Raw genomic sequence first — 57,671 nt, forward strand, 5'->3', positions numbered from 1 at the left:
TATCAGCTCGACAGTAAAGCTGGTCTCCTGCATCAGCACCGATTCAATAGCCTGGGCCAGAAACCGCTCGTGGTTGTAGGTAATGCAGCAGACGCTTACTGTGGGCATACGCAAAAATTAAAGCACTAAGTAAAGTAGAAGCGAGCCGTGCAGCCTACTCAACCGCGGCAGCGAGCCGGACAATTCGGCCGGGCACGCCTACTATGGTGGCCCCCGCCGGCACATCCTGAATGACCACGGCTCCGGCTCCAATCCGAGCCCCTTCCCCTATCGTGAGCCGCGGCAGGATAGTGGCATTGGCCCCCACCAGCACGTAATCGGCCAGGCGACTGCCGCCCAGCACCCGTGCCCCCGGCGAAACCTCGCAGTACCGGCCTACCACCACGTTGTGATGAATGGCCGCACCGGCATTTATCAGGGTGCCTTCGCCCAGCTGCGTGGCATTCGAAACCAGGGTGTTGTGCATCACATTCAGGCCGGCTTCCAGCTCCACCTCGAAGCACCCCATCTGCGCCGTAGTAGCCACCACGGAGGTAAGCTGACCGCCCAGCCCCCGAAACTTGTCGGCCAGCTTCTGGCGCAGGTAGCTGCCGCCAAGCCCCAGCACAAATGCCGGGTCACGCCGGAATAGCTCGGCAGCCTGATCCACGTGGCGCAGAATGGGAAACCGGCCAAACAGGTGCGACTCCAAGTTGGGCGTCACGTCGTCGAAGAAGCACAGCCCGGCCGTGGTGAGGGTCGGCGGCAGACATTCCAGAACTTCTATGGCGTGGCCACGGGCACCTACAACCAGCATGGGCTTTCTGAGGAAATATGAATGACGGAACAACTGAGACAGGCGACCTAGCCCATGCTCAACTGCTGGGCCGAAGCAGCGGCTGGCTGCGCCTCCATCACCGACTTAATTACGCGGCAAATGGTATCTACTTCCTCATCCAGCAGCTCGTAGTACAGGGGCAGGCACAGGGCCCGCGTCGAAATATCTTCCGATACCGGAGCCGGCTGCCGGGCCGTGTATTCCAGCGTGTTCAGAGAAGGGTAGAAATAGCGTCGCGGAATGATGTCGGCCGCGTTCAGGGCGTCGCGCACGGCCAGCAGTGCCGGTTCTGAGGGCATTACCGTGGGGTAATAGGAGTAGTTGTAACGGGTGGTACCCGCCTGAAGCTGCGGCCGTAGCACGCCAGTACCGGCCAGTAGCGCATCATACCGCTCACTTAACTCCCGGCGCCGCCGAATTAGCTCATCTACCCGGGGCAGCACGCACAGGCCCATGGCGGCATGGAACTCCGAGCTTTTGCCGTTCACGCCTACTCCCCAGAATGCCTCCGGGCCGTTGTGGCCGAAATTGCGCATGTAGCTGATTCTGTGGGCCAGCTCGTCGTTATCAGTCACGATGGCGCCGCCTTCCACGGTATGAAACAGCTTGGTGGCGTGAAAGCTTAGAGTCGAAATATCCCCGTAGTTCAGTACGGAGCTATTCTTATAGGTTACCCCAAAGGCATGGGCCGCGTCGTATATCACGCGCAGGCCGTGGCGCTGAGCCAATTCCGCAATGGCTTCCACATTGCAGGGGTTCCCATACACGTGCGTGGCCATAATAGCCACCGTTTGGGGCGTAATGGCCGCTTCCAGCAGTGTGGGGTCAAGGCAAAGGGTGTGCGGATCAATATCAACGAAAACCGGCACACTGCCTTCCCACACGATGCTGGAGGTGGTAGCTACGTAGGAGAAAGGCGTGGTCAGAATCTCCCCTTTCAGGTTCAGGGCTTTCAGGGCTATCTGTAGGGCAATGGTTCCGTTGTTAACGAAGAACAGGTGCTTCACGCCCAGGTATTCTTTCAGACTCTTTTCCAGCTCCACCACCAGCGGGCCGGCGTTGGTAAGGTGGGCTCTTTCCCATATACCCGCCAGGTAGCCTACATACTCCTCCATGGGAGGCAGATACGATTTGGTTACATTGATACCCATATCAACTGAAAACAAGTTTTGTGGTGAGAGCGCCTAAGCGCATTAGAGCTGCACAATCTGGCGCACCAAGTCTTCGTACTGGTGCACTGCTACGATTTCGCCCTGATTGAGCTCGTAGATCCGGTCACACTCTCGCAGGGTAGTGATGCGGTGAGCAATAATAAGAATGGTAATATCGGTGTGGGAAAGCTTGTTGATGGCTTCATTCACCTCCCGCTCAGTTTCATTGTCGAGGGCGCTGGTGGCCTCATCCAGCACCAGCACCTCAGTGCGTTTGTAAAGGGCCCGGGCAATGCCAATGCGCTGGCGCTGTCCGCCGGAAAGCTTGGAGCCCCGCTCCCCGATCTGAGTCTGCACGCCCTCGGGCAGACCGGCAATAAAGCTTGTCAATGAGGCCTGCTCAATGGCGTAGCGCAGACGTTCTTGGTCTACCGAAGCGTCGCCCAAGGTAATATTGTCCTGAATTGAGGACTCCATCAGAAACGTGTCCTGCTTTACATATCCAATTACTTTGTACCAAGCCACCAGATTCTGGGGGGTGAGGGGCCGGCCATCCACCAGAATGCTCCCGCTCTGCTCCACATAAAAGCGCAGCAGTACATTCATCAGCGTGGTTTTACCGGAGCCAGAGCTACCAATAAACCCTATTTTCTCCCCTTTCTTAATGGTCAGGCTGATATCTTTCAGGGTCTGCCGGGCGGCACCGGGGAATGAATAGGTGATGTTATCGAACGTCAGAGACTTTTCGAAGGTGAAAGGCACCTGCACGGGGTCGAGGGGGGCGTAGAAGCCCGCGTCCTTATCACCGTTGATAATTTCAATAGTATACTGGGCCTGCTTAATCTGGAACAGGGACTGCAACAACCGGTTCACCGACGGCATGAGGCGGTAGGCGGCGGCGGCAAACAGGCCCACTAGAGCAATAAGGTCAGTGGAGGCGTTGGAGAAGAACAGCGCGTATAAGAAAATGGTCAGCACACCCAGAATGGCCACCATCTCAATCATCTTGATGGGCAGCAGACTATAGAGGTAGCCTTCGGCATCAAGCTTTTGCAGTTCGCCCTGATTGACCAGTAGCTTGCGCTTAAATTCCTGCTGCTTATTTGCCAGTTTCAGTTCCACGTAGCCCACAAACAGGTCGTTGAGGACACTGAAGGCCACTGGCCTTAACTCATTGATACGGTGCCCGATATTCTGGGTACGGGTGCGTAGCGCGCGGTACATTAACCAGGTAGTAGGAACCAGTACCACCGCCAGAATGGCGAGCAGCAGAGGCTTATACACAATAATGCTGATGACAATGACGATGATAACGGCTACCTCCGAGAAGAAGATGAACAAGGGCCGCAGCACGCCACTCACGTATACACCGGGCACCTGCAAGGCCGCGTTCATCAAAGCCGAAGAACCCGTATCGTTAAACTTCCAGAACGACAGGTTCAGATACTTGCTTAGCTGGCTGTCGATAATCTTCAGGCCGATATCGGCGGTGAAGCGGGTTTGCAGGTAGTTAACCCAAGTTGTGAACACATTCTTAAACAGAAAGAACAGCAGTATCCCTATCATCAGAAACAACAGGAATGACCGCTCCGACTGAAAGTCCAGGGTGTTGTAGAGCAGAGAGAAGTACTTGCTTTTTTGTACTCCGCCGGGTTCGGCGGCCACCATCATAACGGGTACTAATGCGGCCAAGCCAAATACATCCAGGAAGGACGACACCAGCACCAGTACGAACATCCAAACTGCCTTGTACTTCTGGGATGAAGTTAAATAATAGCGTATGCTATCAAGCGAATATTTGATGATTCCGGTGTCCATAGGTTACATTTCGACCCGGGAAACTGATGGAAAGAATGTAATGAACATCCCCTAGAATCAACCGTTCCCAAATTGCAGGTTGGGGGCAAAGTTACAGTATTTGTGCCAGATACTACGCTTTCCTGAATGCCTATCGAACCGGTACGTTTGTTTAAATCCACTACACAAACCAATCATCACCCTATTATATACTTGACATTAAGCATATTATACTCATTTCATGTATTTACCTCTGCTCACCAAGCCACCACAGCAGTAGTGAGAGTAGCCCAACAACAGAATAGGTGGGTTATCTGGGCACGACGCTCGTTATCAAGTCTCCTCCTACAATCACCTCGTCACTCGAACTTACTAGCTGTTCTCCCCTAAACCCATTTTTGTATAACATGACAAAAAACAGAAAAATTATATTTTATACCTACTCCCGTACTGCTGCCAGCCTTACCAGATATTGATTGTTATAATGCAGTTCCTCATACAATGGCCCGGCTTGGTAGTACCAGGCCGGGCTACTGTGGGGAGTTATTTACTGAGTTGTAGAACCAGGTAGGTACTACCGGGCCGTGGTGGCCACCACGGGTGCGTACACCGTCAGTGTGTCTTGGTTGTTGCGCCAGTTGTACTGGTTAGGATTATACGGATTCAGAAGCTTTTTCACCTCGCGGTAATCCTGCGGAAAACGCATGCCGTGGCTTTCCATGCAGGTCAATAACTCGAGGCCGGGTTTCTCATTCACCAGCAGAAAGGCCTTGGTCAAATCCAGCCGGGTTTTGGCCAGCGCGTCGCAGTTGCGCAAATCCAGCTGCCCGAACAGCCAAGGGTTGCCTGGCGATATTCCGTCGAGCATGTACACCAGGCCCGGCATATCGTACATAGCCACCACCGGCATTCCCGGCTCAAAGCCAGCCCGCTTCATGGTTTGCCGCAAGTCGCCTATAAAAGCAGCCGTTTTAGCATCGAGCTGCAGTACAGTCGACGTATGGTTGCGGCCTAGCGTTACGGGTACATTTTGCTGAAGCATATTAGCGGCCTGCAGGTAGGGAGCGTACAGTAAGCCATAGGCGTACTGCTGGGCGATGACCAACGTAGGCACCAAAAAAACGATAACCCGCACCGCCGTGCTGTGCGCTATGGCGGGCATGCTCACGTACAGAATGCACAACAGGGCCAGCCAATAGTTTATATCCAGCATAACATTAATGAACAGGTTGTTGTAAGTACCTATTGCACCCACAAAAGGTAGCATCACAAGCCATCCGGCAATGATTATTTTGTTCCAGTCCACCTTTTTTCGCGGCTGCTCCAGGTACACGGCGCTGAACATAGCCAACACTACCAGCATAATAGCCAGAAACCAAACAATAGAGCGGTTATGGTTGAGGTGAGTATTCCGGTACAGATCGGTGCGCAGGGCCTCGTATACAAGAAAGGCCAGAGTAAGCAAGCCCGCGCCCACCTGTAGCGCCGGGGCCAGCCGCAGCTTGTTGCGCAGATAGGCACGAGTTAGGAAGAAGCTCAGCAGCACAAACACGGAGAACGGATATACTAAGGTACGCAGCACCGGATACGCATCTTGTAGATAGCGTACCAGCAGGCCCCCATTGTAACTAGTCTTGAGCAGCAGTTGGGTTTCATGCACGAAATTGGCCTGCCATGCTATAGGCGACTGAATTCCTAGGAAAAAAATGCCAATACCTAGGAGGTAGCCCAGTACTACCAGACCCACAGGTTTGTACCACTCCCGTACGTTAGATAAGCCTGCCAGAAAGCTAATCACCAGCAACCCAGTGCCCAGCGCAATTATGCTGGAACTTCCCTTTACGAATAAATCAAGCCCGACAAATGCCCCGCCCAGAAGTAACAGCGCATGCCGCCACTTAGACCCTATAGTACCTGGATAGGAGCAGTAAAATAGTACGCTACTGGCAAATGCAGCAATACAGAATGAGTTGATGTTGTTATAGAAAATTGTACGGGGAAAAATGGAATACTGCAAGAAGTTACCGCTCACGAACAGGCAGGCCACCACCCAGTAAGGCAAGGCGACACTTCGGTATTTCTCCTGGATCCACTTCCAAACACCACTGGCCAGTAGCAAGCCTCCCGCCACAGTAGTGAATAGGCTTGCCAGCCGATAACCGATAATAGAGGTGGAGCTTGGGCTCAGAATCTTACTAACAAGCAAATTGAAGCTGGAGAAACTTGAACTGTACTCTTCCGGGTAGGCATAACTCAGCAGATAGAATCCTTCGTCCGTCAGATCATAGCCTTTATTAATGGCCCACAGGAAAAGCGCGATCAGCAAGGCAGCAATTATCCCTAACATACCTGAATAGATAGTTAGTCGCGGCGCAGAATCATGATGCATACAGGAGAACTTTTGAAGATAATAATGAAAAAATGGGCCGCACGCATAGCACCCGTCTGAGTAGGTACTAGTGGATAGCGTTTTTCCGGCACCTACTCAGTTCGTAAACTTGGCTATAATCACGCAACGCGTAATAATGCGTCGCGCAAAGGCAAAGCTAGCCATGTCGAGTGTGCGGAAGGTGGTTGATACCCTCGTTCACTTCCCGTCTGGCTTCGCTACCAAGGACGTTAGTGATTTTGTCCGGAATCAGAAGTTCAGTGCGCTTGTGGATTGTTCGGGATTGCACTCATGCGTTGTCTAATCCCATAACGAGGTTATATTGAAGTGTATTCAATAACTCCGGCATCCACAGTGGCAAGGCTCCATGCAGGTAGCCGGCAATTGAGCAAGTGATACTACGCACAACCACGGCCGTGTAGCTTCCAGCGTAATTAAGTGAAAGTTCAGAATTGCACCTCCTTATAGTTTTGCAACGCGAAGAGCCGAAGGCTGAACAGATGGCAGACAGCAGTAGTAGACTTACCGCCCAGCTACTGGCGCGGGGAGGAGTACAGATTTTTTACCACATACAGCGGACGGCTGCGGGCCGCGTCCAACCCGCGCCATACATACTCACCGATGATACCTAGAGCAGTCATCTGGAAGGCCGACACAAAGAGTAGCACCAGCATCAAGGTGGTCCAGCCTTCTACTTCAATACCGCCAAATACTTTTACGCTTAGAATGTAGAGCCCATAAAACAGCGCCACAACACCCATGCCCACGCCCAGCACCGATATAGCGCGAATTGGGAAAAAGGAAAAGGCCAGAATCGAGTCGATAAATAACTTGATCTTTTTCTGAATTGTCCAGCGTGACTTTCCGATTTCCCGTTTGCGACGCACGTAGGGAATATTCACGTAGGGGTAGCCCAGCCATACCATCAGGTAAAACAGGTTGCTGTTACGCTCCTTCATTTCCAGAACATGCTCGCCCACCTGCCGATCAAAGAATACAAAGTCGAAGCCTCCATCCGGAATATTGGGCAGGGCAATCTTCTTCATCAACGCGTGGAAGGTCTTGGCAAACACCTGCTGCAACCCTGTTTCTTCCCGATCCTGTCGGTTGCCGATGACGAGCTTAAGGCCTTTCTTCCAGTAATCGTACATCTGCACCATCAGTTCGGGCGGATCTTGCATATCGGCCGTAATGATGGCCATGCAGTCGCCTGTTGCCTGCTCTATGCCAGCTACAATGGCGTTGTAGGAGCCTACATTCCCGGCCAGTTCTACTACCCGCACCTTTTCAGGATACAATTCCCGGAAAGCCAGTAACGCTTGCAACGTACCATCTCCCGAGCCATCATCAACGAGCACATACTCGAAGGTCACTTCGGAGGGAAACAGCGCCTCATTGGCAATCAACTCCCGGCTGGTGACTGGAATATTGGCTTCGTTGTAATAGCAGGGTATGATGATTGACAATTTGGGCATTACAGGAAAATCAGAGCAGGAACTAAGACTGGAAAAATGTGCGGATGGCGCTGGCTACAGTTTCCACTTCGGCAGCCGTCATACCCGGCCACATGGGCAGGCTCAGGCAGGTTGTAGCCAGTTCTTCGGCAATAGGAAAGTCACCGGCTTGGAAGTTCATGAAACGATACGCGTCCTGTAGGTGAGGCGGAATGGGGTAGTGAATCAGCGTACCGATGCCTTGTGCTGTAAGATGCTGCTGCAATGCATCGCGGCGGCTGGTGCGTACCACGTACAAGTGGTAAACGTGGGTAGCGCCGGGTGCTACAACCGGCAAGTGCAGATCAGCAATACCCGACAGCTGCTCGCTGTAGAGGGCAGCTACCTTTTGGCGCTGGCCCGTCCACTCCATCAGCAGCGGCAGCTTGGCACTGAGCACAGCAGCCTGCAGCTCGTCTAGGCGGGAGTTGTGGCCGATTACTTCGTTGTAGTATTTCTGCTGGGAGCCATAATTGCGCAGAGTGCGCACTTTTTTTGCCAGCTCGGCATCGTTGGTAGTTACGGCCCCGGCGTCGCCTAGGGCGCCCAGGTTTTTACCAGGGTAGAAACTGGTGGCATTCACGTTGCCGAAGCTGCCAGTAATGCCACCTTCGTAAGTAGCACCCTGCGACTGTGCATTGTCTTCTATTACGTAGAGGCTGTGTCGCCGGGCAATATCCATGATGGCTCCCATCTCACAGGCTTGGCCGTAGAGGTGCACAGGCATTATAGCCCGGGTACGAGGCGTAATGGCCGCTTCCAGTCGTGCGGGGTCCAGGTTGTAGGTGGCAGGATTGGGCTCCACCGGTATAGGCGTAGCACCCACAAAGGAAATAGCCAGCCAAGTAGCAATGTATGTGTTAGAGGGCACGATTACCTCGTCCCCCTCCGTAACATCCAGCGCCTTAAGAGCAAGATGTAGGGCATCTAAGCCGTTAGCAACTCCCACACACTCCGTGGTAGTTGAAAAGCGAGCATACTCGGCTTCAAACTGTTTTACTGCTTCGCCCAGCACGTACCATTGCGAATCAAATACCTGAGTCATAGCGTCCAGTACCTGAGTACGGACTGCCTGATTTTGCGGGGTGAAGGAGAGAAAAGGAACTTTCATATGGCGAAGATAAAGGATGCCGGGCAAGCCTAGAGGATGGTGCGGTGTTTTAGAAAGTTATTCTTGCAAGTAAAGGCCATTAGGTAACTCGAGTAGCGTGCCCGATTGCAACCAGCATCTGGGTAACCAACTGGATGGATAAGAGCAGTGCTGCTGGCACCATTCTCAATGCATCAGCCTGTAGCAGATAACGCGCATTCCCATGAAGCGAAGAAAATGGCTATATAACTGCAAATGCAACTACTAAGTACCACTGTTACTCGTGACCGAATAGGATGAATTTTCCTTCCGAATCTTATGCTGACCACGCTAATACGTGACTGGAGCCCCCAAGCTTGAAGCCTAGCTTCTCGCAGGTGCGAAAAACGGCCCGATTGGTAGCCTGAGTAGTCATGAGCACGTAGGAGGCACCGTTTTGGCGGGCCCGGTGTACCGTTTCCGACACTAGCTTCAGGTGCCAGCCGCGGTTGGCGGGTCCTACGGCCGTAAGCACCACCCGGGAAAAGCCTGTGTGTAGGCTGTTCGCATGCTGGTGCAAGTCACTGATGGCCAAGAAAGAATCGACGGGCAGAGAGACTTCGTTGGGCACCAGTACATCGTCGCAGTAACCTTCCACAGAGGCGGAGGCATATTTGGCCAAGAATTGGTCACCCAACTCATCGCCAAACCATTTATCAGCATGAAACCGGTCGTAGTCGTTGCGGGCCTGGGCCGAAATCCGACCAATAGCCGCAGCTTCATCCTTACCAGCCGACCGCACCGGATACCGAGGGTAGTTAAAGCTGGCTACCGCGTCATGAAAGAAGGTGAGGCGAGTTTCAACCAAACGCCAGCCAGCGTTGCCCAGTGCCTGAGCTACCCGAGTATCTTCGACGGGGAGTTCGGCGAAGCAGTAGGCTGCTCCCTGCTGCTTCAGCTGCTGCCGGAAAGCGGTTCCGGCAGCAGCTAACGTAGCAGCGGAGGTAGCAGAAGTAAATAAAATGGTGAAGAGCTTGTATACCGGGGCCCGAAAGAAGTCGGTATCCCAGGTCAGGAGAGTGTACAAGAACTGAACGGTATCCTCACCTTCGGCAAACTCGAACACTTGATGGGTTGGGTCAGCAGCATACTGCCCGGCAACGCCCGTACCGAACAGACGCTGTTGCACATCCACCTCGAGTTGACGCAGAAAGTTGTAGGGCGAGTAGAAGAACAGCTTTTCAGCCCGTGCCGCGACTAAGGCCTCATTTACTTGGTTCCCCATACCTGACGAAAATCTTCGTACTTCCGAATGTAGTCTTCCTCGTTATAGCGCGTGGAGGCAAATACCAACTGCACGGCCGTGTGAGAATACTGCATCGTATGCCAAGCGTTAGGTGGCACGTACACGCCCACATGAGGCGACTCTAAGACAAAAGTCTGGACTTCACCATCAGGCATCTCCGTCGTTACAATAATGCGGCCAGCCACTGCCACAAGAACCTGTTCAGTTACGTAATGAGCGTGACGGCCGCGCACGATACTTTCGGGCGTGAAGTACGTCCAGAACGTGCGCTCAACAGTGAACGGAAGCAAGCCGTTGTTCTCGCCCACCGATATGTAGCCAATATCGGAAGCACCCAGCTTCGGAAATTCAATCAGGTGTGGCTTTTGCATACGCGTTGGCAACGGGGAGAAATGGATTAGAAGCTACGGGGCGTGTTGTCAACCTGGCCGCCGGAAGTAGTCTGCACGTGCTCCTTAAAGTACTCCAGCGTACGACGCAGGCCCTCGGCACGGTCTACTTTCGGCTCCCAGCCCAGAATTTCCTTGGCTTTGGTAATGTCCGGCTTGCGCTTCATCGGGTCATTCTGGGGCAGCTCCTGATAGGTGGGCTTGAACTCCACATTCATGAGCTTGGCAATTTCTTCGCCGAACTCCTTAATGGTGATTTCGTCGGGGTTGCCCACGTTTACCGGTAAGGCGTAGTCGCTCAGCAGCAGGCGGTAAATGCCTTCCACCAAATCATCCACGTAGCAGAACGAGCGGGTCTGGGAACCGTCGCCGAATACGGTCAGGTTCTCACCGCGCAGGGCCTGGCTCAGGAACGCCGGCAACACGCGGCCGTCGTTGAGGCGCATGCGGGGGCCATAGGTATTGAAGATGCGCACAATGCGCGTTTCCAGACCGTGGTGGTTATGGTAGGCCATCGTAATGGCTTCCTGGAAGCGCTTGGCCTCATCGTAGCAGCCACGGGGCCCTACGGGATTCACGTTGCCGAAGTACTCCTCCACCTGAGGGTGAATCTCCGGGTCGCCGTATACCTCCGAGGTGCTGGCAATCAGCATGCGGGCACCCTTTACCCGGGCCAGGCCCAGCAGGTTGTGCGTACCCAGCGAGCCAACTTTCAGGGTCTGAATCGGAATCTTGAGGTAGTCGATGGGCGAGGCCGGCGAGGCAAAGTGCAGGATATAGTCCAGCTTGCCGGGCACGAACACAAACTTTGACACGTCGGCGTGATGAAACTCAAAGCTCTCATTGCCGAACAGGTGCTCAATGTTTTTCAGGTCGCCGGTAATCAGGTTATCCATGGCAATGACATGGTGACCTTCTTTCAGAAACCGGTCGCAGAGGTGGGAGCCGAGAAACCCAGCACCGCCCGTAATCAGAACTCGTTTTTTATCAGCCATAATACTGTAAGCTTTTAGCTAGTGGACACCAGCTTTTTTTGTGACAGAAGCGAGGGGAAGAACGTACAGTTGACGGCCCGTAGCCGTCAACTGTACTACCAACTAAGCTGGCTCTTGGTGAGCCGTTTTAACACCGATGCAGTGGTAAGCGTAACCAGCAGCCTGCAACTCCGTTGCGTCATAGATATTACGGCCATCAAAGATGACTTTCTGCTTGAGCAAGCGACTCATCACCTCGAAGTTCGGCACCCGGAATTCAGGCCACTCCGTTACTATCAGCAAGGCATCGGCATCAATCAGGGCCTCCATCTGGTCTTTAGCGTACGTGATACGCTCACCTAAGGAATGCTTGGCCTCCTCCATAGCTACTGGGTCATAAGCACTTACGGTGCACCCTTCAGCCAGGAGTTTCTCAATAATAACCAAGGACGGTGCCTCGCGCATATCGTCGGTTTTGGGCTTGAAGGACAAACCCCACACGGCAATTTTCTTACCGCTCAACTCTCCGCCAAAATGCTTCTGTACTTTGTTGTACAGCACTTCCTTCTGGGCTTCGTTTACGCTTTCCACCGCTTTGAGCACCTGCATCCGGTAGCCGTTTTCCTCGGCGGTTTTGATGAGGGCTTTTACGTCCTTGGGGAAGCAGGAGCCGCCGTAGCCGATACCGGGGTAGATAAACTTGGTGCCGATACGGGCATCCGAGCCAATACCTTTGCGCACCATGTTCACGTCAGCCCCCATGATTTCGCAGAGGTTAGCAATATCGTTCATGAACGATATTTTGGTGGCAAGCATAGAGTTAGCCGCGTATTTCGTCATTTCCGCCGATGGAATATCCATGAAGATAATGGGGTGACCATTGAGCAGAAAAGGCTTATAGAGGCGGCTCATCACCTCCTCGGCGCGCTCTGAGGACACACCCACCACAATGCGGTCAGGCTTCAGGAAGTCGTCGATGGCGGCACCTTCCTTGAGGAACTCGGGGTTGGAGGCTACATCGAATTCTATGGTTTCGTTGCGGCGGGCCAGCGCACCGGCAATTTCCTTGCGTACCTTGGCTGCCGTGCCCACGGGCACCGTGCTTTTGGTTACAATGACACCGTAGCTGGTCATGTTCTCACCAATCTCGCGGGCCACACCCAGCACGTATTTCAGGTCAGCGGAGCCATCTTCGCCGGGAGGAGTACCCACGGCAATAAAGGCTACGTCGCAGCCTTTGATGGCTTCGGCCAACTTGGTAGAAAAGTGCAGACGACCAGCGGCCACGTTGCGCGTTACCATCTCCTCAAGGCCCGGCTCATAAATCGGCAGAATACCCTTATGTAGGTTGTCGATTTTGCGCTGGTCGATGTCAATGCAGGTAACGTCAATACCCACTTCGGCAAAACAAGTGCCAGTTACCAGGCCTACGTAGCCCGTACCTACTACAGCAATTTTCATATGTTGGTCAATTGGTAATTGTCGAATTTGTCAGGCGCAGGCTCTAGTTGAGCAGGCCGTATTTGATGATGCAGTAGATGGCGCGGAATCCATCGCGCCAACCTATCTTTTTACCCTCGGCGTAGGTGCGGCCATAGTAGCTGATACCTACTTCGTAGATGCGCACGTTCGGAAAACGAGCTGCTTTGAGTGTTACTTCCGGCTCGAAACCAAAACGCTTTTCTTCTAGTTGCAAGCCCTGTACAATATCCCGCCGAAACAGCTTATAGCAGGTTTCCATGTCGGTGAGGTTGAGGTTGGCGAAGGCGTTACACAGCATGGTAAGCCACTGGTTACCAATGCTGTGCCAGAAGAATAGAATCCGATGGGGCTTGCCGCCCAGGAAGCGGGAGCCGTATACAACGTCGGCCACGCCCCGTACGATGGGGCGGAGCAACACGTTGTACTCCTCGGGGTCATATTCCAGGTCGGCATCCTGAATAATTACGTAGTCGCCGGTAGCCTCGCGGATGCCGGTATGCAGGGCGGCACCCTTTCCCTGGTTGACTGCGTGCTTACGATATTGAATGTTCAGTTCCGGATTGGACGCCATGTAGCGTTGAATGGCTTCCTCTGTATTATCCCGGGAACAGTCATTTACAATGATGACTTCTTTAGTGAAGCCTCCAATCAACTCCACTGCCTTCACCTGGTCCAAAATCAGGTGGATGGTTGCGCCTTCGTTATAAGCCGGAATGATGATAGAAAGCTTACGTGGGGTAACCGGTGCTGACATGAAGAAAAGCTAATAAAGAGAGAGGACTGCGGGAGTAACACGTAAGGTTCTACTAGCTTATCATCCACTTCTTCCACCACCACTGAAACACGATAAGCGCCCAGATACGTGCGTGCACGTCGCCGGGGCTGCTGCTGAACAGCTGCTTTTTGAGCCCCCGAATGGCATCAACATCGAAAACGCCCTGGGATTCAATAAAACCGTCGGAGAGCAAGTCGTCCTCAATTAGAGGGCGTAGCTCACCGCGGAACCACTTGAGCAGAGGCACCTCAAAGCCATGCTTAGGGCGTTTGTAGAGCTCCTCCGGCAGCATGGGCCGAAACGCATCCTGCACAATTTTCTTTTTCATCTTCGCGTCAATCTTGCTACTGACCGGCAAAGAGAATGCGAAGCGTACCACGTTGGGGTCCAGAAAGGGCGGGCGCACTTCCAGAGAATTGGCCATGCTCATTAAGTCTACCTTAGTGAGCATGTCGTAGGGTAATACCAGCTTGGTATCGGTCAAGAGCACTTCGTTTAGGTCGCCATCGGCGTGCAGGTCTTCCAGCAGTTCCCGGCGGCGCTTATCGGCCAGCTTCTTGCCCACCTTACGCTGGGAAGCCGTACTCAGCAGTCCGCGTGCATCCTTTTCGGAAGCAAACGAGGCCCAGTCCCAGTACCGGTCTTTGGGGCCGCTGAGCATGCCCCGGGAGAAGCGCTGAAACTGGCGAATTTTATTACCGAAGAAAGAGTTACGCGACTTGGGCAGCACGTCCCAGAGCAGGTTCAGGCCGGTTACTGCCTCGGCCTTGAAGCCGCCCTGCCGCACCTGAAACTCGCCCATATGCTTATTGTAACCGGCAAACAGCTCATCGGCGCCGTCGCCGCTCAGGGCCACGGTAGCTTTTTCGCGGGTACGCTTGCTCAGGATGTACACGGCCAAGGCCGAGGAATCAGCGAAGGGCTCATCAATGTAGTTGAGCACATCGAAGATGTGGTCGTACAAATCCTGGTTGGTCAGGGAGAAGACCGTGTGATTGGTCTTGTATCGGTCGGCAACAAGCTTGGCGTACTTGGTTTCGTCGAAGAAAGGCTCATCGGCAAAGCCAATGCTAAACGTGTTCAGGTGCTGGGTGTGGCGGGAAGCCAGGGCCACCACCACGGAGGAGTCGATACCACCGCTGAGGAAGGCGCCCACGGGCACATCGGCCACGAGGCGACGGGCCGTGGCCTCGTCCAGAATTTCTACCAGTTTCTTCTGCTGCTGCTCGTAGCTGGTTTTGTTTTTCTCAACCTTTTTGGGGTCGTAGGGCACTTTATACCAGCGCTTGCGCACTACCTTCTTGCCCTTCACATACATGTAATGCCCAGGCAACAATTTCTTCACTCCTTTGAAGATGGTAGCCGGGCCCGGAATGTAGTTGAGCTGTAAATAATGGCTCAGCGAGACGTAATCAAGCTTGCGCGGGATACCCAGCGCCAGCAACGACTTCATTTCCGAGGAAAATAGCAGCCTGTCCTCGTCGCGGTACACCAGCAAGGGCTTCTCCCCCATCCGGTCGCGGGCCAAAAAGATGGAATCTTCTTCCTTGTCGTAAATGGCAAAGTCGAAGAAGCCGTTGAGCTTTTTCAGGAAATTGCGGCCCTCTGCAATGTACATGTGCAGCACTACCTCGGTATCCGTCTGGGAATGGAAGCGGTGCCCCCGGGCTACCAGTTTCTGGCGTAACTCTTTAAAATTAAAGATTTCGCCGTTGAAAACAATGGTGTATCGGCCCGACTCATCGGTCATGGGCTGGTTGCCATCGGCCGTCAGGTCAAGAATGGCTAACCTCCGAAAGCCCAGCCCGCAACGCTCAAAGAAGAAATGTCCCTGCGAGTCGGGGCCACGGCTGGAAATAGCATCAGTTGAAGCGTGCAGCGAGGCCAGCGCATTGCGGCCCGCATCGGTAAAGGCGAATACTCCGGAGATTCCACACATAAGGCGGGCAAAAGTACGAACTATCAGGACGTGAATCCCGAAAAAACTACGGAACCTGCCCGCAACCAAAGCCGTGCCACCTTAGTACAACCCTTACATTCCCCTCACTTACCCCCTACTCCATCCCATGAACCTGCAAGATAAACTGAGCCTCCAGCAAGATTTCGAAGCCGCCGTATCCCGCGTGGACAATCTGCCCGGCGACCAAGCTGCCGCCCATATGACCGACTTATATGGCCTGTATAAGCAAGCTACTGAAGGCGACCATGACACCAAACAAGAGGAAGTAGGCGACGACACCCCTGACAATCCGAACGGACCCAAAGGCCTGTCGCAGGCGCAATGGGATGCCTGGAGCAAATTTAAGGGTACCGACCAGGACGAAGCCCGCCGCCTCTACGTAGAGAAAGTAAACGAGCTAGCCGGGCCAGTGGGCGAAAAGGCTAACGTACTTACTGGCAACGGCCACCCCGCCACCGCCTCCCAGGTAGGTGGTGCCGACGCAGCTTCCGGCCCGGACGTACAGGCAGATGATAATACCACTCTTTCCCAGCAGCCTACTAGTGGCCCCGGCGTATCGCAGGGCGGCCTGCGCGGCGACATTACCGCTGGTGCACCCTACGGCGGTGAAGACAAGCTGAAAGGCGACCAGAGCTAAGTCACGGATTTTGCGGATTAGTTGGATAGCGCAGATTCCGTTCTGTATAGTATCCCTTCTGGTTCAGCCCTAGCATGTATATATAGCATAAGAGAAGCCGCCCCGTATGGAGCGGCTTCTTTTTGTTTGGTGCACAAGTTGCCGGAATACAATCTGTGCTATCCAATTAATCAACGAAATCTGTGATTAAAAGATCTTGCCGGGGTTCAGGATGCCATGAGGATCGAAGACGTGCTTGATGCCGCGCATCAGGTTTAGGTTGGCCTCCTTGAGGGCAATACCGATGTAGCCTTTCTGCACCAACCCAATGCCGTGCTCCCCACTGATGGTACCGCCCAGCTTCACGCACAGCTCAAAAATTTCGGTGATGGGTTGGCGCAAGCCCACGTTCCACATTTCATCATCGAGGTTACCCCGGATGATGTTGACGTGCAGGTTGCCGTCGCCGGCGTGGCCGTAGCACACGGAAGTGAAGCCGTAGCGCCGGCCGATTTCCTTTACGCCGGCCAGGAGTGTGGGCAGCTCAGCGCGGGGCACCACCGTATCCTCCTCCTTATACACCGAGTTGTAGCGCACAGAATTGCCAATATTGCGACGGATGCGCCAGAGGTCATCCTTCTGGCCGGCCGTATCAGCCAACAGAATTTCGTCGATGTCGTAGCCTTCCAGCACGCCGTACACGGTCTCGGCTTCTTTGTACAGCTGATCCAGATCTTGGCCATCCAGCTCAATGAGCAGGTGGGCGCGAATATCTTCGGGCAGGGTAAGCGGGATTTTTAAGTAGTCAGAAGACCAGACAATGGCTTCGCGCTCCATAAATTCCATACCCGAGGGAATAATACCCGCCCGGAAAACTGCCGATACGGCTTCGGCTGCCTGGGCTTCCTGCCGAAAGGGCACCAGCATGAGAATGTTGTGCTTGGGATAGGGCAACAGTCGAAACACCACCTTGGTGATAATGCCCAGCGTGCCCTCCGAGCCAATCATGAGCTGGGTGAGGTTGTAGCCGGTGGAGTTTTTGAGCGTGTTGGCGGCCGTCCAAATTAGCTCGCCGGTGGGTAGCACTACCTGTAAGTTGAGCACGTAATCTTTGGTAGTGCCATACTTTACGGCCTTGGGGCCACCACTACTGTGGGCCAGGTTGCCGCCCAAGGAGCAGCTGCCCTTGCTGGCCGGGTCGGGCGGATAAAACAGGCCCACCTCTTTCACGGCATTCTGAAATACCTCGTTCACCACACCCGGCTCCACGGTGGCCTGCAGGTTCCGCTCGTCAATTTCCAGGATGCGGTTCAGCCGCTCTGTGCTCAGCAGCACGCCATGATGAACCGGCAGAGCCCCACCCGAAAGCCCGGTACCCGCGCCCCGGGGCGTTACCGGAATACGATGCTCATGGCACAAGCGCACAATTTGGCTAACCTCCTCGGCGTTACCGGGGCGCAGCACCACGTCCGGGGCAAAGTGCAGGTCCTCGGTATGGTCGCGGCCGTAGTTGGCGTACACATCGGCTTCGGCCCGCTCGGCCGTAAGGATGTACGCCGGGCCCACAATGGCTTCTAGTTGGGTTACTAATGCCGGAGTCAGGAGCTGAAAGTCCATAAGAAAGATGAGGAGTGAAATACCAGCTTCGCGTATCTTTGCCCCGATGCGCGAACACGCTACGAAGGTACGGCATTCAGTTCAGTGGCCCCGGCCCCTGCTGACAGCCTTATTGCTAAGCATGCTGGGCTGGTTGGCAGCCTGCGGCTCTACCAGCAAAGTAAATTACCGCAACGGCCGCTACTACTCGGCCCGGGACATGGCCCGCATGAAGGCTACGGCCCGCCGCCGCCCCGCTACCCGCCCTGGTACGGTAAAAGCCAAAACGAAAGTGCCGGCTACAGCGGGCCGGACCAAAACGGTGGTGCGGCGGCCCCTGCCGGCCAACGTGCCTGCGCAGATGGCGGCCGTAATTGAGACGGCCCGCTCCTACCAGGGCACCCCCTACCGCTACGGCGGCACTACCCGCCAGGGCATGGACTGCTCCGGCTTGCTGCACGAGTCATTTGCGGCCATCAGCGTGAGTATTCCGCGCTCCAGTAACGAGCAGGCAGCGTGGGGAGAACCAGTGCGCCCGCAGGATCTACGGCCTGGTGATTTGGTATTTTTCGGAGCTTCACCTGGCAGCTCAACCATAACCCATGTGGGCATGGTAACGGAAGCCTCACCCGAAAGCGTACAGTTCATTCACTCTTCCAGCTCATTAGGTGTGGTGGAGAATGCCCTGGAAACAGATTACTATCTGAGCAGATTCATTAAGGCGGTACGGCCTAGATTGTGAATTTTCCCTATTACCTTTGCGGCACGAAAGCAAGGCATTTGTAACACTGGGTAAGGCAGGTATGCAAGCAACCTAGTATTTTTGCGGCGCTTTTCCACCCTCCAGAAGCACCCGTTTTTTCACCAATCCCCCTTTTGTATGAAACGTAATCTTTACGCCTCCGTGGCGCTGGTACCGATGTCGGTGCTGGTGGCCCAGTTGGGCTGGGCGCAGGTAACCACCTCCGCCATGAACGGCATTATTACCGACAAAAGCGGTGAGGGGCTTCCCGGCGCTACGGTAATTGCTGTGCACACGCCTACCAACACCCAGTACGTAGCACCAACCAACTCCGAAGGCCGCTTTAACCTGCAGAACATGCGGGTAGGTGGTCCTTATACCGTGCGCGTATCCTTTGTAGGCTACAAAGAATCTGTGCGGGAAAACATCTTCCTGACCCTGGGCCAGAATCAGCGCCTCGACATCAACCTGAGCGAAACCGAGCAGACGCTGGGCGAAGTAGTGGTAAGCGGCCGCCGCGACCCGGTTATTAATTCGGGCCGCACTGGTGCTGAAACCACTATTTCGCGGGAGCAGATTCAGCGCCTACCTACGCTGAGCCGTTCGTTGAATGACTTTACGCGTTTGACGCCCCAGGCCAACGGTGGCGGTAGCAGCTCCATTGGGGGTTCCAACAACCGCTACAATAACATCACTATTGACGGGGCGGTAAACAACGACGTATTCGGCCTTGCTGGCTCGGGTACGCCTGGCGGACAAGCTGGTACCAATCCCATTTCGCTGGATGCTATTCAGGAAATTCAGGTGGTACTGGCTCCTTACGATGTAACGCAGGGTAACTTTACCGGCGGCGGCGTAAATGCCGTTACGCGTTCCGGCACCAACGACATTTCGGCCTCCATCTACGGTTTCGGCCGTAACCAGAACACCATTGGCAAGAGCGTTACTGAACCACGCGTGAAGGCTGATGAGTTCTATAACTACCAAACCGGTGTACGGGTGGGCGGCCCGATTGTGAAGGATAAGATTTTCTTCTTCGCCAACGCCGAAATCAGCCGCCAGGCCACTCCACTGGGCTTTGACCCCGGCACGTCGACTTCCCAGATTCGTCAGGCTACTATCGACTCTATTGCCAACTTTGTACGGGCCAGTGATGTGTACCGTAACTATGAAGTTGGGAACGTGGGCGGTGAGACTCTGCGCCGGGAAAGCAACCGTCTGTTCGCTCGTTTGGACTTCAACTTGTCCAATAACCACCAGCTGACAGTACGCCACAACTACGTGAAGGCATTTGACGATAACCTGACGCGTGGTTCAAGAACTATCCGTTTCGGCAGCAACTCCTACAAGTTCGACAACGTTACCAACAGCTCGGTAATTGAATTGAACAGCATTCTGGGCCGCTTCTCCAACAAGCTACTCCTCAGCTACAGCCGTATCCGGGATTCGCGCGGTATTCCAGGCAACCTGTTCCCCACGATTGAGATTAACCAGGGTGCCAACCGCTTCACCTTTGGTACGGAGCGCAGCTCCGGTTTCAACTCCCTGGATCAGGACATTGTTGAAATTACGGATAACCTGACGGCCAGCTTCGGCAAGCACACTGTTACGGTGGGTACCCACAACGAGGGTTTCAAATTCCGCAACCTGTTCATCAACAACGGGGTTGGTTACTATTCGTTTAACTCGCTCACCAACTTCTATAACAACCGGGCCAGCCGGATTCAGGCCGCGTTTGCTACCGCTGACAACGGAGAAGCTTCGTTTAAAGCCATGCAGCTGGGCTTCTACGCCCAAGATCAGTTCTCCCCCGCTGAGAACCTGCGCCTGACGGGTGGTATTCGCCTGGATATTCCGGTGTTTGTGGATAAGCCGGCGCTCAACCCAACGCTGGAGGCAGGCAAGCAAGCCTACGCTGCTTACGGCGACATCAGCACGACTAACGTACCGAGCGGACAACTGCTCTGGTCGCCGCGTCTGGGCTTCAACTGGGACGTGAACAACGACCAGAAAGTACAGCTCCGTGGTGGTACGGGTATCTTCACCGGCCGGGTGCCATACGTGTGGATTTCCAATAGCTACACCAACAGCGGCGTAATTCAAGGCGCCCTGGACATTAACTACCTGAACACGGCTACTGGTCAGCAGCCTCGCTACCTCGACCGGATTGAAACCAATATTGACAACATTCCAACCGCTTACCAATCGGGAACCAACCCCCGCACGCAGGTAAACGTGCTGGATAAGGACTTCAAACTGCCCCAAGTTTGGCGCTCGAACTTGGCCGTAGATTTCCGCTTGCCCGGCGACATCGTAGCTACGCTGGAAGGTATCTATTCCAAGACCTTCAATGATATCTATTACCAGGATATCAACCTAGCCGCTCCGGTTGGCCGCTTGGCGGGTCCCGACCAGCGCCCCGTGTACAGCAGCAACCAGACTGCGCGCCGCGTAAACGACCGGTTCACGAACGTGTACCTGCTTGATAACACGAGCAAGGGCTACCGCTACAACGCGACGGCTCAGTTGCAGAAGCAGTTCGTAAACGGCCTGAATACGTCCGTGGCCTACACCTACGGCGTGGCAAAAGAAATTAACAGCGGTTCGAGCAGCACGGCTTCGTCCAACTTCGGCTTCAACCAGATTGTAGCTGATCCGAACAACCCGGAACTGGGCTTCTCGCGCAACGACCAGCGGCATCGTTTCCTGGCTACTGCCGGTTACACGTTCCGCTACGGTGGGGAGAAATTCGCTACTACTCTTTCGGCCGTGTACGAAGGCCTGTCGGGTCAGCCGCTTACTTACATCTACGGCCAGAGCTCTGACTTGAACAGTGACGGGAACACTGGCAACGACTTGCTCTACATCCCGCGCAATACGTTTGACGCGAATGAAATCCGGATTGCAGCCAGCGAAAACCGGACGGAAGCCCAAGTTCGTCAGCAGTTGGATGCCTTCATCGAAAACGACCCGTACCTGCGCAGCCACCGCGGCCAGTATGCCGAGCGTTTCGCCGCTCGTCTGCCCTGGACGCACCAGTTCGATCTTCGGGTAGCCCAAGACTTCAACTTCCAGGCCGGTGGTAAGAAGAATACCATCCAGGTTACATTTGATATCGTGAACGTGGGTAACCTCATCAGCAACGAGTGGGGCCGGCAGTACACGGTGGCTAATAACGCTACTGAACTGCTGCGCGTGAGCTCCACCGGTGCCAACACTCAGCCTACCTTCACCTTCCCCAGCAGCTTTGCTACCACCAACCGTGCTTGGGACGTGGCTCCCTTCGCCTCGCGTTGGCAGGGCCAGTTGGGCGTGCGCTACATCTTTAACTAAGCGTGCTATAACCCCAGCGGTTACCAACTCATTCTTAAAGCGGACGGAGATATTCTCCGTCCGCTTTTTTTGTTGCTAGCAGTTACAAACCTACCATTACAAGCTCAGCCGTAGATTGGTTAGCATCTCTGCATTTTAATAACATTTTAATAACGTAGACGAGGATAACTGTCGAGTACTTTTGCACCGGTTTTTCACCAATCCCCTCTTTTATGAAACGCAATTTGTACGCCTCAGTGGCGCTGGTGCCCATAGCCGTTTTGGCAGCACAGCTCGGCTGGGCGCAGGGCACCACTACCTCGGCCATGAACGGTGTCATCACCGACAAGGCGGGTGAAGGCTTGCCCGGTGCAACGGTTATTGCCATTCACACCCCCACCAACACGCAGTACGTGGCTCCTACCAACTCGGAGGGCCGCTTCAATATTCAGAATATGCGCGTGGGTGGCCCGTACACCATTCGCGTATCGTTTGTGGGTTTTAAAGAATCGGTGCGGGAAAACATTTTCCTGAGCCTGGGCCAAAACCAGCGCCTGGATATCAACCTGAGCGAGTCGGAGCAGACGTTGGGCGAGGTAGTAGTAACGGGCCGGCAGAACCCGGTTATCAACGCTGGCCGCACGGGGGCCGCTACCACGGTGCAGCGCGAGCAAATTGAGCGCCTGCCCACTCTCAACCGCTCCTTCAACGACTTTACCCGCCTCACGCCTCAGGCCAACGGCCAGAGCTTTGGCGGCCGGAACGGCGGCTTCAACAACGTTACCATCGACGGGGCAGTATTCAACAATGCCTTTGGCTTGTCGCCTACTATTGGCGGTCAGGCCAGTGCCCAGCCCATTTCCATTGATGCCATTGAGCAGATTCAGGTAAGCCTAGCTCCGTACGATGTGCGACAGGGTTCATTTACGGGGGCGGGTATCAACGCCGTAACCCGTTCGGGCTCCAACAAAGTAACGGGCTCAGCCTACTTCTATAATCGCAACCAGCGCGAGCTGTTTCTGGGTCGCAAGGTAGGTGATGTGGAAGTACCCGTTACCGATTTCCGCCTGCAGAACTACGGGGTGCGCCTGGGTGGCCCAATCATCAAGGATAAAGTATTCTTCTTCGTGAGCGGGGAGCGGGAGCGGCGCACCGACCCACCGTCCGGTAACTTCCAGGCCAGCAGCAGCAGCAACCCGGCCAACGGCACCAGCTACTCCCAAGCCAGCGAAACTCAGCTCACCAGCCTGAGCAATTTCCTGCAGTCGCAGTTCGGCTACGAAACGGGCGCTTACCAAGGCTACAGCCAGCGCCAGAACAGCGACAAGATTACGGCCAAGATTGACTGGAACATTTCCCAAAATCACCGTTTCAACGTCAAGTACAATTACCTGAAGTCGTTTGCCGATGTGCCCCCATCCGGTAGTGGCTCCATTGCCAATGTGCGTTCGGGCACGGCGTTCGGGTTGCCCTACCAGGCGGCGTACTATACCATTAACAACAACCTCAACTCCTACATTGCGGAGTTGAACAGCTCGTTCGGCAGCCGTTTCTCTAACAACCTGACGGCTGGCTACACGGCCAACCGGGACTTCCGCACCCCATTTTCGACCATTTTTCCCTTCGTGGAAATTGGCAACGGCGTGGGCCGCACGGGCACTACCGGCGCTACCAGCCCCAATGCTACCTACACGTCGTTCGGTTACGAGCCCTTCACGGCGGGCAACCTGCTGAACTCGGATACTTACCAGTTTGGGGACAACTTCACGGCTTACCTCGGCAAGCACAACGTAACGGTAGGCACCTACAACGAGTTCTACAAGTTCAAGAACGGCTTTGCGCCGAACTACAACAGCTACTACCGCTTCAACTCGCTGGAGGATTTCTACAGCGCCAACGGCTTCACCTACGACCGGGATTCCGGCCAGTACACGCCCTTCACCAACCCCACGGCGGCCCGCGCTACGCCTTCCCAGTTCCAGCTCCAGTACGCGGCCAACCCCCAGGGCGAGTTTCCTTACGCCGACATCAAGGCCCAGCAGTACGGCCTGTATCTGCAGGATGAGTACACTCCCATTACCAACCTGCGCATCACGGCCGGTATCCGCGCCGATCTGCCGGTAATCAGCTCCAACGTTGCGCAGAACACGAATGCGGCGGCGCTGTCGTTCCGTAACGGGGAGAAAATCAATACGGGTGAGCTGCCCAAGAAGCAGGTGCTGTTTTCGCCCCGGGTTGGCTTCAACTGGGATGTGAAAAACGACAAGAAAACCCAGGTGCGCGGTGGTACCGGTATCTTCACTGGCCGCGTGCCGTTCGTGTGGATTTCCAACCAGGCCAGCAACAACGGGGTTCTGTTCGGCTCCATTGCCGCTACCAGCGCCGCTCTGGCCGCCAACTACCCCTTCTCGGCAGATGTAGCCAAGTATATCCCCGCCTCGCGCGCGGCCAACACTACCTATAACCTGGCCGTAACCGAGCAGGACTTCAGATTCCCGCAGGTATGGCGCTCCAACCTGGCTCTTGACCAGGACCTGGGCGCGGGCTTCGTGGCCACGCTGGAAGGCTTCTACACCAAGGACCTGAACGCGGTGTACCACCAGAACGTGAACCTGCCCAATTCAACCCTCAACTCGGCGGGGGCTGACAACCGGCCAATTTTCTACGACCTGTCGCGCAGCACCATCAATGCCGCTGGCTTGTACACCGGCACGGGCCTGGTAGCCAACAACCGCATCTACGGTGGCCAGGGTGGCGCTTCGGCCGCCAACCCCAACATCACGGATGCCATTGTGATGAAGAACACCAATAAGGGCTACTCCTATGCTCTGACCGCCCAAGTGCAGAAAAACTTCGGCAGCGGCCTGTTCACCAGCCTAGCGTATACCTACTCCGACTCCCGCTCGGTAAACGATGGGGGCTCGATTGCCCAGTCGATCTGGCGCGACCGTTCGGTATCCGGCGACCCGAATGCCGACGTGCTGAGCTACTCCCAGTTCCTGCAGCGCCACCGCGTAATTGCCGTGGCCTCCTACCGCAAGGAGTACCTGAACCATCTGGGCACCACGCTGTCGGTATTCTACACCGGCTCGCCGCTGGGCCGCTTCAGCTACCTGTACTCCGGCGACATGAACGGGGACAGCCAGTCGAACGACCTAGTGTACATCCCGCGTAACCAGGGTGAGATTGTGCTGCGTGACGTAACGCTGACGGCCGCCCAGGGTGGCGGCGTATACAGCGCCAGCCAGCAGTGGGCCGACCTGGACAAATATATCGGTCAGGATGACTACCTGAGCAAGCACCGCGGCGAATACGCTGAGCGCAATGGTGGCGAGCTGCCCTGGTTGCACCAGGTGGATGTGAAGCTGCTGCAGGACCTGTTCGTGGACCTGGGCAAGAACCGCAACACCCTGCAGCTGAGCGTGGATATCTTCAACATCGGGAACCTCCTCAACAGCGACTGGGGAACCCTGCGTACGCCTAACCGCACCAACCTGCTCACCTTCCAGGGCTACACGGCCCAGGGTCAGCCGGCCTTCACCTTCCCCTACCTCACCAACCCTTCCTCCACAACGGTAAGCGGCACGACGACGGTAACGCCCGGGGTGCCGCTGAGCAGCACCTTCCGCGACAACGTGGGCTCCATCAGCTCGCGCTGGCAGGCGCAGGTGGGTATCCGCTACATCTTCAACTAAGCATCAACCACTTAGCTACCTGAAAGTGGGCTGACGATATCGTCAGCCCACTTTTTTTGTTAGTTTACTTGCAGAATCAAAAACTCGCCGTACTTTTGCCAGACCAAATACAGCCAGTTATTTGGTTTGATAGTATCCTGGGGGATTAGCTCAGCTGGCTAGAGCGCTTGCATGGCATGCAAGAGGTCATCGGTTCGACTCCGATATTCTCCACTTCTGCTCATAGTTGATGAGCGGTGTTTACCCAACGGGGGATTAGCTCAGCTGGCTAGAGCGCTTGCATGGCATGCAAGAGGTCATCGGTTCGACTCCGATATTCTCCACTCCCGTTCCTGAAAGCCCAACCTAGCGGTTGGGCTTTTTTTGTTTTTCGCAGTAGTCATTCAGGCAACGCCAGGAAAATGAAAGCGGCCCCGCCTGAAATCAGACGGGGCCGTTTTGCGGCCAGCGTATGAGCCGGCTTGCGGCCTACACGAACAGCCCTTCTACCGATAAGTACCGCTCACCCGTGTCATAGCAGAACGTGAGTACGCGCCCGCTCTGGGGCACTTCGTCCAGCTTTTTAGCCACTGCGGCCAGGGAGGCTCCGGAGGATACGCCCACGAACAGGCCCTCTTCGCGGGCGGCGCGGCGGGTCATCTCAAAGGCCTCCTGCTGGCTGACCTGGATGACACCGTCCAGGATTTCGCGGTGCAGATTTTCAGGGATGAAGCCGGCGCCGATGCCTTGGATGGGGTGCGGGCCGGGCGCGCCGCCGCTGATAACCGGGGATAGTTCGGGCTCCACGGCAAAGGTTTTCATGGCCGGGAAGTGGGGCTTCAGTACTTCCGTCACGGCCGTAATGTGGCCGCCCGTACCCACGCCGGTGATATGAAAATCGAAGCCCTCGGGAGCATCGCGCAGAATTTCCTGGGCCGTGGTTTCGGCGTGCACCCGAAGGTTGGCCGGATTGCTAAACTGCATGGGCATCCAGGCGCCGGGCGTATCACGCACCAGCTCGTGGGCTTTTTCGATGGCGCCTTTCATGCCCTTCTCGCGGGGCGTGAGTTCCAGGTTGGCCCCGTAGGCGGCCATGAGGCGGCGGCGCTCAATGCTCATGCTTTCGGGCATTACCAGGGTGAGCTTGTAGCCTTTCACGGCAGCTACCATGGCCAGGCCCACGCCAGTGTTGCCGGAGGTAGGTTCCACAATCAGGCTATCGGGCCCGAGGATGCCGTCTTTTTCGGCTTGCTCCACCATGCTCAGGGCAATGCGGTCTTTGATGCTGCCGCCGGGGTTGGCGCGCTCCAGCTTCACCCAAACTTCTACGTCGGGGCGGTGGGCAAACAGCTTGTTCAGGCGCAGCAGCGGGGTGTTGCCAATGGTGTCGAGAATGGAAGTAGCTTTCATATTTTTCAGAAAGTGATACTAGGTGAAGTGAGAGGTGATACTGGCAGACCTCAGAAGTCAGCTGACGTTTGGGCGCAAGGGCCCTCGGATATCAGTCTCACTTCTCGGGTCTCATCATCTAAGCTCTAAATGGAAAACAGGATATCCTCGTTCGGGTCCTGAGAGCGGGTGACGTGGATCTGGGCCTGGTGGTAGACGCGGGAGTGCGAGGGTACGCTTTCCGTCAGCCACACATTGCCACCAATGATGCTGTGGCTGCCCACGGTGGTATTGCCGCCCAAAATAGTAGCTCCGGCGTAAATCACCACCTTGTCCTCGATGGTGGGGTGGCGCTTGATGCCTTGCAGGTGCTTAGCCACGCTCAGGGCCCCCAGCGTAACACCCTGGAATATCTTCACGCCGGCCCCAATTACGCAGGTTTCCCCAATAACCAGCCCCGTGCCATGGTCAATGCAGAAAGACGGGCCGATGCGGGCGCCGGGGTGAATATCAATGCCGGTGCGCTGGTGGGCATACTCGCTGAGCAGGCGCGGCACCCGGCCCACGCCGCGCTGGTGCAATCCGTGGGCGAAGCGGTGCAGGGCAATGGCATAAAACCCCGGGTAGGTGCTCACCACTTCCTCCAGGCCCTGCGCGGCGGGGTCGGCAGCTAGAATGGCCTGGGCATCCAGCAGCAGCATGTGGCGCAGAGTGGGCAGAGAGTTAACAAGCCCGGCTACCAGCTGAGCAGCAGGCTCCGGCGCTGGCACGGCGCGCAGCAAATCCGTCAGATCATCCTGAAGCAGACGCAGGGTGGCGGCAACGGCATCCATGTCGCGCAGGGGCCGAGCAGCCCGCTCCGGAAACAGCAGTTCCAGCAGGTGGTCGGCTAGCTGGCAAAAAGCCGCGGCCGGCAGTGGGGCCGCCGTGCGCTGGTGCGCCTGAGCCAGCGCGTGCAGAAAATCGGAATCGTACACAGACATGAACACGAGAAGGGTGACGCGCAGCCAACGAGTGGAAGCTACACCGCTACGGATTTTTGTAAACCAAGGCAGCCGGGGAAGGTTTGGGGCTATTTAGTAAGCAACCTGCCCAGCTTGCCATGCGTTAGCCAACGCAACTGCTTATTCTTTCACTTCCCTTTTTATCTGCATCATGGCTGATACCACCATCACCAAAATAGATTCCCGCACCTCCCCTACCGGCTCCGAGGGCGAGAAATACCTGGCTTCCGGCAAGAACGTGGCCATGCGCCTCTGGGAAAACGAACAGCCCGGTGAGCCAAAAGAACCCTCGGCCAGCCCCTACGAAACGGTGGGCTACGTACTGAAGGGCCGCGCCGAGCTGCACATTGAAGGCCAGATGGTACTGCTGGAAACCGGCAACTCCTGGGTGGTTCCGAAGGGTGCTTCTCACACCTACAAAATTCTGGAAACCTTTTCGGCGGTAGAAGCCACTACCCCACCCGCCCAGGCCCACGGCCGCGACGAAGAATAGGCAACTGCTGCTGAAATAAAACTATCATTCCGACCGTAGGAAGCAATCTGGCGCAAACCGTTGAAGCGGTGCACCCAGATTCCTCCCTACGGTCGGAATGACAGTTTTTACCCTTAGTTCACCAACTCCACCTTTTCTATCCGGTCTCCGATTTCCAGGCGGCTCACCACATCCATGCCCTGCACTACCTGGGCGAAAATGGTGTAGCGGCCGTCGAGGTGGGGCGTGGGAGCGTGGGTGATAAACCACTGGCAGCTTTCGGTGTCTTTGCCGGCGGAGGCCAGGCCCACTGCTCCCTCGCCGTAGTGCAAATCGGCAAACTCAGAGCGCAGGTTATAATCGGAGCTGCCCCAGCCGTCGCCGCGGGGGCAGCCACCCTGGGCCACGAAGTTGGGTACCACCCGGTGGAAGTTTTTGCCATTGTAGAAGCCCTGGCGGGTAAGCGCCACAAAGCTGGCCACTGAGCCCGGGGCTTGCTCTACCAATAAGCGCATCACCACATCCCCCTTGCTGGTGTGCACCACGGCCCGCTGCCCAGCCGGCAACGAGGCCACCAGTCCCCAGTCAATGGGATGCGTGGCGGCCGGGGCTACCGGCGTAGGAATGGCGGGGCGCTGTTGCACAAAATCAATGGTTTGCTGCAAGGATTGCCAGGCCTCCAGGTCGCGGGGCAAGGTGAGTTTGTCGCGGGCTTGGAGCAGGAAATCGGGGTTAGGCAGCAGGCGGCGAAGGTCCAGCTTGGGGTCCCGGATGGCCTCGGCAGCCGTGCCCATCATGGCCACGTCGCCACTGAGCACGCCCCGGCGCAGGGCCAGTGCTACCTCGGGGTAGCGGGCCGTCGGGAAATCGGGCTGGCGGCGCAGGGCTACTAGGGCCTCCATTCCATAGGTACCAATTACCACGGGCTGGTTGGGAGTGAAGGTGGCCTGCTGCACGAAATCGAAGGCGGCGGGGTCTTCGCCCAAGGCTTTCAGCAGGTAGCCCTTCTCATACACGTCGGCCGTGGCGGCGTACCGCTCCTCAATAGCCCGGCGGATGGCCGGGCGCTCAGAACCAGGCTGGCGCAAGGCCGCAGCCAGGAGCGTGGCCCGCACCCGCCATTGCTCTAGCCGATTAGCCTTTTCCAGAAACAAGGTACCGGGCTCGTCGGCAGCGTGGGACAGGAAGAACTCGGCCGCCGAGAGGGCCACCTGCGCATTATTGTCGGTGAGGGCAGCCCAGGCCGCTTCTTTCACCTGGGTGTACATGGTTTTGTTCATGGCCCGCAAGGCACTTACCCGCACCCGGTAGTCGGCGTCGCGGCGGGCCAGCGTGGCCAAAGTTGCCGGCACGGTGGGCGCGGCGGCGGCTTTACCCAGGGCGGAGGCGGCCCCGCTGCGCACGGCGTAATGGGTATCCTGCTGAGCCGCGGCACCGATGGCGGCGGCGTACGGCGCCAAGTTCAGGCCTCGCGTACGCACCAGCGCGTTGGCGGCGGCCACGCGGGCACTGGTGGGGTTGCCGCGGCCCAGCAGCTGCACCAGGCGGGCCACGGCGGCTTCGGAGGTGAGGCCGCGCAGGCCGGCCCGGTACAGGCCCCAGGCCTGACCGCTGAGCGTGGCGGTATCGGCCGGTAAACCGGCGGGCAGTTTAGCCAGTATGGGCAGGCCCCGGCGGGAAGTGCAGCGGCCCAGGGCCTCTAGCTCATACTGCCGTACCGTGGGGTTGGCTTCTGCCAGTACCCGCTGCCAGAGGCCGGCTTCGGCGGTGGAGTCGGCGGTTTGGCCCAGGGCGTAGGCGGCCTGCCGGCGCACCGCCCACTCGGCATCCTGCAAGGCAGCCAGCAGTGGAATTGTGGCGGCTTTGTCCTGCACGGAGGCCAGGGCCTCGGCGGCCGCCTGGCGGTAGCGGGCCTGCTGACTACTCAGATACGGCAGCAATCCGGCCGTGCGCCGCTCATCCTGCAGCGTGGCAATGCGGCGCAGGGTGGTATCGGCGGCAAACTGGTTGGGCGCTGAGTTGGCCGCGGCCGAGCCGGAAGGATGGGGTGCGCAGGCCGTGAGCAGGGTACAGCCGGCGGAGGCCGCCACGGCCGCCAACCGGTACAGGAGGGAGTAATTCATGAGTGCCCCTAAGGTAAATACTCTGGGGCCGTAGGCAACGCCCACGAGCAAAAACGCATCCGACCAGTGTGGTAGATAGTATATCCGGGCTTTGGGGGCAAGCTTTGCGCTTGAGTAGTCGGAAACCTATTTATCCGTGCATATTTACGGTACTATCCTTCCTTCCATGTTCCGCGCATTTCTTTGTTGGGCTTTGTTTTTCGCCGGCGTGCTGGGCGCCGCACCCGGGCACGCCCAGAATAAGCCGGCCCCGCCGCCCCGCCAGAAGGTGCTGAATGTGCGCGTGGTATTGCCTACTATGCTCGGCAAGCTGGCCGAAGTAGCCGGATTACTGCCCGATTCCGACCAGGACAAGACCCAGACCTCTACTGACAATCCAGTAGTGACGCTGGCCGTGCCGCTGCCGCGCTTCCTGAGCAAGTCGGAGCCGACCCCGGCCAAGCCCCGCAAACCCTGACCCCGCCCAGCTCCCAGCCTTTCCTCCTGTCCTTACTCTACGCTCCCCGTTTTCTACTATGGAAGTAAATACCGACATCTTCTTTTCCGTTGGGCTGGCGGCCGTGGTGGTGTGGAGGTTGCGGAGGTTTCTGGATTTGCCGGTCCGGGCGCCGCATCTAAACCGGCTGATTAATTTTTTCTGGGTGCCGGGCGTAGTGCTGTACCTGTTTGCCCTGCTCATTCAGTGGAAAACCGACCGTCTCGACGAACTATATATCATGTTCGTGTTGGGAATGGTGGTGCTGGTACTGGTGCGGGTGCAGGAGTACCGCCCCGCCCGGACGCTGCTGCTGGCGGTGGCTCCATACGTGCTATACGCCATTATTGAGCTGCTGTCGGGGGCGCTGAGCAGTGACTTTCTGCGCGAGTACCGGGGCCTGTTCAGCAACAGTAAGGGCTTTGCCATTATCTGGCTGATTACGTTCGTACTCATTGCCCGCAAGCAGAAAAAGCAGCTGGAAATAGAGCGGGTGCAGCGCGAAGCCGAGGAGAAAGAACGGCGCGAAATTGCTGCCCAAAACTCCGCCCTGGAGCGCATGGTAGCCGAGCGTACTGCCTCGCTTACGCAGCAAACCGAGGAGCTGCAGCACGCCCTGGAAGAGCTCAAAACCACCCAGGCCCAGCTCATTCAGGCCGAGAAAATGGCCTCCCTGGGGGAGCTTACGGCTGGTATTGCCCACGAAATTCAGAACCCGCTCAACTTCGTTACCAACTTCTCGGATGTATCGGCGGAGCTGGTAACCGAGCTGGAAGAAGAGCAGCAGCGCCCCGACCGGGACGCGGGGCTGGAAGCGGAGCTGCTCGCCGACCTGCGCCAGAATCTGCAGAAAATTACCCACCACGGGCAGCGGGCCGCCAGCATTGTGCGCGGTATGCTGGAACACAGCCGCGCCAGCACCGGCGAGCGGCAAGCCACCGACCTGAACGTGCTGGCCGATGAGTACCTGCGCCTGGCCTACCACGGTCTGCGGGCCAAGGATAAGTCGTTCAATGCCACGCTCAACACCCACTTCGACCCTGACCTGCGCAAGATCAGCGCCGTGGCCCAGGACCTGGGCCGGGTGCTGCTGAACCTGTTCACCAATGCCTTTTACGCCGTGCAAAAGCGCAAGGAACAGGGCCAGCCCGACTACGCGCCTACCGTGAGCATTGCTACCCGCCAGCTACCCGACGGGGACGTGGAAATTAGGGTGCGCGACAACGGCACCGGCATTCCGGAGGGCGTCCGCCAGAAAATCTTCCAGCCCTTTTTCACCACCAAACCCACCGGCGAGGGCACTGGCCTGGGCCTCTCCCTGAGCTACGATATCGTGACCAAAGCCCACGGCGGCACTTTGGAAGTGGAGTCGCAGGAAGGCCAGGGCACCGAGTTCATTATCACGTTACCGGCCTAGAACTACCACCCGGCCGGCGGTTTCTGTTAGTTTTGCTCTTGATGAAGATATTAGTTGTTGACGACGAACAGGACGTGCGGACGCTGTTCGAGCAGCGGTTTCGCCGCGAAATCCGCAGTGGTGTGTTTACCTTCTCGTTTGCTTACTCTGGCGAGGAAGCCTTGGACTACCTGCACGGCCACGCCTCGGAGGTCGTGCTGATTCTGTCCGATATCAACATGCCAGGCATGAGCGGTCTGGAGCTGCTGCGCCACATCCGCCAAGAGTACAACGCGCCCCCGCCCCTGCCGCCCCAGGTGATGATGATAACGGCCTACGGCGACGACGCCAGCCGCCAGCAGGCCTTGGCATTAGGCGCCAACGATTTCCTGGCTAAGCCCGTAGATTTCGCGGCCCTCAAGGAAAAACTACTGCACCTGACCGAGCATGAAAACTAAAATTCTGGTGGTCGATGATGAGGCCGACCTGGAGCTGCTCATCAAGCAGAAATTCCGGCGCAAAATCCGGGAAAGTGTGTACGAGTTTGTGTTTGCCAGCAACGGGCAGGAGGCCCTGAATAGCCTGCAGCAGCACCCCGACCTCGATATCATCCTCTCCGACATCAACATGCCGGTGATGGATGGCCTCACGCTGCTCACCAAGCTGCAGGAGGCCAACCCCGTGCTGAAAACGGTGATGGTATCGGCCTACGGCGACATGCAGAACATCCGCGCGGCCATGAACCGGGGGGCGTTTGACTTCGTGACCAAGCCCGTCGATTTTCAGGACCTGGAAGTAACCATGGACAAAACTGCCCTGCATGTGCAGCAGCTGCGCGGCACGCTACGGGCCATCCAGGAAAACAACATTCTGCGCATGTATGTGGATGAAACCGTGCTGAAATTTGTGGAGCGGCCCGAGTTTCAGAACACGCTTATGGCCTCCGAAACGGTGGATGCCACGGTGGTGTTCATTGATATCTGCGGGTTTACCTCCCTCTCGGAAGTGCTACCGCCCACCGATATTGTGGCTATGCTGAACCGCTACTTCGACCAGATGGTGCAGGAGGTTATTGCCCAGGGCGGCCACGTGGATAAGTTTATGGGCGACGCCGTCATGGCCGTTTTCCGGGGCGAATATCACCTCGACCGGGCCATGGACGCGGCTCTGGCCGTGCGCCAGGTAGTGCAGGCCAACGAGGACTTACTACCTGATGGCCGTCCCTACCACCCGGAAGTCAGCATCGGCATCAACACCGGCGAAATGGTATCGGGCAACATCGGCTCGGCCTCGCTCAAGCGCCTGGACTACACCGTTATCGGCGACAATGTGAACGTGAGCCAACGCCTGCAGTCGGTGGCCCAGCCCGGCCAGATTATCATCACCGAAGCCACCTACGAACAGGTAAAAGAGTCGTTCCAGTGCCGCCCGCTGCACGAGGTAACCCTGAAAAACAAGGCCCAGCCCGTCATGATTTACGAGGTAGTGGCGTAGATTAAGAGCAAAGAGAAAAAGTAAAAGCGCTGACGGAATCGAATAACCGGTTCCGTCAGCGCTTTTACTTTTTCTCTTTGCTCTTCTACTTCACCATCTCGTTCTGGCGGCGCAGGCGCTGGCAGAGCACCTGCATGATATTGCGTAGCACCTCGGGGCGCTCCTCCATCACGTCGTAGAAGTCGTCCTGATCAAGGCGGAAGGCCAGCACGGAGGTTTGGGCTATGGCCGTGGCGGAACGCGGCTCCGCATCCAGCAGGGCCAACTCCCCAAAAAAGTCGCCGGGGCGGAAGGTGGCTAGCTGCTGCGCGCCGTTAAAAACACTCACTTCGCCTTGGTGCACAATAAACAGGGACGTGCCCAGGTCGCCCTTGGCAAAAATCTGCTCCTGAGCTTCGAAAACCACTTCCTTCATAATGGGCACAATGCTGCTGAGCACGTTGGCGGGTGTTTGGGCGAAAAGGGCGGTGTGTTGCAGCAGAGCCACCCGGTCGGCGGCGGAAAGGTGGGCGGCAGCAGCAGCATGGCTCATAAGCAACTCGGGTAGGGAGGGATGATGAATGGTGGTGGCCTGGTATGCTGCGGGGTGAGCGGTAGCCCAGCGACTCAGCGCATCCAGGGCACTTTCCTGCACCAGCAGGCTGGTGCTTTCCAGGTGGGGCGGCAGCAGGGTAAAATCAGTGGCAGCGGGTTGCCACTGCCATATGGCCTGGCTCAGCGTCCAGTCAGAAAAAACGGTTTCTCCCTTCTCTATAATAAAGCGCAGCCCCGGTAGCGGCGCAGCGGCCGTGGGGAATAGGCGGTCAAAAATGCGGGCTTTTTCGGCGGCGGGGCGCAGCTCCAGCAGGGTTTGCAGGGCCTGGTAGACCGGGCGGGCAATCAGGTTATCGAGGATTTCGAGGGCATTGGCCTGCCGCTCCCGGGCGGCGTGCGCCACGCTGCGCTGGGCATCGGCAATGGCTTGGGGCGGGTACAGCTGCAACAGCAGGCCAAACAGCCGCTGCTCCAGGCGGTGCAGCTCATAGGCCAGCGCGTCGCGCAGGGGCTGGTGCTCCGTGGCGGCTTTGGCGTGGAGCAGTTGCCGGGCCAGCAGCAACTCCTGCTGCACCAGAGCTTGAAACACCGGGGCATCAGTCGGCTCAGGCGGGAAATTACGGAGGGCCCGTAGAGCCGCTTCGCGAGAAGTCAGGACTGGACGTTGCGCCAGGGTAACCAACGCATTCCGACTTGCAGCCGACGGTACTTGTCCCAGCAGATGAGCCAAACGCCGCACCTGGGCCTCCTCGGTGGTAGTTTGCAGGGCCTGGGTCAAGGCAGGCACGGCTGCCACCCCCAATTGCCGAAGCTGAGCGGTGGCAGCAGGACGGGTAGATTTATCCGCAAGGGCCCTGGTTAGGCCGGTAAGCTCCTCCTCGGAAGCCGTTTCCTGCCCATGGGCAGCTACTGCCGGCAATACGTCATCCAGGGCAAACCGGCGGCTGACGGCATGCTGCAGCTCCCCGATATACTGCCCGTAGGTCCGATACAGCAGCAGCAGAGCCCCGGTCATGAGCGCCCCCATCCAGCCAAATGCAAAGCCGGTACCCAAGGCTGGCACCAGGTGCGGCAGGAGCAGCAGCAACCCAGCCAGGCCCATGCCCAGCGGCTCATACAGGCCTTTCGCCAGGGTATGGGCCTGCAGGCGCTCCGGAGCCGGCAAAGGCTGAAACAGCACCAGAAACACGGGGTCGAAGAAGGCGCGGCGTAGCACTTCCAGCGTCAGGAACAGGATGCAGAAGTAGAGCATCAGGCCCCCATCGGCCCAGGTGTCGTGCAGGCCGTACAGGGCCAGTCCGGCCACTACCAGGCCCGGCAGGGCCAGCAGCACCGGCCGTACCCCGGCCCGGTCCAGCACCTTGCCCGTCACCACCAGCTTCACAATTAGCGCCACCAGATAGGTAAGAGCCAGCACGGTGCTGACGTAGCGCATCACCACCGACTGGTCGTGGAACCGATGCTTAACGTGCACAAAAAACGTGTACTCGATGCCGGTGGTAACGGCCGCAATGGCCAGCATGCTCAGGCACATGGTGAGCACCAGCCGGCTGCTGCCAAACCACCGTTGCAAGGGGGCGGCCACCGCCTCGGTGCGCACGGCCCGGGCCCGGGAACGGGCCTCCACCACGTGCTCCCGGCCGGTAGCCTGCAGCACCAGCAACGCGCCCACGTAGGCCCCAAACGCCAGCAGCAGCAGCCACAGCAGCTCGGTATGATTGTGAATGAGCAAGGCCAGCACGGCGCCCAACGCCTTAGCGGGCATGTCGCCGGAGCTGATAACGCTGAACAGCCGCCGCCCCTGCCGCACATCAAACACCACCGCCGATACGCCCCAGAACTCCAGGTTGGTGAGCAGGTAAATAACGCGGTAGCCCGTCATGATGGCCACGGCGGCGGCCACCGAATGGCCCACGGCCACCAGCACCGCCAGCACCGCCATCAGAGCCACCACGGCCAGCAATACGCGTACGGCCACGCGCTGCAGCCCCAGGTGGTGCTCGAAGTGAGCGTAGATCTGTCCGGCGGCCATCATAGCTAGGGCAGCCACGCCGTAGGCCAAGGGCAGGTTCCGCTCGGGCTGGTTTTCGAGCAGAATCACGTTGGCGGCCACGTACACCAGAATGGTACCGATGCCCAGCAGGAAATTGTGCAGGAAAAACAGTCCTACCGTGCGTCCTTCCTCCGGACGAATGCCCAGCAACTGCTGCCAACGTGCGCGTAAGGTCATGAAAAGAAGCTGGGAATTTAGGAGTTAGGAGACAGGAGTTAGGAGACAGGAGTTAGGAGACAGCAGAACGCTCCTCCTGCCTGACTTCCAGCTTCTGTTCTACCCGCAAGATAGGAGCCTTCGGGCGGGTTAGTGCCGTTTTTTTGCAGCACCTGGGCCCTTCGCGCGCAACCCGCCACCTCAGACACTACCACCGCGCCAGCAAGCCTACCCCGAACCCAATAATTAGGAAGCCGATGGCCCGGCTCAGGCCGTTACTTCCGCCAGGGCCGTTTCCAGCGCTTGGAACAGCTCCTCGTTGCCGGATTGCTCGTAGTGCTGCAAAGCGGTTTCAAAGCCCGTGAGGTCATAGAGAAACGCCTTGAGGTTATCGGGAGTAATGGCCGAAAAGTGGCGGCCGTAACCGAGCTTTTCTACCTCGGCGGCATTCAGAAACTGCTCAAACTGGGCCGGAATGGGCACCGCACAGATGGGTTTGCGCAGGTACACGGCTTCACTGATCAGCGAAAAGCCCCCGTTGGTTACCACGGCCCGGGCACTGGCCAAATCCGCCAGAAAGCCCGCTTCGCTAAAAGCCCGCAGCTGCACGTTGCCGTGGCTTTCTTCCTTGTTGAAGCCGTACACCCGAAACTCCTGCCCCGGCAGCTGCTGCAGCTGGCCTATCAGGTCCTTTTGCGTGGTAGCCGATTGGTACACCAGCACGTGTTTGCCCTTGGTGGGACGCAACGCCAGCACCTCGGGCCGCAGAATGGGCGGTACCAGCGTAGTGCGCTCCTTGATAACGGGCAGCTGAAAGAAAGTGGAAACCAGGTACTGCTGACTGCCCGGCAGCTTGGCCCGCACGATTTGCCGGGCCAGGGTGAGGTTGCCTCGTTCCTGGGGCGGCACCACAACATCCAGGGCCGCCCGGCTGATTATCTGCATATTATCAATGCTGATAACGGGTAGGCGCTTCCACTTGGCAAACAGAAAGCTGAACGACTCAAAATCGGAAATAACCACTTCGGGCTCAAAGTCGCAGAGCAACTCCCGGTACTTGCGGAAGTTGACGAGCAGGTTTTCCGGGGCCGAGCGGAGCGTGAGGGCGGCCGTGCGTGACTTAGAAACCGTGAGGTGCTTGTAGGCCAGGTGAAAACCCCGGATTTCGTGCACCCGGCCCGGGAAGTTAGCCGCCAGCATCTGGTAAGCCCGGGCGCTGCTCACCACGCACACGTTGTGGCCCTGGCTGAGCAGGTGGCCAATTACTACCTTGCTGCGCGTGGCGTGGCCCAGCCCTTCGCCCGGCACTCCGTACAAAATATTCATAGCGCTGTGAATTACCGACGGCCGGTAGGCACGCGGAACTGCACGCCCAGGCTGGGAATGAAGGTGAGGCCGCTGAGCTTGGCTTTGGCGTTATTCAGCAGCTGGTACTCGCCATAGTTCTGGTAGTACACCGAAAGGGCCGGAATGAAATAGGCGTAGCGGTAGCCCAGCTTGGCATTGAAGAACGCCCCGAAAGAGCCAAAATCCTGGCGGGCCGAGGGCAGTGCCGGCAGCGCCAGCCGCCCCGCCGAGTAGAACAGGTTGCGGGGCTGGAAGCCGTACTTGAAGAAGCTGTGCGCATACACCACCCCGTAGGAAATGGCCCCAATTTCTTCTTCCACGCCCAACGACTTGCTGAATACCAGCGGCACAATCAGGTCGTGGCGGCGAGCCTCAAAGCCCAGAAAATCCGTCACGTTATCCAGAAACGGAATGCTGGGCAACTTGCTGCGCTGGGTGGCAAACTGCAGCCCGATGCTGCCGTAGGTAGCACCCGCCGCCCGGCTACCGGGGTTTTCAGGTGTGCCCGTGGGCCCCATAAACTGGTACATGGCATCGAAGACGTGGGAGCCAAAGCCGTACTTGTAGCCCACGTCCAGCCGGTCAATCACCCCGTAGCGCACGTACAGGTCGGAGGTGGGGCGCACGGGGTCCAGCACGTAAGCCAGGGCACCAATCTGCAGCTTCTCAATGGTCTGATCGTAGAAAACACTATCCTGATTGGCCGCCGATTTGGCGGCCTCCACTAGCGCCGAGCCGGTTTTGCCCAGCGTTTCGGTGGCCACGTTGAAGGCCATGTTGCCGCCTATTTTAAACTCGCCCCGGGGCGTTACCTTGCCCGTGCTTACAATGGCGCGGGGTGCCGTGCAGGAAGCGGCAAACAGCAGACTAGCCCCGGCCAGCAGGCGTAGGGCGGCAGGAAGGGAGGAGAACTTGTTCATCAATAGCGAAGATAGGGAGGAGCGAAAACCGGCTGAGGGCTAAAACCAGGCCGAAAGTAGGAAAAGCCCCGCAACCCGGCTGCTGCCCCCGCGCCTCCGGCTGCTGTTGAACCCGCTGCCCAGCTCCAGATGTTGCCCCGGCGGTGCTTTGTGCCGGGGGCACAATTTTCGGTTTTATCTTTGATCATGACTGCATATTTCACTTGGTTTTTACGCGGATGGCGGGCCCTGGCACTGGGTTTACTGGTGCTGACTGCCGCTACCGGCGCGGCCCCCCAGCCAATCGTGTCTAAGGCTACCGTGTACCTGTTCCTTTCCGATACCTGCCCAATTTGCCAGACCTCCACGCTGGCTTTGCGGCAGCTGCACGCCACCTACGCGCCCCAGGGAGTTGCGTTTGTGGGGATTTTTCCGGAGCCCCAAACCCGGCCTACCGACATTATTCTGTTTCAGCAACAGTACCAAGTACCCTTCCCATTGCGCCAGGATGAGGGGCAGCTACTCACCCGCCAACTCCAGGCCCGCATCACCCCCGAAGCAGTGGTAGTGGCCCCCGATGGCCGCATCCTCTACCAAGGTCGCATTGATGACAGTTACCTGGCCCTGGGCAAACGCCGCACTGTAGTACTCCATCACGAGCTCCAGGATGCTCTGGCGGCCGTGGTAAGCGGAAAGCCAGTGGCTGTACCCCGCACTGAGGCCGTTGGCTGTTTTATCAACTGAGCAATACCGACAGGCAGGTATCAACCCGCCGTTTCGAGGCAGCTGAGCTAGCATGATCAAATGGATGGGGAGAAGGCAGAAAATACCGTAACTTTCCTTTCCGCTCCCAGATTTTTTGCTCCGTTATGCTCCAGTTTTACCTCAACAACCAGCTCATTCGCACTGACCAGTCGGCTGGCAGCACCCTGCTCGATTTCGTGCGCTACAACCAGCACCTGAAGGGCACCAAAATTGGCTGCCGGGAGGGTGACTGTGGGGCCTGCACCGTGTTGGTAGGTGAGTTGGATGCGTTGGGCGAGGCCGTACGCTACCAGTCCATGACCTCCTGCCTGACCCCCCTGGGCAACGCCCACGGCAAGCATGTGGTTACTGTGGAAGGCATTAATGCGGCCCGGGGCAGCCTCACGCCGGTGCAGCAGGCCATTGTGCAGGAAGGCGGCTCCCAGTGCGGTTTCTGCACCGTGGGCTTTGTAATGAGCCTGACCGGCCACGCCCTCAGCACCCAGCCCAGCACCGAAACCAGCGTACTGGCCGCTATTGATGGCAACATCTGCCGTTGCACTGGCTACAAGAGCCTGGAGCGGGCGGCGGCCCACCTGCAGGAGCAGCTGCAGCAACGGCCCGCCACCGAGTCGTTGCCCTGGCTGGCGGAGCACGGTTTCGTGCCGCAGTATTTTGCCGATATGCCTAGCAAGCTCCAAGCGTTGCACAGCGCCACCACGGCCGCTGCCGCCGGCGGTTCCGAAACTACCGCTCCGCTGCCCGCTACGGTAACTGGTCTCGATGCCCCGGCCGCGGCCCGGGCCCGCATCCTGGGCGGCGGCACCGATTTGTTGGTGCAGCAACCCGAAAAACTCCGGGCTGCCGATGTAGAGCTGGTGTACGACCAAGCTCACCTGCGCGGCATCCGGCGTGAAGACAATACCATTATACTAGGAGCCGCCACCACCGCCCAGCAGCTGCTGGAATCAGAAGTGATGCTGGCGGTGCTGCCCGAGCTGCCGCGCTTTCTGAAGCTGGTCAGCAGCACGCCCATCCGGCAGATGGGCACCGTGGCCGGCAACTTCATCAACGCCTCCCCCATCGGCGACCTGACCATTCTGTTCCTGGCCCTGAGCGCGGAAGTTGAGCTTGCCGACACTGCTGAACACCGCCGCTGGATGCCGCTTGCGGAGCTGTACGCGGGCTACAAGCAGCTCACCAAAGCCCCTGACGAGCAGGTAACAGCCATTCGCTTTCCCGCCCCGGCTCCAACCGATGCGTTCAACTTCGAAAAGGTATCCAAACGCACCCACCTGGATATTGCCAGCGTGAATACCGCGGCCTGGCTGCGGGTAGAGAATGGCTTGATTCAGGAAGCCCGCTTTTCGGCCGGGGGCGTGGGGCCCATTCCGCTGCTGCTGCGTCAGACGGCTGCTACGCTGATAGGTCGGCCGGCTTCAGTGGAAACGCTACGCCAGGCTCAACAGGCAGCCCAGCAGGAAATCAGTCCCATCAGCGACGTGCGCGGTACTGAGCAGTACAAGCGCCTACTGCTGCACCAGCTGCTGGAAGCCCACTTCGTGGAAACGGGCCTACTCACCGAAGAACAGCTGTAGAAACGCGTATTCGCGTCTCAATCGTTGCTGACATTGTTCGAACAGCACTGTCATTCCAAGCGAAGTGAGAAATCTGGGTTACTCACCAAATGGCAAACCCAGATTCCTCACTTTATTCGGAATGACAACCACACGCTGTTCCACCCCACTTATTCACTTAATCATTAAGTCACCGCTCCCGTGAATCACCTCGACCCCTTCCGCCACGTGCGCGGCGAATCCCAGTATCTGGATGATGTGCCGGTGCAGCACGGCACCCTGTACGCGGCCGTAGTGGAGTCGCCGGTGGCCCACGGCAAGCTGCTGACGGTGGACGCCACGGCGGCGCTGGCGCTGCCCGGCGTGGTGCATGTTCTCACGGCCCAGGATATTCCGGGCAAAAATCAGATTGGCGGCATCGTACCCGATGAGCCGCTGCTGGCCGAGGGCCACGTGCATTTCCGCGGGCAACCGGTGGCGCTGGTACTAGCCGAATCAGAACATGCGGCCCACGCGGCGTTGGCCCACGTGCGGGTAGAAGTATCTCCGCTGCCCATCATTACCGACCCACGGGTGGCCGCGGCCCAGGGCGAGCTGCTGGTACCGCCCCGCACCTTCCGCATCGGTGACCCCGGGGAAGCCTGGGCCGGGTGCGCCCACGTGTTTGAGGGCGTGGCCGAATCGGGTGGTCAGGAGCACTTGTACATTGAAACGCAGGGCGCGTACGCCTTTCCCACGGAAATGGGCGGGGTACGCATCATCTCCTCTACCCAAGGCCCCACGGCCGTGCAGCGCCACACGGCCCACGTGCTGGGCCTGGGCATGCACCAGGTAGAAGTGGACGTAACCCGCCTGGGTGGTGGTTTCGGGGGCAAGGAAGACCAAGCTACCCCCTGGGGTGCCCTGGCCGCTCTGGGGGCCTTCGTAGCCCGCCGCCCGGTGAAGCTGGTACTGGACCGCATGGCCGATATGCGCATGACCGGCAAGCGCCACCCCTATTCCTCCGATTTTAAAATCGGGCTGGATGCCGACCTGAAGATTGTGGCCTACGAGGTGACCTTCTACCAGAACGGGGGCGCGGCGGCCGATTTGTCGCCGGCCGTGATGGAGCGCACGTTGTTCCATAGCACCAATACCTACTTCATTCCGAACGTGACGGCCACGGCCTACAGCTGCCGCACCAATCTGCCGCCCAACACGGCTTTCCGGGGTTTTGGGGGGCCGCAGGGCATGTTTGTAATTGAGTCGGCCATTGCCTGCGCGGCCGAGCGGCTGGGCGTGCCCGCCGCCGAAATTCAGCGCCGTAACCTGCTGCGGGAGGGGGACCTGTTTCCCTACCGCCAACCGGCCGAGGGCTGCCACGCCGAGCAGGCCTGGGACACGGCCGCCGGGCTGTTCGACCTGCCGGCCCGCCGCCGCGAGGTGGACGAGTTCAACCGCACCCACCGCTGGCAGAAGCAGGGGCTGGCCGTTATGCCAATCTGTTTCGGCATTTCGTTTACCAAAACGGCCATGAATCAGGCCCGCGCGCTGGTGCACATCTACACCGATGGCTCGGTGGGCGTGAGCACCGGGGCCGTGGAAATGGGTCAGGGCGTGAACACCAAAATTGCCCAGGTAGCCGCCCGCACGCTGGGTATCAGCGTGAACCGCATCAAGGTGGAAAGCACCAACACCACCCGCGTGGCCAACACCTCCCCCTCGGCCGCCTCCGCCACCGCCGACCTCAACGGCAAAGCCACCGAACTGGCCTGCCTGGCCCTGCGAGAACGGCTGCTGCGGCTGGCCTCCACGGAGCTGAGCATGAACTACGAGGGCCTGCACATTGAAAATGAGCAGGTGCTGGCCGCCGGCAAGCCCGCCGACACCACCTGGGAGAAGCTGGTTTCGGCAGCCTACTGGCAGCGCGTGAACCTCTCCGAAAACGCCCATTACGCCACGCCCGACCTCCATTTCGACGCCACCACCAACCAGGGCTACCCCTTCGCCTACCATGTGTACGGCACGGCCCTGACCACCGTGCAGGTGGATTGCCGCCGGGGTACTTACGAGGTGCAGGCCGTGCAGATTGCCCACGACTTTGGCCAGAGCCTGAACCCGGCCGTGGACCGGGGCCAGATTGAGGGCGGGGCGGTGCAGGGCATTGGCTGGATGACGCTGGAGGAGTTGGTGTACAATGAGGAAGGCCGCCTGCTGAGCAACTCGCTCAACGCCTACAAAATCCCCGATCTGTACTCAGCCCCCAGGGTGCTGGACGTGCATTTCCTGGATACGCCGGGCCACTCCCGGGCCGTGATGCGCTCCAAGGCCGTGGGCGAGCCGCCGCTGATGTACGGCATCGGGGCGTACTTCGCGTTACGCGACGCGGTGCGGGCATTCAACCCGGATTCCGGTATTTCTTTCTCCGCGCCTATGACGCCGGAAAAGGTTCTCGTAAATTTGCACCCCTCTTTCCTGAACACCCCACCTACTGCTTGGAACTCATCCGCTCCGTTAACTTCCGCAACCACCTCCGCGGCCTGCTGATTTACGCCGCCGGCGACACAGCCGCTGCCCTGCTACTGCACCAGTTTTCCTGGACCCGGCTGCTGGGTATGGCTCTGGTGGGTGGGATTCTCTACTCCTGGGAAGTGCCCGCCTTTTTCCGCTGGATTGACCGGCAGGTACCCGAGCGGCCCGACGGGGGCCTGGGGCGACGCTGGCTGCGGGCGGCATTGTCGCAGGTGTACTTTAACCCGCTCTGGATTGTGCGGCACTACGTGTTTCTGCGGTTGTTCAGCGGCCAGTTCAACGAAATTTCCCTGGCCCTGGTACCGGTAGCTACTCGCTCGTTTCTGCTGAATGTGCCGTTGGCACTGGTGGTGAATTACTTCATTCAAAACAAGGTTTCCGCCGACTTTCGGTTTGTGGCCAGCGCGCTGTTTTCGGGGTTTATGGCAGTGTATTACGCCATCAGCTCCACCTGGTAACCGGGCATAGCGGCTGACTGCCTAAGCGGCCTGCCTTCCTGGCTGAACTTCTGCCCGTAGCTTTCCGCCCGTGAATACTTCTTCTGCCTTATCCGCCGCCCCGCGCGACCTGCCAGTGTGGCAACTGGCCGTCGCCAGCTTGCAGGCAGGGGTGCCGGTAGCGTTGCTGTGCGTGCTGGCCAGCACGGGCAGCAGCCCCGGCCGGCAGGGTTTTAAGATGGTTGTGACGGTCGACTCGATGGCGGGCTCCATCGGGGGCGGCATCATGGAGCACAAGTTTGTGGAACTGGCCCGCACCCTGCTGGCCGGAGGAAATTTCTCCCCGGTGCTGCGCCACCAGATTCATCGCAGAGAAGCGCCCGCCGACCGCTCAGGCATGATTTGCTCCGGGGAACAGCAGCTTCTCGTGTACCCGCTGACCTCCGCCGACTTGCCCACCGTGCTTCGCATCACGGAGCTATTGCAGCAGTCGGCGTCGGGCCGGTTGTGGCTATCAGCGGCGGGGTTGTGCCTAGAGCAGCAAGCACCGGCCGCACCCCACTATACCCTGCAATTGGGCGCTGACTGGGCGTATTCCGAGAAAGTAGGATTCCGCGACCAGGTTACCCTAGTGGGCGGCGGGCATGTGGCGCTGGCGTTGTCGAGGGTGCTGGCGTCCCTTGACTTCGGCCTGACCGTGCTGGATGACCGGCCTAATCTGAACACGCACCAGCTCAACCCCTACGCGCACTACAAGCGCACCGTGGCCTACGAGCAGTTGCCCCAGGAAATTCCGGCTGGCCCGCACCAGTATGTTATCCTGATGACCTTTGGGTACCGCTCCGACTTGGTGGCGCTGCGAGCCTTGCTGCACCACCCCGTGTGCTACTTGGGCGTGATGGGCAGTCAAGCCAAAATTACCGAGCTGCTAGCTACCCTGCGCGCCGAAGGCGTACCCGAAGAAACCTTGGCCCGGGTACACGCGCCCATCGGCTTGCCCATCAACAGCCGTACGCCCGAGGAAATTGCCATTAGCATTGCCGCTGAATTGATTCGGGAGCGAAACACCGTGTAAAAACAACTACCCCGCAGCGTTGCTGCGGGGTAGTTGCGCCATCGTACCTTGGGTTTTCTTTACTCCTCTGATTCGCTGGTCGCATTCTGGCCGCTGAGGTAGCCTTCGGTGAAGATGTGGTATTGGTCGAAAATGGAGCGCACGGAGCGGCGGAGCACAATGTCGCCCTGGGGCCCAGTGGGGACGCTCACGCCCGAGGCGTAGCCGTTCCAGACGGCCCGGTTGGTGCGGTTATCAATGAGCGTGACCAGCAGAGTACCTTCCTGGAGCAACAGGCGCACCGGCTGGTAACCTTTGCGGTCCTCCTTGGGTGTTTCCTCATCCTCGGAGTAACCCGCTTTTACCCAGCGCGAGAAATCCTCCTGGGCGTACCCTCGAAAGCGCATATCCCCTTCAAACAATCGGAAATTGACCAGCAGATCGGGGCGGCGGCGGGCGGTGCGGTAGCCCTGGATTTTAAGCCGGTTCCGGATGGCGTCGCGCACGGTGGAGCCCAGCCGGCTGGTATCCGAGTTGATGCCGTCGCCGCTGATGAACTCGTAGGTGCGGTAGCGCCGGAATTGCCCGGCGTAACTGTAGTCGGACTCGACGCGAGCTTCCCGCGCCATTAAGCAGCTGGATAGGGCCAGGCTACCGCCGGCTAACAGAGTAACATACCATTTCATAGGCGCTGGGGAATTAAGAGGGTCGTACTGACTAAAATACGAAACTCACAGCGCTAATCGATTGGCTTCCAGCGTAAATATTTGTGCAGGATGTATCTGGCTCAGCTTTCCGTACGCTACGGCAGGCCGCAATATGGGCGCCAGGGCAAAAGGGAAAGGTTTTGACAGACTATACGCCAGCCGTCAATTCTTTTTCTAGCACAATGGTCAGGCCGCGGGAGCTTTGCACGGTACCAATAATATCAAATCCATGCCGCAGATTCAGCAGCAGCATGGCCCGCCACCGGTTGTAGGTGTGCGTACGGACACGGTGGTACCCTTGGGCCGCGCACCAAGCATGTTGTTGCCGCATTAGCTCGGCAGCAATGCCACGGCCCCGAAAACCAGGGTGTACGCCGCCCAGCCAACTGTAGTAGTGCCCGGGCTTCCGCTCATAGCCCAGCTTGCAGCCCACCAGTTGGTCGTCTTCGTACGCCAGCCATACCTGCACCGGCTGGCGCTGCTGCTGGTAGAGCACATCATCCGCTAGCTCGGCAGCCGTGGTTTCCAAGGCAGCAGACAGCAGCGCACTTAAGTCTGGTACCGTGGAGGTATTGAGAAGTAGCGTGTGCGAAAACTGATACATAAGTGCCATATGTACAGATTGAGCTATACTTTGAACCTGTTTGGAAAGTCTACTGGATAATTCAGACTGTCCTGCTGAGCGCAGCCGAAGCATCTCTACCGCTTCGTTTCAATCATTCGTAGAAATGCTTCTCTTATGCTCAACGTGACGACCTTTGACCTCCTAAGCAGCCTCTTACATTAACGGTACACCTTAACAGTATCGGTTACGGCTGTATAAATCTCGCCATTTGTTTGTCGGTAGCGCACCACAAACTGCTGAATTCCGGTTCGGGTGGGCGGTACGCTTAAGCGTAAGTTAAGGCTACGCGGCGGTTCAATTCCCCCCGATTTCATAGCCACCAGCGAGTCGCTTGTTCCAATTTGTTTTCTCAAAATATCATTCAACGGCGTTCCGGCGGGATGCTGAACATCGTAATCGTAGCGGCTAGTAAATACAAGTGAATCTAGCCGTTCCTTTGTGCCCCTATAGCCCGGATTAGTTGGGCTGCACGCATAGGCCGTTCCACTACTTCCGGTCCTGCGGCTGTAATACCGCTCACTCACCTGAAGATAAACGCCTATGCTGCGATATTGCGGATGGTAGGAATAGCGGTTTACCGACAACAGAACACCACTGACATCATAATAAGCTGGCCCAGAGCTACAAGCATCACCGAAAATTAATTCACAGGCAGGCAGGAGAAATAGCAGTAGAGCGGCACTTACTAATCGTTTCATACTGGCATCTGATAAGGTTTCGATAGGTAGAGCCGAGGCCGTACAAAAGGTTGCACAATATTTTATCTACTGATACCCGGCGGCCTGCAACCGGAACAGCTCGGCGTAGCGGCCGCCGCGGGCCAGCAGCTCCTCGTGGCTGCCTATTTCCTGAAACTGTCCGTTTTCGATAACCAGAATCCGGTCGGCCATGCGCACGGTGCTGAAGCGGTGGCTGATGAGCACGGCGGTTTTGCCCTGGGTCAGTTCTTTGAAGCGCTGGAATACCTCGTACTCAGCGCGGGCATCGAGGGCGGCGGTGGGCTCGTCGAGGATGAGGAGCTGGGCGTCGCGCATGTAGGCCCGGCCGAGGGCAATTTTCTGCCACTCGCCCCCGCTTAGGTCCACGCCCCCGTTGAAGCGGCGGCCAATCATCTGCTCGTAGCCCTGGGGCAGCTTGGCAATAACTGAGTCGGCCAGGCTTTGCTGGGCGGCCTGCTCGATGCGGGGCTGGTTGCCTTTCTCCTCAATGCGGCCCACAGCCAGGTTCTGGCCGGCGGGCAGCTGGAAGCGCACAAAATCCTGGAAAATCACCCCAATTTCCTGACGCAGCTCCTGGGGGTCGTACTCGCGCAGGTCGTGGCCATCCAGTAAAATGCGGCCCTCGGTGGGGTCGTAGAGGCGGGCCAGCAGCTTGACAAGGGTAGTTTTACCGGCCCCGTTTTCGCCCACCAATGCCAGCTTTTCACCGGCTTGCAGCTCGAAGTTGAGGTTACGCAGGGCCCATTTTTCGGCCGTGCGGTATTTGAAGCCCACATTCTCGAAGGTGAAGCCCTGCCGGATGGGTCGCGGAAACGGCCGCACCGTTCTGGATTCGTCGCGGCGGATGCGGGGCTGCAGCTGGAAGAATTCAAAGAAATCCTGCAGGTACAGGGCACCCTCGGCCACCGAGCTGAACCGACTCAAAATGCCTTCCAGCAGCCCCCGCATGCGGGCAAATGAGCCCGCCAGAAACGTGAGCTGCCCAATGCTGACCCACCCATATACCGCCTGACTGATGATGTATACATAGGCCGCGTAATAACCAGCCGCGCCCACCGCCGCGAAGAACGTCCCCCAGCCCGCCCGCTTTATCACCAGAGACTTGTTCTGCTGATAAAACTCATCAGAGAGCTGCCGAAATCGGTCAATTAGGAAGCCAGAAAGGCCAAAAATCTTGACCTCCTTGGCCGTTTCATCCGAAGCGCCGGTTTGGCGCAGGTAGTCCAGCTCCCGCCGCTCGGGCGTCCAGCCGTGCACCAGCGAGTAGCTCCGCTCATTAAAGTGACTTTCGCCCAGGAAGGCCGGCACCACCGCTACCAACAGCAGCAGCAATAGCCAGGGGTTGAAGGCCACCAGCCCCACGGCCAAAAAACTCATGGTAAGTACGTCCTGGGCCTGGCTGAGCACCTGGGCCATGAGCACCGTGCGCGAAAGGGTTTGGCGACGGGCGCGCTCCAGCTTGTCGTAGAAGTTGCTGTCCTCGAACTGGTCCAGGTCCAGCTCGGCGGCGTGCTGCATGAGTCGCACCGAGCTTTGGTTGGCGAACAGGTCGCCCAGTAAGGAATCGAGCAGAGCCACGCCCCGGCCCAGGGCATCGGAGAGAATGGCCAAGCCAAACTCCAGGGCCACCAGGCTAAGCACCGGCGTGAGAGTGCGCTCCGGGGCGGGCAGTTGGCTCAACTGCACCACGGCATCCAGAATCAGCTGGCCCACATAGAGCATGGCCACCGGCAAAAGCGCCCGTAGTAGGCGTAGCCCCACGTTACCCAGCGTGAGGCCAGGGCTGGTTTGCCAGATCAGGCGCAAAAACGCCGGCAGGTTGCGCAGGGCCGAAAACCGCTCCCGCACCGTAAGGGCGGGCTTGCCGTCTGGGCGGGGCTTTTTGGCGGAAATAGTGGAGAAAAACGAGTCGGAACGAGGCATAGAACGGGCTATACGGCATACTTCGGGCCGGAGTACGGCGGCGGCCGTTTTGGCAGTTCTCCGCTTTCCTTACCTTTCACTTACCTACCTTGTAGCTAGCTGAATACCATTTCTATACTTATCTGGATGAAAACGATACTTGCGCTGCTGTGCCTACTCCTGTTATCTGGCCCAGGCCAGGCCCAGCAGGCAGCTCTAGCTTTTGAACCTACCACTTGGACGACGGCAATGCAGAAAGCACAGCAGTTGCAGCGGCCCGTTTTTGTGTACGCGTACAGCCCTGGTTGCCATTTCTGCCAACAGATGGAAAAAACCACGCTGCGCAACGCGGCCTTAGCCACCTATTATAATACTGCGTTTGTATCAGTGAAGGTGGATGTAACGGTGGATACTGCCTTTGCCCGCCGCTACGATATCAACGGATTTCCCACCTACCTCTATTTTGACAGCGCGGGTCAGCCCCTGCACCGCAGCTCCGGCGAAAAGCCCGCCGCCGCATTTATAGCCGACGCCCAAGCCGCTTTTCAGCCCCAAACAGCGTTTTACGCCCTGCAGCGCCAGTACCAGGCCGGTAACCGCAGCCCTGATCTGCTTTACCGGTACAGCCAAGCCCTGAACTCATCCAACCAGCGCCGCAACCCTCAGGCCCAGGTGCTCACCGAATACCTGGCCACCCAATCGGCGCTACAGTTGAAGTCCGAGAAAAACATACGCTACCTGTTCGAGCAGTACAGCGCCCCAACCGACGAGTACATCATCCGGCACCAAGCTGATTTTGCTCCCTACTTTCCAGCTGCCGTTGTGCAGAAGCGTGCTTACAGAATTTTAGCAGCCCGGGCCTTCGATGCCGGAAAACAAACTTCGGGCGAGGCCTTCCGGACAGTACAGGAACTAGCCCACACCCAATTCGCCGACACGGCCCAAGCTGGGCATACTGCTCGCATCAATTTCTGGGAAGGTCGGCGCGACTGGCTGCGGTATGCGCAGGCTACACGCCGCTACAGTCTGCTTGCTTCTCCTGACCCGTATACCCTGCGAAAATCGGCCACCTACCTCTACCACTTTGGGGAGGAGCAGGGCCCAGAGCGGCAGCAACAGGCCCTACAGGAAATTCTGGCGGTGTTGCCAGTGCTGCTACAAGCGGAGCGTAGCTACGAGAGCCTACTACTCTGCGCCCGGCTGGAACACCAAGCGCACCGTTTGGCCCCGGCGCGGCAGTTGGCCGAGGAAGCCCTGGCTATTGCCCCGCAGCACCACGAAACCGGCGAAGAAGCCCAGACCTTGCTGGCTGCCCTACCGGCCCGGTAGCGTATTGCCAACACCGAAGCGCCGGCGGGACCGTACTTTTACGCACTTCCCGTCGTTTCTTGCTGCCATGCTGCATAGTATTCTATTCGCCCCTTTTTCGGATGCCGCCGCTGAGGCTCATGCTGAGGCTCTGCAAGCCACCCTGGCCGGGGCGGCTACGGAAGGCGTGTTGCTGGTGAACCTGTCGTTGCCCGAGGCTGCGCCGATACTCGCCCTGGTGCAGCCGGGAGGCGTTACGGTGATGCAACTGCTGGCAACCGGCGGCACGCTTTCCACCCCGGCTCTCACGGCAGCACCCTGGCAGCTTGACGGGCAGGCTTTGGCGGGGTTTGAGTCTAGCATCTCGCCCTGGCAGCAGTTTCAGCAGCAGCGGGCGGCTTTGGCCGAGTGGCTTAGCCAGCAGCCAGAATTTCCGGCCGTGGCCTCCTCTGATGTGGCAGGGCTGGTGGTGTGCTTGCAGCCGGTGCACTTTGCTGGTGATGTAGAAGCCGGCTTACAGCAGCTGCCCGCGACGGAGCAATTTCAGCTGGTACCCGCCCTGGGCCAACTCCCCCGGCGCCTGCAGCAGCTAGAACCCCAGGTACTGCTGCCGCCTACTTTCCTGCATCAGTGGGCCGAGTTACTGCGCCAGCGGGGCTACCAACCAACTACCCCTGAAGAAGTACCGGAAGAAGCGTACGAAACCCAGCCCGGCGGCTTTGTGGCGGGCAAGCTCCGGCAGCTCTGGGGCTGGCTGGGCGCCGAGGATGTTCCCGCGGACCCGCCCTACGGAGGGCTGCTGGCTTCCGGAATTTCAGCGGCCAATGAGCAGGAAAAGCAGCGGCTGGAGCAGCTACGGCAGCAGGTAACGCAGGAGTTGCAGCAGCAGCGCCAGGCTATGGAAGCCCGGGAGGCCCAGCAGGCGGCCAGCATTGCCCAACTCCGCCAGCAGCTTACTCAGGCGCCCTCGTCCACGGCCGAAGTAGCCGACCTGCAAGCCCGCCTCAACACCGAAATGCAGGAAAAACAGCAGCTGCAACAGGCTATTCAGGCTTCCCGCACCGAAGCAGAAGCCCGTAACCAGGCGCTTGATGCTCGTATTCAGCAGTTAGGAAACCAACTGGAGCAACTCCAACGGCAACCAGCTGCGGCTACTCCAACGCCGGCCACGGTGCCCGTTTCCGCACCGCCAGCTGCCCGTTCCCGAGCAACGGCTGCGGCCCCAGGCCCAACTTGGCGGCTGCAGTGGGCCCGGGCGGCACTGGTGGTACTTTCGATAGGGGCGTTGGGGGCCGGGTTGTGGGGCGTAACCAAGCTACCAACGTTGTTGCGCCCGGTGTTGCCCGCTGCCACTCGGGCCACCCAGGCGTCCGACGATACCTTCGACGACAACGCCGAAGCCGCTGCCCCTACCCTGTTCGATATTCAGCCCGATACCGTGGCCGTGGATTCTGCGGATACCTCCGCTGAGGAAGATGAGGAAAATATTGTTCCGGCCGACTCCCTGGAAACTCCGGCCCGCGCCGGCGAACTGCTGGATTCAGTTGCCGCCGACGAGCCCTCCGGCGACATATAACTCCCTCCAACTCCCTTACACTAAAAGGCTTCCACATGGTGCGGGAGCCTTTTTTGTTGCCCGGCGCCCCGCTACCATCCACGGGTATTCCTACGCTATTGGTTTTATCCCTTCATACCGACTTCATGTAAGGCCCGGTGCTTTGTATCACGCAAGCCTGATACACCGGCCGCTTGCAGCTACTAACAGCTCTCCAACACCCCCGTTTTTAGGCGTCGCGCAACGCTGGTCAATGCTCGTTTAAGGTTATGAAAACAAGGTTTCTGCTAACGCTACTGAGCGTGGGCGTACTGTACGGCGGCACCAGCTGCTCCAAAGAACACAAGGAGAAAGAGGAAAAAGTGAAGTTTCTCGTCACCAGCCCACTCCAGAAAGACACGACCATCACCAAGGAATACGTGTCGCAGATTCACGCCTACCAGCACATTGAAGTGCGGGCGCTGGAAAAAGGCTACCTCCAGAAGATTTACGTGGATGAGGGCCAAGCCGTGCGGGAAGGGCAGCTCATGTTCCAGATCATGCCGATGGTGTACAAGGCCGAGCTGCAGAAGTCGAAGGCCGAGGCTAACTACGTGGGCATCGAGTACCAGAACACCAAGCAGCTGGCCGACAAGAACGTGGTTTCCAAGAACGAGCTGGCCCTGGCCCAGGCTAAGCTGGACAAGGCCAACGCCGAAGTGGGCCTAGCCAAAACCCACCTCGATTTTACCACCATCCGGGCCCCGTTCAGCGGCATGATGGACCACTTTCAGGCCCGGCTAGGCAGCCTGGTGGATGAGGGCGACCTGCTGACCACGCTTTCCGACAACAGCAAGATGTGGGTGTACTTCAACGTGCCCGAGGCTGAGTACCTCGCCTACAAAGCCCACGCCCGCACCGAAGCCGAGACGAAAGTGAAGCTGCTGATGGCCAACAACGAGGTGTTCAAGCACTCCGGTGTGGTACAAACCATCGAGGCCGACTTCAACAACGAAACCGGCAACATTGCCTTCCGGGCCACTTTTCCCAACCCCGAGGGCCTGCTGCGCAACGGCGAAACCGGCTCGGTGCTGATGACGGTGCCGCTCAAAAACGCCGTGATTATTCCGCAGAAAGCCACCTTCGAGGTGCTGGAAAAGAAGTTCGTGTACGTGGTGGACGACAAGAAGAAAGTGCACCAGACGGAGGTGACCGTGGCCTCAGAAATGCCCGACCTCTATATCATTTCCGCGGGCCTGAAAGCCACCGACAAAATCATGCTGGAAGGCATCCGCAAGGTGAAGGAAGGCGACAAAATCCGCTACTCCTACCAGGAGCCCAAGTCGGTCATTTCGCACCTGAAAACTTACTCGGAATAGAAGCTTGACCTCAAGAACGTCATGTCGAGCAGCGCGAGACATCTCGCGTGCTGACGTTGCCATAGTATTTAATTACCACCGCAACAACCGCATGCGAGACTCCTCGCTGTGCCCGGAATGACGTCTACCTGACTCTAATAGTCTCAAACTATGTTCAGTAGATTCCTTCGCCGACCCGTGTTTGCCATCGTTATTTCGGTGGTCATTCTATTCCTGGGCGTTCTGGCTATCAAGACGCTGCCCACCTCGCAGTTTCCCGAAATTTCGCCGCCCATGGTGATGGTTAGCACGGCCTACCCGGGCGCCAGCGCCAAGGTGCTCACTGAGTCGGTGCTCATTCCGCTGGAACAGGCCATCAACGGGGTGCCCGGCATGAAGTACATGACCTCCGACGCCGTATCGGCGGGCGAGGCTAACATTCAGATTGTGTTCAACCTGGGTACCGACCCCGAGCAGGCCGTGGTGAACGTAAACACGCGTATTGCCCAGGTGCTCAACCGTTTGCCCACGCTGGTGCAGCGGGAGGGCGTGGTGGTAAACCGCGTGGTGCCCAACATGCTCATGTACGTCAACCTCTACAGCAAAGACAAGAATACCGACATGCGGTACCTCTTCAACTTTGCCGGGGTGAATATGCTGCCCGAAATCCAGCGCATTGATGGCGTGGGCCGGGCCAGCATTCTGGGCAGCCGCCAGTACGCCATGCGCGTGTGGCTGAAGCCGGACCGCATGCGGGCCTACAACCTGTCGGTGGATGATGTAATGGAAGCCCTCAACGACCAGAGCGTAATTGGCTCGCCGGGCCGCATCGGCCGCTCCGACGGCAAGGAGGCCTCGGCGCTGGAGTACGTGCTGACCTACAAGGGTCGCTTCAACGACGTGGAGGAGTACAAGAACGTCATCATCAAGGCCAACGCCAACGGCGAAACGCTGCGCCTCAAGGACGTGGCCAACGTGGAGCTGGGCTCGGAATTCTACGACATCTACTCCAACCTCGACGGCTACCCCTCGGCGGCCATCATGCTCAAGCAAACCTACGGCTCCAACGCCCTCGACGTGATTAAAAGCGTGAAGGACAAGCTGCAGGAGCTCAAGAAAACCATGCCCCCCGGCATGGACTACAAAATCAGCTACGACGTGTCGAACTTTCTCGACGCTTCCACCGAAAACGTGATTCACACCCTGCGCGACGCCTTTATTCTGGTGGCCCTGGTGGTGTTCCTGTTTCTGGGTGACTGGCGCTCCACGCTGATTCCGATTATTGCCGTGCCGGTGTCGTTGGTGGGCGCGTTCATGGCCATGCAGGCGTTTGGCATGACCATCAACATGATAACGCTGTTTGCCCTGGTGCTGGCCATTGGCATTGTGGTCGATGACGCCATTGTCGTCGTCGAGGCCGTGCACGCCAAGATGGAGGAAAAGCACCTCTCGCCCTACGGGGCGGTGCGCGAGGTGGTGGGCGAAATCAGCGGCGCCATCGTGGCCATTACCATTCTGATGACGGCCGTATTCGTGCCGGTGGCCTTCATGAGCGGCCCGGTGGGCATTTTCTACCGGCAGTTCTCCATCACCATGGCTTCCAGCATCGTCATTTCGGGCATCGTGGCCCTGACGCTGACGCCGGTGCTCTGCGCCATGATTCTGAAGAACACCCACGGCCAGCCCCGCAAGAAAACCCCCATCAACCGCTTTATCGACTGGTTTAACCGGGGCTTCGAGCGCCTGACCGGCCGCTACACCAACCTGCTGGAGAAGGTGGTGGACCGCCGCGTGGTGACGTTTGCCATTCTGATTGCCTTCGGGTTCGGCATTTTCGGCATCTCCTCCACCCTGCCGTCGGGCTTCATTCCGGCCGAGGACCAGGGCATGCTCTACGCCATCATTCAGACGCCGCCCGGCTCCACGCTGGAGCGCACCAACGCGTTGTCGCAGCAGCTTTCCAAGCTGGCCGAAAAGGTGCCCGGCATCGAAAGCGTGTCGTCATTGGCGGGCTACGAGGTGCTGACCGAGGGCCGCGGCTCCAACGCCGGCACCCTGCTCATCAGCCTCAAGCCCTGGGCCAAGCGCAAGCAGTCGGTGCACGATATTGTGATGAGCCTGGAAGAAAAAGCCAAGGAAATTCCCGGCGCGACCATCGAATTCTTCGAGCCGCCGGCAGTACCGGGCTACGGCGCGGCGGGCGGCTTCCAGCTCCAGCTGCTCGACAAAACCTCCACCGGCGACTACAAAGCCCTGGAAAAAGTGAACGAGGAGTTTATGGACGAGCTCAAAAAGCGCAAGGAGCTGGCCGGCTTGTTCACCTTCTTCTCGGCCAATTACCCCCAGTACGAACTGCAGATTGACAACCAGCTGGCCATGCAGAAGGGCGTGAGCATCGGCAACGCCATGAACACGCTCAGCATTATGGTGGGCTCGACGTACGAGCTGGGCTTCATCAAGTACCAGCGCTTCTTCAAGGTGTTCGTGCAGGCCTCGCCCGAGTACCGCCGCCTGCCCAAGGACATTCTGGACCTCTGGGTGAAGAACGACAAGGGCGAAATGGTGCCGATGTCGGCCTTCATGAAAATTGTGAAGGGCCAGGGCGCCAACGAAATCAACCGCTACAACATGTACCCCACGGCCTCCATCCGCGGCGACGCGGCCCCCGGCTACAGCTCGGGCGAGGCCATCAAGGCGGTGCAGGAAGTGGCGGCCAAAACCCTACCCCGCGGCTACGACATCGACTGGGGCGGCTTGTCGAAAGACGAAGTATCACGCGGCAACGAGGCCATCTACATCTTCCTGGTCGTGATTGTGTTCGTGTACCTGGTGCTGGCCGCGCAGTACGAGAGTTTCCTGCTGCCGCTGGCCGTTATTCTGAGCTTGCCGGCCGGTATTTTCGGCTCTTTCCTGCTCATCAAGGGCTTCGGTTTGGCCAACAACATCTACGCCCAGGTGGGCCTGGTGATGCTGGTGGGTTTGCTGGGCAAAAACGCGGTGCTGATTGTGGAATTCGCGGTGCAGAAGCACGAGGAAGGCATGACGGTGCGCGAGGCGGCCATTGAAGGTGCCAAAGTGCGCTTCCGCCCCATCCTGATGACCTCCTTTGCCTTCATTGCCGGCCTGATTCCGCTGGTGCTGGCTACCGGCGCGGGCGCCATCGGCAACCGCACCATCGGCACCTCGGCCCTGGGCGGCATGCTGTTCGGCACCGTGTTCGGCGTCATCAGCGTGCCGGGGCTGTACTACATTTTTGGCACGCTGGCCTCCGGCCGCAAGCTCATCGGGGACGAAAACGAGCACCCGCTAACCGAGTTCGAGCCCCACGTTTTAGTTGATGAAATTCCGAGCCACAGTCATGCTTAAGAAACGCCTCTATCGGGGCCTGAGCGCAGCGTTGCTGACGCTGGCGGTGGGCGCGTGCAAAACGCCCGAGCTGGCCACCAAAGCCGCCGGCCGCCCAATGCCCGCCACCTACGCCACCGCCACCCAGGACAGCACCAACACGGCCCGCAACCAGTGGCGACAATTTTTCACCGACCCTAACCTCATCGGCCTCATCGACACGGCCCTGCAGCGCAACCAGGAGCTGAATATCTCGCTGCAGGAAATCCAGATTACCCGCAACGAGGTTCAGATTCGCAAGGGTGAGTACCTGCCCTTCGTGGGGCTAGGCGTAAAGGCCGAAGCCGAGCGACCCAGCCGCAACACCCTGCAGGGTGCCACCGAGGAAGCCATCCGCATCCAGCCCGAGCACCGCAACCCCGACCCGCTCCAGAACTACCAGATCGGGGCGTTTGCCAGCTGGGAAGTGGACATCTGGCACAAGCTGCGCAACGCCCGCAAGTCGGCCGCGCTGCGCTACCTAGCCACAGTGGAAGGCCGCAACTTCACGGTAACCAACCTGATCAGCGAAATAGCCACCTCCTACTACGAGCTGCTGGCCCTGGACAACCAACTGGCCATCGTGCGCCAGAACATCGGGCTGCAAACCAACGCTCTGGAGCTGGTGAAGCTGCAGAAGGAGTCGGCGCGCACGACGGAGCTGGCCGTGCAGCGCTTCGAGGCCCAGCTACATAACACCCGCAGCCTGCAGTACGGCATTCAGCAGCGCATCACCGAAACCGAAAACCGCCTCAACTTCCTGGCCGGCCGCTACCCCCAGCCGATTACGCGCAACTCGGCGGCATTTAATGAGCTGCTGCCTACGCCGGTGCAAGCCGGCGTGCCGGCCCAGCTACTGCAAAACCGCCCCGATATCCGCCAGGCCGAGCAGCAGCTGGCCGCCGCCAAGCTGGATATTCAGATTGC

General features: G+C 58.2%; 43 protein-coding genes and 2 tRNA genes (2 of these 45 cut by a window edge). 21 read left to right on the forward strand and 24 right to left on the reverse strand.

What is annotated here, in order from left to right; genetic code table 11:
* The 13 genes from ABIB60_RS11250 to asnB all read right to left on the reverse strand — a co-directional run.
* Nucleotides 1–108: the 5' portion of a glycosyltransferase gene (locus ABIB60_RS11250; RefSeq protein WP_354579940.1), read on the reverse strand. 831 nt of this gene lie to the left of the window's left edge; the window shows 108 of its 939 coding nt (coding positions 1–108); the start codon lies at nucleotides 106–108; its stop codon lies off the left edge, out of view.
* Nucleotides 109–154: 46 nt separating this feature from the next.
* A complete protein-coding gene (locus tag ABIB60_RS11255) occupies nucleotides 155–796 on the reverse strand; it encodes a PglD-related sugar-binding protein (protein WP_354579942.1) in 642 nt (213 codons plus the stop codon).
* 47 nt (nucleotides 797–843) lie between these two features.
* Nucleotides 844–1,968: a DegT/DnrJ/EryC1/StrS family aminotransferase gene (locus ABIB60_RS11260; protein WP_354579943.1), complete on the reverse strand. Its 1,125-nt coding sequence runs from the start codon at nucleotides 1,966–1,968 to the stop codon at nucleotides 844–846.
* A 42-nt stretch (nucleotides 1,969–2,010) separates the two neighbouring features.
* Complete coding sequence (locus tag ABIB60_RS11265) at nucleotides 2,011–3,786, reverse strand: ABC transporter ATP-binding protein (RefSeq protein ID WP_354579945.1); 1,776 nt, start codon at nucleotides 3,784–3,786, stop codon at nucleotides 2,011–2,013.
* Between the two features lie 553 nt (nucleotides 3,787–4,339).
* Nucleotides 4,340–5,425: a hypothetical protein gene (locus ABIB60_RS11270; protein WP_354579946.1), complete on the reverse strand. Its 1,086-nt coding sequence runs from the start codon at nucleotides 5,423–5,425 to the stop codon at nucleotides 4,340–4,342.
* Nucleotides 5,426–6,687: 1,262 nt separating this feature from the next.
* The gene (locus tag ABIB60_RS11275) at nucleotides 6,688–7,629 is read right to left on the reverse strand and encodes a glycosyltransferase family 2 protein (protein ID WP_354579947.1); all 942 of its coding nucleotides are present in this window, start codon (nucleotides 7,627–7,629) and stop codon (nucleotides 6,688–6,690) included.
* Nucleotides 7,630–7,651: 22 nt separating this feature from the next.
* Nucleotides 7,652–8,758, reverse strand: a complete 1,107-nt coding sequence (locus ABIB60_RS11280) for a DegT/DnrJ/EryC1/StrS family aminotransferase (RefSeq protein WP_354579949.1) — start codon at nucleotides 8,756–8,758, stop codon at nucleotides 7,652–7,654.
* A 295-nt stretch (nucleotides 8,759–9,053) separates the two neighbouring features.
* Nucleotides 9,054–10,001: a hypothetical protein gene (locus ABIB60_RS11285; protein ID WP_354579951.1), complete on the reverse strand. Its 948-nt coding sequence runs from the start codon at nucleotides 9,999–10,001 to the stop codon at nucleotides 9,054–9,056.
* Nucleotides 9,986–10,393, reverse strand: a complete 408-nt coding sequence (locus ABIB60_RS11290) for a sugar 3,4-ketoisomerase (protein WP_354579953.1) — start codon at nucleotides 10,391–10,393, stop codon at nucleotides 9,986–9,988. Before ABIB60_RS11290 ends, ABIB60_RS11285 begins: the two co-directional genes overlap by 16 nt.
* 26 nt (nucleotides 10,394–10,419) lie before the next feature.
* Nucleotides 10,420–11,406 carry a UDP-glucuronic acid decarboxylase family protein gene (locus ABIB60_RS11295; protein WP_354579954.1) on the reverse strand — a complete coding sequence of 329 codons (987 nt, stop codon included), beginning with the start codon at nucleotides 11,404–11,406 and terminating at the stop codon, nucleotides 10,420–10,422.
* Nucleotides 11,407–11,508: 102 nt separating this feature from the next.
* Nucleotides 11,509–12,846, reverse strand: a complete 1,338-nt coding sequence (locus ABIB60_RS11300) for a UDP-glucose dehydrogenase family protein (protein ID WP_354579956.1) — start codon at nucleotides 12,844–12,846, stop codon at nucleotides 11,509–11,511.
* 43 nt (nucleotides 12,847–12,889) lie between these two features.
* Complete coding sequence (locus tag ABIB60_RS11305; RefSeq protein WP_354579958.1) at nucleotides 12,890–13,621, reverse strand: glycosyltransferase family 2 protein; 732 nt, start codon at nucleotides 13,619–13,621, stop codon at nucleotides 12,890–12,892.
* Between the two features lie 52 nt (nucleotides 13,622–13,673).
* Nucleotides 13,674–15,581, reverse strand: coding sequence for an asparagine synthase (glutamine-hydrolyzing) (gene asnB, locus ABIB60_RS11310; RefSeq protein ID WP_354579960.1), 1,908 nt, complete (start codon nucleotides 15,579–15,581; stop codon nucleotides 13,674–13,676).
* Between the two features lie 127 nt (nucleotides 15,582–15,708).
* Between asnB and ABIB60_RS11315 the strand changes: the two genes are divergently transcribed.
* Entirely contained in the window at nucleotides 15,709–16,239 is a 531-nt protein-coding gene (locus ABIB60_RS11315; protein ID WP_354579962.1) for an acyl-CoA-binding protein, read from the forward strand.
* Nucleotides 16,240–16,425: 186 nt separating this feature from the next.
* Here the strand turns inward: ABIB60_RS11315 and ABIB60_RS11320 are convergent, their stop codons facing one another.
* Nucleotides 16,426–17,835, reverse strand: coding sequence for an FAD-binding oxidoreductase (locus tag ABIB60_RS11320; RefSeq protein ID WP_354579964.1), 1,410 nt, complete (start codon nucleotides 17,833–17,835; stop codon nucleotides 16,426–16,428).
* A gap of 121 nt (nucleotides 17,836–17,956) precedes the next feature.
* On the opposite strand from ABIB60_RS11320, the gene ABIB60_RS11325 reads away from it, so the two are divergent.
* The 5 genes from ABIB60_RS11325 to ABIB60_RS11345 all read left to right on the forward strand — a co-directional run bounded on the left by ABIB60_RS11325 (nucleotide 17,957) and on the right by ABIB60_RS11345 (nucleotide 25,886).
* Nucleotides 17,957–18,556, forward strand: coding sequence for a C40 family peptidase (locus ABIB60_RS11325; protein ID WP_354579965.1), 600 nt, complete (start codon nucleotides 17,957–17,959; stop codon nucleotides 18,554–18,556).
* Between the two features lie 138 nt (nucleotides 18,557–18,694).
* Nucleotides 18,695–21,889 carry a TonB-dependent receptor gene (locus tag ABIB60_RS11330; RefSeq protein ID WP_354579966.1) on the forward strand — a complete coding sequence of 1,065 codons (3,195 nt, stop codon included), beginning with the start codon at nucleotides 18,695–18,697 and terminating at the stop codon, nucleotides 21,887–21,889.
* A 212-nt stretch (nucleotides 21,890–22,101) separates the two neighbouring features.
* Complete coding sequence (locus ABIB60_RS11335; protein ID WP_354579967.1) at nucleotides 22,102–25,563, forward strand: TonB-dependent receptor; 3,462 nt, start codon at nucleotides 22,102–22,104, stop codon at nucleotides 25,561–25,563.
* A gap of 139 nt (nucleotides 25,564–25,702) precedes the next feature.
* A tRNA-Ala gene (locus ABIB60_RS11340) sits at nucleotides 25,703–25,776 on the forward strand.
* A gap of 36 nt (nucleotides 25,777–25,812) precedes the next feature.
* Nucleotides 25,813–25,886, forward strand: a tRNA-Ala gene (locus ABIB60_RS11345).
* A gap of 145 nt (nucleotides 25,887–26,031) precedes the next feature.
* Here ABIB60_RS11345 and cysK read toward each other — a convergent pair.
* Complete coding sequence (cysK, locus tag ABIB60_RS11350) at nucleotides 26,032–26,952, reverse strand: cysteine synthase A (protein ID WP_354579968.1); 921 nt, start codon at nucleotides 26,950–26,952, stop codon at nucleotides 26,032–26,034.
* A gap of 125 nt (nucleotides 26,953–27,077) precedes the next feature.
* Entirely contained in the window at nucleotides 27,078–27,914 is an 837-nt protein-coding gene (locus tag ABIB60_RS11355; protein ID WP_354579969.1) for a serine O-acetyltransferase, read from the reverse strand.
* A 172-nt stretch (nucleotides 27,915–28,086) separates the two neighbouring features.
* Here ABIB60_RS11355 and ABIB60_RS11360 point away from each other — a divergent pair, with 172 nt between their 5' ends.
* On the forward strand, nucleotides 28,087–28,428 hold the full coding sequence (locus ABIB60_RS11360; protein ID WP_354579970.1) for a cupin domain-containing protein: 342 nt from the start codon (nucleotides 28,087–28,089) through the stop codon (nucleotides 28,426–28,428).
* A 113-nt stretch (nucleotides 28,429–28,541) separates the two neighbouring features.
* Here ABIB60_RS11360 and ABIB60_RS11365 read toward each other — a convergent pair whose 3' ends face one another.
* Nucleotides 28,542–30,530, reverse strand: a complete 1,989-nt coding sequence (locus ABIB60_RS11365) for a peptidylprolyl isomerase (protein WP_354579971.1) — start codon at nucleotides 30,528–30,530, stop codon at nucleotides 28,542–28,544.
* A 166-nt stretch (nucleotides 30,531–30,696) separates the two neighbouring features.
* Here ABIB60_RS11365 and ABIB60_RS11370 point away from each other — a divergent pair, with 166 nt between their 5' ends.
* The 4 genes from ABIB60_RS11370 to ABIB60_RS11385 are packed head-to-tail and all read left to right on the forward strand — an operon-like array spanning nucleotide 30,697 to nucleotide 33,895.
* Nucleotides 30,697–30,987, forward strand: coding sequence for a hypothetical protein (locus ABIB60_RS11370; RefSeq protein ID WP_354579973.1), 291 nt, complete (start codon nucleotides 30,697–30,699; stop codon nucleotides 30,985–30,987).
* 58 nt (nucleotides 30,988–31,045) lie between these two features.
* Nucleotides 31,046–32,422, forward strand: coding sequence for a sensor histidine kinase (locus tag ABIB60_RS11375; RefSeq protein WP_354579974.1), 1,377 nt, complete (start codon nucleotides 31,046–31,048; stop codon nucleotides 32,420–32,422).
* A 41-nt stretch (nucleotides 32,423–32,463) separates the two neighbouring features.
* A complete protein-coding gene (locus tag ABIB60_RS11380) occupies nucleotides 32,464–32,859 on the forward strand; it encodes a response regulator (protein ID WP_354579976.1) in 396 nt (131 codons plus the stop codon).
* On the forward strand, nucleotides 32,849–33,895 hold the full coding sequence (locus ABIB60_RS11385; protein ID WP_354579977.1) for an adenylate/guanylate cyclase domain-containing protein: 1,047 nt from the start codon (nucleotides 32,849–32,851) through the stop codon (nucleotides 33,893–33,895). Before ABIB60_RS11380 ends, ABIB60_RS11385 begins: the two co-directional genes overlap by 11 nt.
* 85 nt (nucleotides 33,896–33,980) lie before the next feature.
* On the opposite strand, the gene ABIB60_RS11390 is transcribed toward ABIB60_RS11385, so the two are convergent.
* The 3 genes from ABIB60_RS11390 to ABIB60_RS11400 form a co-directional block, all read right to left on the reverse strand.
* Entirely contained in the window at nucleotides 33,981–36,659 is a 2,679-nt protein-coding gene (locus ABIB60_RS11390; RefSeq protein ID WP_354579978.1) for a cyclic nucleotide-binding domain-containing protein, read from the reverse strand.
* A 246-nt stretch (nucleotides 36,660–36,905) separates the two neighbouring features.
* Nucleotides 36,906–37,964, reverse strand: a complete 1,059-nt coding sequence (locus ABIB60_RS11395) for an MJ1255/VC2487 family glycosyltransferase (RefSeq protein WP_354579979.1) — start codon at nucleotides 37,962–37,964, stop codon at nucleotides 36,906–36,908.
* 11 nt (nucleotides 37,965–37,975) lie between these two features.
* Nucleotides 37,976–38,905, reverse strand: a complete 930-nt coding sequence (locus ABIB60_RS11400; RefSeq protein ID WP_354579980.1) for a hypothetical protein — start codon at nucleotides 38,903–38,905, stop codon at nucleotides 37,976–37,978.
* Between the two features lie 186 nt (nucleotides 38,906–39,091).
* Between ABIB60_RS11400 and ABIB60_RS11405 the strand changes: the two genes are divergently transcribed.
* The 5 genes from ABIB60_RS11405 to ABIB60_RS11425 all read left to right on the forward strand — a co-directional run bounded on the left by ABIB60_RS11405 (nucleotide 39,092) and on the right by ABIB60_RS11425 (nucleotide 45,228).
* Nucleotides 39,092–39,628, forward strand: a complete 537-nt coding sequence (locus tag ABIB60_RS11405; protein WP_354579981.1) for a redoxin domain-containing protein — start codon at nucleotides 39,092–39,094, stop codon at nucleotides 39,626–39,628.
* Nucleotides 39,629–39,753: 125 nt separating this feature from the next.
* On the forward strand, nucleotides 39,754–41,226 hold the full coding sequence (locus ABIB60_RS11410; protein ID WP_354579983.1) for an FAD binding domain-containing protein: 1,473 nt from the start codon (nucleotides 39,754–39,756) through the stop codon (nucleotides 41,224–41,226).
* Between the two features lie 180 nt (nucleotides 41,227–41,406).
* Complete coding sequence (locus tag ABIB60_RS11415) at nucleotides 41,407–43,731, forward strand: xanthine dehydrogenase molybdopterin binding subunit (protein ID WP_354579984.1); 2,325 nt, start codon at nucleotides 41,407–41,409, stop codon at nucleotides 43,729–43,731.
* A complete protein-coding gene (locus tag ABIB60_RS11420) occupies nucleotides 43,680–44,174 on the forward strand; it encodes a hypothetical protein (protein ID WP_354579985.1) in 495 nt (164 codons plus the stop codon). Before ABIB60_RS11415 ends, ABIB60_RS11420 begins: the two co-directional genes overlap by 52 nt.
* 70 nt (nucleotides 44,175–44,244) lie before the next feature.
* On the forward strand, nucleotides 44,245–45,228 hold the full coding sequence (locus ABIB60_RS11425) for an XdhC family protein (RefSeq protein WP_354579986.1): 984 nt from the start codon (nucleotides 44,245–44,247) through the stop codon (nucleotides 45,226–45,228).
* Nucleotides 45,229–45,287: 59 nt separating this feature from the next.
* Here the strand turns inward: ABIB60_RS11425 and ABIB60_RS11430 are convergent, their stop codons facing one another.
* The 4 genes from ABIB60_RS11430 to ABIB60_RS11445 form a co-directional block, all read right to left on the reverse strand.
* Nucleotides 45,288–45,893: a DUF4136 domain-containing protein gene (locus tag ABIB60_RS11430; RefSeq protein WP_354579987.1), complete on the reverse strand. Its 606-nt coding sequence runs from the start codon at nucleotides 45,891–45,893 to the stop codon at nucleotides 45,288–45,290.
* 169 nt (nucleotides 45,894–46,062) lie between these two features.
* Complete coding sequence (locus ABIB60_RS11435; RefSeq protein WP_354579988.1) at nucleotides 46,063–46,527, reverse strand: GNAT family N-acetyltransferase; 465 nt, start codon at nucleotides 46,525–46,527, stop codon at nucleotides 46,063–46,065.
* Nucleotides 46,528–46,697: 170 nt separating this feature from the next.
* The gene (locus tag ABIB60_RS11440; RefSeq protein ID WP_354579989.1) at nucleotides 46,698–47,237 is read right to left on the reverse strand and encodes a hypothetical protein; all 540 of its coding nucleotides are present in this window, start codon (nucleotides 47,235–47,237) and stop codon (nucleotides 46,698–46,700) included.
* A 66-nt stretch (nucleotides 47,238–47,303) separates the two neighbouring features.
* Nucleotides 47,304–49,181 (reverse strand): ABC transporter ATP-binding protein, encoded by a 1,878-nt coding sequence (locus ABIB60_RS11445; protein ID WP_354579991.1) that lies wholly within the window; start codon nucleotides 49,179–49,181, stop codon nucleotides 47,304–47,306.
* Nucleotides 49,182–49,409: 228 nt separating this feature from the next.
* On the opposite strand from ABIB60_RS11445, the gene ABIB60_RS11450 reads away from it, so the two are divergent.
* The 5 genes from ABIB60_RS11450 to ABIB60_RS11470 all read left to right on the forward strand — a co-directional run.
* On the forward strand, nucleotides 49,410–50,489 hold the full coding sequence (locus ABIB60_RS11450) for a thioredoxin family protein (RefSeq protein WP_502915124.1): 1,080 nt from the start codon (nucleotides 49,410–49,412) through the stop codon (nucleotides 50,487–50,489).
* Between the two features lie 67 nt (nucleotides 50,490–50,556).
* Nucleotides 50,557–52,044, forward strand: a complete 1,488-nt coding sequence (locus tag ABIB60_RS11455; protein ID WP_354579994.1) for a hypothetical protein — start codon at nucleotides 50,557–50,559, stop codon at nucleotides 52,042–52,044.
* Nucleotides 52,045–52,292: 248 nt separating this feature from the next.
* A complete protein-coding gene (locus ABIB60_RS11460; protein ID WP_354579996.1) occupies nucleotides 52,293–53,381 on the forward strand; it encodes an efflux RND transporter periplasmic adaptor subunit in 1,089 nt (362 codons plus the stop codon).
* 150 nt (nucleotides 53,382–53,531) lie between these two features.
* Nucleotides 53,532–56,726 carry an efflux RND transporter permease subunit gene (locus ABIB60_RS11465; protein ID WP_354579998.1) on the forward strand — a complete coding sequence of 1,065 codons (3,195 nt, stop codon included), beginning with the start codon at nucleotides 53,532–53,534 and terminating at the stop codon, nucleotides 56,724–56,726.
* A protein-coding gene (locus ABIB60_RS11470) for a TolC family protein (protein WP_354580000.1) crosses the window boundary here: on the forward strand, nucleotides 56,719–57,671 show its 5' portion. 484 nt of this gene lie beyond the right edge of the window; 953 of the gene's 1,437 nt are visible here — the first part of the coding sequence; the start codon lies at nucleotides 56,719–56,721; its stop codon lies off the right edge, out of view. The genes ABIB60_RS11465 and ABIB60_RS11470 overlap by 8 nt, the downstream gene beginning before the upstream one ends.

It is taken from the genome of Hymenobacter sp. UYP22, from assembly GCF_040547285.1.
Lineage (GTDB): Bacteria > Bacteroidota > Bacteroidia > Cytophagales > Hymenobacteraceae > Hymenobacter.

What these genes read in the sequence shown, in the direction of transcription:
- ABIB60_RS11255 (WP_354579942.1), bottom strand. Translation starts at nt 796, where the DNA reads ATGCTGGTTGTAGGTGCCCGTGGCCACGCCATAGAAGTTCTGGAATGT.
- ABIB60_RS11260 (WP_354579943.1), bottom strand. Translation starts at nt 1,968, where the DNA reads ATGGGTATCAATGTAACCAAATCGTATCTGCCTCCCATGGAGGAGTAT.
- ABIB60_RS11265 (WP_354579945.1), bottom strand. Translation starts at nt 3,786, where the DNA reads ATGGACACCGGAATCATCAAATATTCGCTTGATAGCATACGCTATTAT.
- ABIB60_RS11275 (WP_354579947.1), bottom strand. Translation starts at nt 7,629, where the DNA reads ATGCCCAAATTGTCAATCATCATACCCTGCTATTACAACGAAGCCAAT.
- ABIB60_RS11280 (WP_354579949.1), bottom strand. Translation starts at nt 8,758, where the DNA reads ATGAAAGTTCCTTTTCTCTCCTTCACCCCGCAAAATCAGGCAGTCCGT.
- ABIB60_RS11285 (WP_354579951.1), bottom strand. Translation starts at nt 10,001, where the DNA reads ATGGGGAACCAAGTAAATGAGGCCTTAGTCGCGGCACGGGCTGAAAAG.
- ABIB60_RS11290 (WP_354579953.1), bottom strand. Translation starts at nt 10,393, where the DNA reads ATGCAAAAGCCACACCTGATTGAATTTCCGAAGCTGGGTGCTTCCGAT.
- ABIB60_RS11295 (WP_354579954.1), bottom strand. Translation starts at nt 11,406, where the DNA reads ATGGCTGATAAAAAACGAGTTCTGATTACGGGCGGTGCTGGGTTTCTC.
- ABIB60_RS11300 (WP_354579956.1), bottom strand. Translation starts at nt 12,846, where the DNA reads ATGAAAATTGCTGTAGTAGGTACGGGCTACGTAGGCCTGGTAACTGGC.
- ABIB60_RS11305 (WP_354579958.1), bottom strand. Translation starts at nt 13,621, where the DNA reads ATGTCAGCACCGGTTACCCCACGTAAGCTTTCTATCATCATTCCGGCT.
- asnB (WP_354579960.1), bottom strand. Translation starts at nt 15,581, where the DNA reads ATGTGTGGAATCTCCGGAGTATTCGCCTTTACCGATGCGGGCCGCAAT.
- ABIB60_RS11315 (WP_354579962.1), top strand. Translation starts at nt 15,709, where the DNA reads ATGAACCTGCAAGATAAACTGAGCCTCCAGCAAGATTTCGAAGCCGCC.
- ABIB60_RS11320 (WP_354579964.1), bottom strand. Translation starts at nt 17,835, where the DNA reads ATGGACTTTCAGCTCCTGACTCCGGCATTAGTAACCCAACTAGAAGCC.
- ABIB60_RS11325 (WP_354579965.1), top strand. Translation starts at nt 17,957, where the DNA reads ATGCTGGGCTGGTTGGCAGCCTGCGGCTCTACCAGCAAAGTAAATTAC.
- ABIB60_RS11330 (WP_354579966.1), top strand. Translation starts at nt 18,695, where the DNA reads ATGAAACGTAATCTTTACGCCTCCGTGGCGCTGGTACCGATGTCGGTG.
- ABIB60_RS11335 (WP_354579967.1), top strand. Translation starts at nt 22,102, where the DNA reads ATGAAACGCAATTTGTACGCCTCAGTGGCGCTGGTGCCCATAGCCGTT.
- cysK (WP_354579968.1), bottom strand. Translation starts at nt 26,952, where the DNA reads ATGAAAGCTACTTCCATTCTCGACACCATTGGCAACACCCCGCTGCTG.
- ABIB60_RS11355 (WP_354579969.1), bottom strand. Translation starts at nt 27,914, where the DNA reads ATGTCTGTGTACGATTCCGATTTTCTGCACGCGCTGGCTCAGGCGCAC.
- ABIB60_RS11360 (WP_354579970.1), top strand. Translation starts at nt 28,087, where the DNA reads ATGGCTGATACCACCATCACCAAAATAGATTCCCGCACCTCCCCTACC.
- ABIB60_RS11365 (WP_354579971.1), bottom strand. Translation starts at nt 30,530, where the DNA reads ATGAATTACTCCCTCCTGTACCGGTTGGCGGCCGTGGCGGCCTCCGCC.
- ABIB60_RS11370 (WP_354579973.1), top strand. Translation starts at nt 30,697, where the DNA reads ATGTTCCGCGCATTTCTTTGTTGGGCTTTGTTTTTCGCCGGCGTGCTG.
- ABIB60_RS11375 (WP_354579974.1), top strand. Translation starts at nt 31,046, where the DNA reads ATGGAAGTAAATACCGACATCTTCTTTTCCGTTGGGCTGGCGGCCGTG.
- ABIB60_RS11380 (WP_354579976.1), top strand. Translation starts at nt 32,464, where the DNA reads ATGAAGATATTAGTTGTTGACGACGAACAGGACGTGCGGACGCTGTTC.
- ABIB60_RS11385 (WP_354579977.1), top strand. Translation starts at nt 32,849, where the DNA reads ATGAAAACTAAAATTCTGGTGGTCGATGATGAGGCCGACCTGGAGCTG.
- ABIB60_RS11390 (WP_354579978.1), bottom strand. Translation starts at nt 36,659, where the DNA reads ATGACCTTACGCGCACGTTGGCAGCAGTTGCTGGGCATTCGTCCGGAG.
- ABIB60_RS11395 (WP_354579979.1), bottom strand. Translation starts at nt 37,964, where the DNA reads ATGAATATTTTGTACGGAGTGCCGGGCGAAGGGCTGGGCCACGCCACG.
- ABIB60_RS11400 (WP_354579980.1), bottom strand. Translation starts at nt 38,905, where the DNA reads ATGAACAAGTTCTCCTCCCTTCCTGCCGCCCTACGCCTGCTGGCCGGG.
- ABIB60_RS11405 (WP_354579981.1), top strand. Translation starts at nt 39,092, where the DNA reads ATGACTGCATATTTCACTTGGTTTTTACGCGGATGGCGGGCCCTGGCA.
- ABIB60_RS11410 (WP_354579983.1), top strand. Translation starts at nt 39,754, where the DNA reads ATGCTCCAGTTTTACCTCAACAACCAGCTCATTCGCACTGACCAGTCG.
- ABIB60_RS11430 (WP_354579987.1), bottom strand. Translation starts at nt 45,893, where the DNA reads ATGAAATGGTATGTTACTCTGTTAGCCGGCGGTAGCCTGGCCCTATCC.
- ABIB60_RS11435 (WP_354579988.1), bottom strand. Translation starts at nt 46,527, where the DNA reads ATGGCACTTATGTATCAGTTTTCGCACACGCTACTTCTCAATACCTCC.
- ABIB60_RS11440 (WP_354579989.1), bottom strand. Translation starts at nt 47,237, where the DNA reads ATGAAACGATTAGTAAGTGCCGCTCTACTGCTATTTCTCCTGCCTGCC.
- ABIB60_RS11445 (WP_354579991.1), bottom strand. Translation starts at nt 49,181, where the DNA reads ATGCCTCGTTCCGACTCGTTTTTCTCCACTATTTCCGCCAAAAAGCCC.
- ABIB60_RS11450 (WP_502915124.1), top strand. Translation starts at nt 49,410, where the DNA reads ATGCAGAAAGCACAGCAGTTGCAGCGGCCCGTTTTTGTGTACGCGTAC.
- ABIB60_RS11455 (WP_354579994.1), top strand. Translation starts at nt 50,557, where the DNA reads ATGCTGCATAGTATTCTATTCGCCCCTTTTTCGGATGCCGCCGCTGAG.
- ABIB60_RS11460 (WP_354579996.1), top strand. Translation starts at nt 52,293, where the DNA reads ATGAAAACAAGGTTTCTGCTAACGCTACTGAGCGTGGGCGTACTGTAC.
- ABIB60_RS11465 (WP_354579998.1), top strand. Translation starts at nt 53,532, where the DNA reads ATGTTCAGTAGATTCCTTCGCCGACCCGTGTTTGCCATCGTTATTTCG.